This window comes from Streptomyces sp. NPDC028722 (assembly GCF_040637655.1).
In the GTDB taxonomy this organism is placed as follows: domain Bacteria; phylum Actinomycetota; class Actinomycetes; order Streptomycetales; family Streptomycetaceae; genus Streptomyces.
Genome location: NZ_JBEZWU010000012.1, coordinates 1 through 57,671, shown reverse-complemented (window position 1 = coordinate 57,671; position 57,671 = coordinate 1). Strand labels below are relative to the sequence as shown.

Below are 57,671 nucleotides of genomic sequence, written 5' to 3'. Positions count from 1 at the left end.
TCCCGCTTGGCCACGGTGTACATGTCCAGGCCGTGCGCGAGGCCGTCGGCGGCCAGGTAGTCGGCCACCCGGGCCTTGATGAAGTCGTTGTTGTGCCCGTAGTTGAGCGTCCCCGCACCGCAGAAGAAGTCGATGAACGCCCGGCCGTCCTCGGCGAACAGTTCGGCGCCCTTGGCCCGTCCGAAGACGGCCGGGAACTTGCGGCAGTACGTCCGGACCTCCGACTCCAGCTCCTCGAATATCTTGACCTCTGGCTCCGGCAGCGACTCCTGGCCGGTGGTCGGGGTGTCCTCGGCGATGTCCATCGGGTCCTCTCGGCAGGGAACGAGCCCGCGGCAGCCGCTCGTGACAGTGCCCGCAGGTGGAGGGAGGGTCGCCATGCCCGCCGGGCGGACGTGGGCAGGAGCAGCGTGCCGCCGGACCGTGGCGCGGCACCAGGGAACGAATGGCAGCCGCGCGGCCGCGTCGTTGCGCGTTTGTCCCGGTCCGGTCGGGCCCGCGAGCCGGTGCGGGCAGGCCCGGCATCCCGTCCGGCCCGGTGGTCGGCCCGGTCCGGCCCGGCCGGTCGGGGGTCAGATCAGCCCGGTGCGCACCGCGTGCGCCACCGCGTGGGCCCGGTTGCGGACCTGGAGCTGGCCCATCAGCTCGTAGATCACGTTCTTGACGGTGTGCTTGGAGCAGCGCAGTGTCGCGGCGATCGCCTCGTTGCCGTGGCCGTCCGCCATCAGCCGCAGCACCTTCAGCTGACGGCCGGTCAGCGTCGGGGCGCCCGGCCGCCGCCCGGACCCGGCCGGCTCCGGCGATGCGTCGAGCAGGCGGGCCAGCGCCAGGCGGGAGAGCCGGCCCTCGCCGCGGTGGGCCGAGTGGACGGCCGCGGACAGTCGCTCCGGCGTCGCCTCGGCGGACAGCACCATGGCCCGCGCGCCCACCCGTAACGCTTCCAGGGCGCCGTGGCGGGACAGCACGTCGGCCACCACCAGCAGCCGCTCGTGACCGCCCGGCAGGCCGGGCCGGCAGGCCCCGATCGCGCCCTCCACGGTGTTGCCCACGGCCACCAGCACGTCCTGCGGGGACGGATCCGGCGCCTCGGTCGGCCGGAGCCCCGCGATGATCAGTTTGGCCTCCACCATCGCGCGCGCCGCCGCGTCGCTCGACCGGACCCGCACCCGCACCCCCGCCCGGGGCGCGGTGCCGGCCGGGGCGGCCGGGGCCGCGGCGGGGGCCGCCATCGTCGCGATCACAGCAGACCCGCCCGCAGGGCGAAGGCCACCGCGTGGGCCCGGTTGCGCAGTTGGAACCGCCGGGTGACGTCGTGCACCACGGTGGTCACGGTGCGGGGCGAGTAGCACAGTTCACGTGCGATCTCCTCGGTCTCCCGGCCGTCCGCGACCAGCCGCAGGACCGCGCGTTCCCGCTCCGACAGCGCCGAGCCGCCGGGCGCCGCCACCCCGCCCGTGCCCGGGCGGCGGGCGTCGGCGCCCTGGCCGTGCTCCAGCAGCCCGTCCAACAGGTCCGGCGGCAGCGTGCAGTCGCCCGCGGCGGCCGCCACGACCGTCGACGCCAGGCGCTCGGCGGTGGCCTCGGAACGGCGCAGCAGCCCCCGGATGCCCGCCGCGAACGCCTGGACCGCGTCGCCGGCCGCCAGTTCGGTCGCGACCAGCACCACCTCCTGGCACTGGTCCGCCTCGCGCCCGGCCCGCACCGCGTTCATCACCTGCGGGGCCACCCGGTCCACCATCATGACCACGACCTGCGCCCGCTCCCCGGACAGCGCCACCGCGATGTCGCCGTGATACTGGAGGCTGATCCGGGTACCCGCCTCCAGTATCGGGTCCTGCGCGACGATGCTGACTCTCACCGGTTCGCCCATCGGCTCCTCCTGGCAATTCACCCTTGCCCGACAGGAGAGAGCATCAGCCGCGGGGCCCCGAGCGGCATCGGGTGCGGGCACCCAGTTTTCCCGGCCCGACGGCGGTGCGGGCCGGCAGCGACCGCCACCGACCCGCACCGCCGTCCCCGCGGCCTTCACCGCCCGCCCGGCCCCGCCGCCCGCAGCTGCCGTCCGCACCGCGCCACCGCCCGCCGCCACCGGGTTCCGGCGGCCACCGCCGGTCCACCGCCGGCCCCGGACGGAAACATGGGGGCGATCCCCCCATGTCCGTCGCGGCCGTCACCCGAAACCGCGCGGCAGGGCGGCGGGAGGGGCCGTCGCACCCGCTGCCGGCAGCGCGGGCGCCCGCCGCCCGGGACGGGACCGGCTCCACACTGACGCCGAGACTTTCGCACCCGGTCAGGCACCCGTAGGGGACGGCCGCCATGGCACGGTCGACGACGAGGGTCTCGGGGACGGCCGCCGGCCGCGCCGCGGTTGCTCCGACCGGGCGGGCAGGGACATGAGCCGCCCGGGCGGCCCGCCCGCGTGGGCCTGCTCCGGCACGGCCGGCCAGCCCGGGCGCTGTGGCCTGGGCACGGCCAGCTCGGCCGGCTGCACCGACAACTCCACCGGCTGGGTCCCTGGCGGGTGCAGTACGGCGGCCAGCGCGCAGCCGCTCGCCCCGTCCGGCGCGGCCGTTACCGGCACCTCGCCCCCGCCCTCGCCCACCACGCCATTCCCAGACGGGTGGCAGCGAGATGGACCCGCTCGGCGGGCCGCGGCGCAGCCGGCGGCCCGGCCGCGCGCCGGTCTCCCGTGGGGTGCGAGCCGGGCTGCCCGGCGGCTCGGCCGGATCCGCCGGCGCCTTCACCAGCCGGTACAGCGACGAGCGGGCAGGCAGCCGCACCCGGCCCGCCCCCGCAGGTCCGCCACGATCCGTTCGGCCACCTCGATGACCTACCGGGTAGTGGTTCTGGACCGGCCACGGCACCGGCGCAGCGCCTCCAGCACGGCGGCCACGACCTGCTCATCGGTACGCCCGGTGGCGGACGGCGCCCAGTGCCCGGCCGACGCCGTGCGCACCCGCCGGCACTCCGCAGCCTTGAACAGGCCCGTCGCCAAAGATGCCACCAGCACCGGCCTGGTCATCGACACCCGCGCCCGGTGCGGGTGCACCGCAGCGCCCGGCAGCACCGACGACGCCCGCCTGCGGCATCTCGCCCAGCGCTCTCGCCCGACTCGATCGCATGTCCATGCCCGCTCTGCTGGTCGCCGACGCGCTGTCCTTCGTCGTCTACCGCCGCCCGGTGCTCACCGCACCGGTCACCGTCGCCCTGACGGGTGGATCCTCGTCGACGGCAGACGTGAGCCCTCTGCCCAGCCGCCGTCCTCGACGCCTCACTGCCTACCGTGCACGAGCTCGTCGGCCCACTACAGCAGCTCGCACGCCGACGCCCTGGGTTTTAGGTGGCACGGCGTCCAGGGATACAGGCCGAAGAACCACTTCTGCCGTGGATGCAGGGGCAAGGACTCCGTGCGGATGCGCAGCGGCTTCCCCTTCTCGTCCTTCAGTTGGACCCACTGCCCCTTCTGGTAGGCGTCCACGTAGTGCGCCTTGACGCCCCACTCACAGGATTGCCCCCGCCGCGCGATCGCCTCCACGCTGAGACCGCCCGAGGACTGGCCACCCCCGACCTCGATGTAGTGGGTGCCGAAGTACGGCTCGCCCTGTCCCTTGGTGTCATCCGTGAGCACCGGCTCACCGGCCCACGGCGGAACGTGGATGCGGATGCCTTGGTAGGCGGCTTCACCCTGCGGCGGACGGACGACGACTGTCTTGGCGGTGCTCTGCCGACACGAGACGTCGGTGACTTTCCAGTCGTTGATGATCACTGCCGAGTTCCGGGTGCTCAGCACGCTCATCTTGAACGAGTCGGCGAGTTCCGGCTCGTTCTTCACCGTCCGCTTGATGTACTGATCCGGGGCATCCACCAACGCGGCCGGGAACGCGAGCGGATGGCCTCCGAGGGCCTTCAGGTAAGAGAAGGCGGTGGGACCGTCCGTACTGGAAGTCAGCTTCTTCGTTTCGGCGACGGTCAGCTCCCGGTCGAGCACCATCACCCACTCCTGATCGGGATCGCTCTCGTTGGGCTGCACCGACACCGTGAAGGGTGCCTGGGAGGCGTCGTACTGCTTCTGCTTGTCGTTCTGCGCGGGGATGTCCCACCCGCTCAGCCAGTACGCGAACACCGCCGCGGCGAGCGTCCCGCAGACGAAGGTCAGGACGGTTCGCGCCGATAACAGCACCGCCCAACGCGCCTTCTTGCGGCGGGACGCTCCCGGATCGACTCCGAACATCTCCGAGGCGATCGCTTCGAAACTCTCGTCGGCCGGACTCCCCGTAGCAGGGGACGTCTGGGACTGCTGAGGAGGTGAGGTGGGAGTGGACGGCGCGCTGCCGCCCGAGTCCCCGCCCTGCCCGGCCGGCACCCCCGAGGTGCCGCCGGCGTCGTCCGGCTGCGGCTCCTGTGTCCCGTCCGATGACGTGGTCGTTGTCATACCGGTCCCCCAACTCGACACATCCCGTTTCCACTTGGCACTTGGCGCCCGTACAGTTAGCGGCCGTGCATGGGGCCGTACGTCCACGATAGGGACACGGACGCTGACTGCTCCACCACTTACGGCCGCCTTCCACGGCGGTGTACGGGCACGTATCTCGAAGACGGGCTCGCGCATCAACGTGCCCCGTCCTGGCGGCTACGCGCCTGAGGCGTGGCCCTGCGCCAGGCCCGCGCCCGCCGCCCGCGCCCGCGCCTGCTGTCCGGCTCGTCCGCCGCCCGGCGGCCGGTGCACAGCGGCCGGTGCACCAGCGGCCGGTCCGCGTCCGACGTCTCGGTCCCGGCCGCCGCACTGCCGGCAAAGCCGTTCATCGACGCCCTGCTCCGCGTGTTCACCGAATGATCTCCGCTCGTGACGCTCGACCTTTACGAGGGCGGCTGACGGCGGATCAGGCCTGCGGCGTGCCGCCGTCCGCCAGGCGGGTGAGCCACTCGCGCAGCAGACGCTGCTCGGCGTCGCTCAGGACGTCGGGGTCGTCGGGGAGGGCGGCGCGCAGCGCGCGGGCCGCTGGGGCGGGGCCGGACTCCGCGGCGGGGACCATCGGTTCGGCGAGGGTGACGGCGGCGATCATGGACTCGCGAAGGATGGTCAGCAGCGCCGGATCGCGGCGCTCTGCGGGGGTGGAGTGCCAGGTGGTGACCCCGCCCTGGCCGGTGGCCTGGATGATCTGGGCGGCCAGTTCCTCGTCGACCCGCAGCCATCCGGCGGCCGCCAGCCGACGTACCCGGCCGTGCAGGATCTCCAGGCCCGCGCGGTGCGCCGCGTCCGACCCCGAGCCGGTGGCCCTGTTCATCACGGCGAACAGTTCGGGGCGCGAGACGCCGAACTCCACCACCAAGTCCCAGGCGCGCCGCAGTTCCTCCACCGGGTCCTCCGGGGCGGGGTCGAGCTGCGCGCGCTTGGTCTCCAGGAACTGTGCATAACCGTGCTCGGCGACGGCCTCCAGCAGCCCGTCCTTGTCGCCGAAGTGGCGGTAGATGGCTGGCGGCTGCATCCCGGCCGCGGAGGCGACCGCGCGGGTGCTCACCGCGTCGGGTCCACCGCTCTCCAGCAGCTCGATGGCCGCCTCGATGATGCGTCGGCGGGGGCTGTCGGTGCTGTCACGGAGAGGCATGTATCGATGATATCGCCAGTTTGCTTCCACCGTTAGTTTCAGTGTTATCGTTAAAATGATTCCACTGGAACCATCGCTTGGAGTGCCTCATGATCATCGTGACCGGAGCCACCGGACACCTCGGCCGCCGCACCGTCGAGCGCCTCCTGGAGCGCCTCCCCGCCGACTGCGTCGGCGTCAGCGTCCGCGACCCCAGCAAGGCCCAGGACCTCGTCGACCGCGGCGTCCGCGTCCGGCAGGGCAGCTTCGACGACCCCGCCTCACTCGTCCACGCCTTCGAAGACGCCGAGCAGCTGCTGCTCGTCTCCCTCGACCGCACGGGCGAGGAGTGCGTCACCGGCCACCGGGCCGCGATCGACGCCGCCGTGAAGGCCGGAGTCGGCCGCATCCTGTACACCAGCCAGATGGGTGCCGCCCACGACTCCCGCTTCCAGGCATGCCGAGACCACGCCCAGACCGAGGACCTGTTGCGCGCCACCGGCCTGCCCTGGACCGCGCTGCGCAACGGCTTCTACGCCGCCAGCGCCCTGCGGTTCCTGGAGTCCGCCCGCCACACCGGCGACATCGCCCTCCCCGCCGACGGCCCCGTCGCCTGGACCGGCCACGACGACCTCGCCGAGGCCACCGCGGTGATCCTCACCGACGAGGGCCGCTTCGAGGGGCCCACCCCGCCACTCACCGGCCCGGCGGCGCTCGACTTCGACGCCGTCGCCGAGATAGCGGCCCAGGCCACCGGGCGGCCCTTCACCCGCACCGTCGTTCCCGGCGACGCCTTCCGCGAGCAAGCCGTGGCGCATGGCGCCCCCGCCCCGATCGCCGACCTGATGCTGAGCATTTTCGCGGCGGCCCGGAACGGTGAGTTCACCGCCGTCGACCCGACCCTGGCCGAATTGATCGGTCGAGAGCTCGCCACCTTCCGCACCCTGCTGGAGCGCACCTGGACCGAATAGACCCGGTGGGGCACGCACCCGCCGCCATGTGCGCCGTCCTCGGCCCCCGTAGCCGGCACGCCCGCCTGCTCGACCGGGAGCCCAGTCAGATCGACGGCATCTCACCGCGGTCGAGAAGGCGTGGGCCCACAAGGCCGTCCCCGTCATGGACGGCCCTTCGTAGGCCTCCGACGCAGGGCACCGCAACGGCCGCCAGACCGGCCTGTTCGGCGCCTGCCTGCTCGCCGGCCCGCCCCTACCGGCCGAGCACGCCCCACAGTTCTCCCCCTTCCGCGCCCTCCACGGCGCGGACGCCTGTCCTGATGACGGCCGACGGGCCGAAGGGCAGCGCAGCCTGTTCGGCGGCCGGCTCGATGAGGAACTGCGCAACGTCGAGGACCAGGTGGCCGCCGCCGGCCGCGCCCGGGCCACCATCCAGCAGGTGCTGGGGCAGGGGTCCCCCACGGTCGCGAGGGCAGGGCGCGGATGCTCGACATCGTCCACGAGCTCCGTGACGACCCGCGTGGGAGCACCGGCGTTCTCGCGCTCACCACTGCGGCGCTGCGCGAGGCGGCCCCGCGGCGGCCGGCGGACGCGTGGGTCGGGCAGTGACAGTGGGCACGGGGTCCGGACGCCACGCCGCGGGAGGTCATGCCCGACCAGGAGCGACCGGCCGCGTCACACTGACAGCAGGCGTGCCGACGAGACGAGGTGGTCGCGGATGAAGTTCGGAGTGTCGACATTTATCACCGATGAGGGCATTGACCCCAAGGCGTTGGGACCCGCCCTGGAGGAGCGCGGGTTCGACTCCTTGCTGCTGGCCGAGCACTCGCACATTCCGGTCAAGCGGGAGTCCCCGTACCCGGGGGGCGGTGAGCTGCCGCGGATCTACTACCGGACGCTCGACCCGTTCGTGGCGCTCGCCGCGGCCGCCTCGGTCACCCGTGATCTGCTCCTGGGCACCGGCATCGCTCTGGTGGTCCAGCGCGATCCGATCCACACCGCGAAGGAGGTCGCCTCCCTCGATCTGATCTCCGGCGGCCGGGCTGTGTTCGGGGTCGGCGCGGGCTGGAACCGCGAGGAGATGCGCAACCACGGGACGGATCCCGCAGTCCGCGGGCGGCTCATGGACGAACGCATCCGCGCGATGATCGAGCTGTGGACCAAGGAGGAGGCCGAGTTCCATGGCGACTTCGTCGACTTCGATCCCGTCTACGCCTGGCCCAAGCCGGTCCAGAAGCCACATCCGCCCATCTGGGTCGGGGGCGACAGCGAGCGCGCTTTCGAACGCGTCGCCGCGTACGGTGCGGCGTGGATGCCGAGCGATCTGCCGCCCGAGAAGCTGGGTGAACGCATCGCGCGTATGCGGCAGACTGCCGGTGACCGCCCGTCCGTCGTGATGTACGCGGGCCGCCACGACCGGAAGGCGCTCGACACCTACGCCGAACTCGGCGTGGAACGCGTCCTGTTGTATCTGCCGACCCTGCCGGAGAACCAGACGCTGCACACCCTGGACGAACTGGCCGAGGCCACGTCCGGCCACCGGTGACAGCTCGCGGCTGCCGCTGAACAGGAGCTGACCGTGCCGGACATGGCCGAGGACGAGGCGCGCCGCCGGTTCACGACCGCGCGGGTGGCGCGTCTGGCGACGGTGGACGCGGGCCTGCGCCCGCATCTGGTGCCGGTCGTCTTCGCGGCCCACGGCGAGGAGATCGTCACCGCCGTCGACTGGAAGCCGAAGAGGTCGCAGCGGCTGAAACGGTTGGACAACATCGCGGCCCACCCGGCTGTCTGCCTGCTCGTAGACGCGTACGACGAGGACTGGGAGCGGCTGTGGTGGGTGCGCGCGGACGGTGACGCCCGCGTGCTGCCGCCCGGCACCCAGGGCGAGTACCCGTCGGCCGTCGCCCTGTTGAGGGAGAAGTACGCGCCGTACCGGCAGCGACCGCCGACCGGTCCGGCGCTCGTGATCGCCGTCCGCCGGTGGCACGGCTGGCGTGCCGCGTCGGAGGGGTGACCGTACCGGCAGGGGACACGCCGCCCTCGGCATCACCGGCCGGCCGGAAAGCGAACGGGAACGGGAGGCCGCGCTGGGCCGGATCCGCCCTGTCCCCGGTGAACAGGACCGCAGTGGGGTCCGACCGGGCTCGGGCCGGGAGCGCACCCGGACCGCCCTCGCCCTCGCGGTCCCGCTGGTCGTCCCCCGAGCCCGCGTGGATCCGCGCGGTGCTGTCAGGAGTGTCCGGACGGGGGGCGTACGACCAGCTCCGCCAGCCGCAGATAGGCGTCCACGGTGGCCGCTCGGAGGTCCCTCAGTTGCCAGTGCGCTGACTGCAACGCGGGGTCGAACGGCACCTGTATCACCTGATCGGCCTCGATGCGCAGAGTCCGGTGCAGGTCGGCGGGGAGGCCACGGCGGTGCGGACCGTCGGTCCGGGTGGCCACGGCGACCGCCTGGTCCGCCAGGTGGCGCCGGCCGCCGTCCCGGATGAGGTCGAGCATGCGCGCCGCGGCGTCGAGGAACCAGTCGGCGGTGCCGCAGCACACCACCAGCTGGTCGGTGTGGTCCAGGATCAGGTCCGTCGAGGCGTCCAGCGTGACCGGCGCCCAGTCGGTGAGGACGAACGCGTAGTACGGCGCGGTGTGGGCCAGTACCCGCAGGTACTCCTGGGCGTGCGTGGAGTTGGGTCCGTAGTGGCCCGGGCGGTGTGCGACGACTTCCAGGCCCGAGGCCAGGCTCGTGGTGTGCGCTGCGACCTCCTCGTACGAGGGGCCGAGCGGCAGCGCGGCCAGGTCCCGCGGGACGGCCCGGTTGCGGTCGGGCGGCAGGAAGAAGCCGAGCGTGCCCTGGGTGGCCGCTCCGTCGAGCGCGAGCACGGGCTCGGACCGGGCGGCGGCCAGCAACGAGCCCAGGGCAACCGTGGTGGTGGCCCGGCCGCTGTAGTGGTAGGCGCTGACGAGCGTCACCCGTCTGCTGTGCGGTATCGGGGTACGCAGCCGGTCCAGGCGTCTGCGCAGTTCGCCGCGGGCCGGCCCGAACCGGGGCACGGGCAGCAGCCGGTCGGCCGCAGGGGGCGGGCCGGGCCTGGCCGGCGGGGTGAACGGCACGGGTTGCAGTGACCGGCCGGTCACCGGTGGGGCCGGCGACCGGGTGTCCTCGTCGTACCGCAGCCGGGTCAGCGCGATGTACTTGGCGAGGGCGTCGGCGACCTCGCTGGCGGTGGGACGCCGGGCCGGGTCGTCGTCCAGACAGCGCAGCACCAGGCGCCGCAGCTTCTCCCAGCCGTCGCCCTGCCACAGGTGCATGCCCTCCGGCAGATTGGGCAGCTCCACGCCCGACTTGCTGCTGATGAGCTGGAGCATCGCCCCCAGCGCGCGCATGCTGTCCGCCGCGGTCGGCGCAGGTCCGGCCCCCAGGTATCGGCCGTCGACGGCGTAGTCGGAGAGGTCGCCGAGCACGATGGTGCGGCGCAGCACGTACACGCCGTCCAAGCCGAAGTCGGCGGGCACCAGGCCACTGGCGTGGCACAGGGCGAGCGCGTTCGCCAGATGCCAGGACACCAGCAGGCCGCGGACCAGGTCGACGGGGGCGGTGCGCTGCTGAAGGGACCGGGCGAACACCTCCGACAGCCGCGGCGGCTGCCCGTCCGGGGTGTCCTGGTCGCGGACCGGCGTCATGGCCAGCCACGGCGGGGAGTCGTCCAGCCCGGTACCGAGCAGCGTGGGCGCGTACTGCCCTTGGAGACGGTCCAGCACCTCCGCCTCCACGGCGATCAACTGAGCGTTGGCCGCGGGCAGATCGGGCCGGGGCGTACGCAGCACCGCCTCCGTGCCCTGCGCGTCCACTCCCCGGTACAGCACCGTACGGCGGCCCCTGCGCCGGCCGCGCAGGGTGTACGCGCCGAGCCGCGCCGGATCCGCGTCGGTCAGCGGCTGCCAGCCGTCGGTGGCCACGGAGGCACGCTCCGGCTTCGGGCCGGACAGGCCGGGCACCCGCTCGAAGGACACCCCGAACCGGGCGAGCAGCCGACGTTCGACGCTGGTGAACGGCGGCTGTGAGCCCGGCAGCTGAGCGGAGCCGTCCGGGTGGGCAAGCCAGGCCGGGAAGTCCGGTGAGTTGCCCGCGAGTTCCTCCAGGTAGCGGCCGATACGCCGGCCGGTCCGCAGGAGTTCGGCCTGCGGGACCGAGTCGAGCAGCGCCGCCTTGGACTCCTCGGTGAAGTCGAACACCCGGTGCTTGGCGGGCAACGGGCCGGGCACCGGCGCCGGGTGCGGCCCGACCAGTCCGCCCAGGAACACCTCCGCCAGGTGCGAGGTCGTGGCCTGCCACGGCACCGCCGACTGCACCAGCCGCATCACCGGCACCGACAGCGGGGAGACCGCCGCCAGATGAGCCGCCAGCCGGTACGCCTCCGGGGTGGCCGCGTCCCGGAAATGCTGGGCGCTGGTCAGGTCCCGGGCGGCGGTCACACTGCCGTACGGGTCCGGGCGGGCCAGTAGCGGCAGCTCCACGGTGGCGCCGGGCGAGGCCAGCAGCCGAGCCCACGCGCGCAGCGGCTCGGGCGTCGGCTCCAGCACGGGCACCGGCACCCCCTCGAAAGCGGACAGTTCCAACGGCAGCACCGGATCACTGACCTCCCAGGCCGCGTTGGCGCCACCGATCCGCCGGGTGGTGACTTGCCAGCGCTCCGCGGCGATGCCGGATGCCTCCCACATGTCCGGCGGCAGCGTCTGCATCACCGCTACCGGACCGCGCGAAGCCCACTCCGCCAGCAGCCGGTGCATCGCGCCGGACCGCCAGGCGGCGCCCATACCGTCGCTGACGACGAGGGCGAGGGTGCGCCCGGAAGGGTCGTTCACGGTGCTCAGCGGCAGTACACCGCTCTCGGGCCGGAACGGTCTGGCGCGCAGAGTGGGATCGCGGGCACCGCGCGTGTCGAGGCCGAACACACGAATGGTGGCGAAGGCGCCCAACCGCTCCAGCAGCGTGCGCAGTTCGGCGCCGAGCCGGTGCCAGAGCAACATCGACAGACCGTCGTCGACGAGCAGCGCGAGATTGAGCCAGCGTTCCCGCAACGGTCGCTCCACCACGTCCGGCAGTTCGGTCTCGGCGAGCAGGGCCGCGGTGCGCTCCTCGTCGATCTCCGTGCGGTGGCGGCTGTCGAGCCGGCGCCGCAACGGCCGGAGGGCACGCCCCACCGCCAGTTCGTCGGCGAAGGCCTTGCTCTCGGGCACCCGCACCGGCAGTGCTCGTCGCGGCTCGGGCGCGGACGGGGTGAGCCGCATGTCCGGTACCGGTGTCTGCCGGGCCGACGCGTACAGGGAGGGGGCGGTGAGGTCGGGCAGGTCCGGGTCGTCGGGTTGCGGTGCCGCCTCCTGCGGGGCGGGCCGGCCGGGCTCGGGGACGGGGTCCGGTGCCGGCCGGCCGGCGCGAGGCGGCGGCTCGCGCAGCAGCGGAGCGTCCGTGCCCGCGGGCAGCCGGCGGGCGAGCCAGAGCACGTCGAGGACCTGGTCCGCGTCCAGGTCCTGGCCGCAGGCCGCCAGGACCCGCAGCACCTCGGTCAGCCGCTCGCCGCCGCCCGCCACGGTCACATGGCTCCGGTGAGTTGGTGCAGTACGGCGTCCAGCAGGCCGTCCGCTTCCAGGTCGACTCCTCCGGTGCGCAGGAAGACGGCGTTCAGCAACTGGTCGGTGGCCAGTTCACCCAGCGCACGGCGGCGCAGGAAGGCGTCGATCAGGTCGTCCGCCTCCTGTAACGCCTCCTCGCCGAGGTGCGCGGTGACGATGGTGCGCAACCGGTCCTCGTCGGGCACCGGCAGTTCCAGCCGGAGACAGCGGCGCAGGAACGCGGGCGGGAAGTCCCGCTCCCCGTTGCTGGTGATGATCACCACTGGGAACTCGGCGCACTGCACGAGCCCTTGGTGCACCCGGACGGTGCCGCGGTGGTCGGAGGTCTGCACCTCCACGTCGGCCGTGCCCTCCGGCAATCGGACCAGCTCCTTGATCTCGAAGTAGCCCTCCTCGAACACGGTGAGCAGGTCGTTGGGCAGGTCGACGTCGCCCTTGTCCATCTCGTCCACGAGCAGACAGCGCGGGGCGGCGGACGCCACCAGCGCCGTACCGAGCGGTCCGAGCCGGATGAACTGGCCGATGGAGGGTTCGCCCTCGCTGCGGTCCCGGCTGAGCGTGGTTTCCCGCAGCCGGCCGATGGCGTCGTACACGTACAGGGCATCCGGCACGGAGGAGCGGCTGGTGACGGACCAGCGCAGCAGATCGCCCAGGCACAGTTCGTGCGCGACGGCCCGGGCCAGGGATGACTTGCCGGTCCCGGCGGGCCCGGTCACCAGCAGCGGACGGCGCAGATGCAGGGCCGCGTTGACGATGTCGGCGTGCCGCGGGTCGATGATGTACGGCAGCTTCGGACGCGTGACGCGCGCCGGGGTGAACCGCCGCCAGGGCGGGGCTGCGGGGAGGCTGACGGCCCGCGGAACGCCGTCGCCCCGGAACAGACGCCAGTCGGCGCCGGCGGCGGATGTCATGGGCCCTCCTGAGGTTCGGACAGGTGCAGGCGAGGGACGCTGCGGTCGGCATCGGCCCAGGCGAGGACCGGCCGGCCGGGGAACTGGGGTGGGTCGGCCTGGGCGTTGGCCCGGTAGTCGTGGACCGTGTCGGGCAACTCCCGGGTGGCTACCCCGGACATGTGACGGACGCTGTGCGACGGGCCGTCCTCGCGCCGGTCCCACATCACCACAGGTATGCCCAGCGCCAGGCACGTCTGCACGATGCGGTCCCGGTGAGGGCCGGGCGGTACGTCCACGGAGACGCGTACCGTGTCGAGTTGGTTGACGAGCCGGGAGTACAGCGTGTCCCGGTCCGCGGGTTCGGAGACGACGAGCGTCCTGCCCGAGTCCAGGCGGCTCCATCTGCTGCGCCAGCGGGAGACGAAGCGCCCGTTCCGGCGCAGGAGTTCGGGGCAGTGCACGACCAGCGGGAACTCCACCCCGAGTACGCCGGGCACCAGTTCGGCCGGATGGTCCCCGGCCGTCCACTCGTCGACGGGCAGGTTGAGGCCGCCGCGGTCCACGAGCACCTCCACCAGGGGTGGCCGCTCGTCCTCCGCCGGAGGGGTGAGCGAGTCCAGCACGCGCAGCACCTGGCGCGCCGCCTCCGAGGTCGAGTACGGCTTCACGCTCTCTGCGGAGACCTGCCGGGGCCCGGCCCCCTCGTCGCACCAGATCCGCAGCCGGTGCCGGTCCCGCCCGGCGTTGGCCACCTGCACCAGTACCCGCACGCGTGTGGCCCGCACGCGCGTCGACCGCGCCCACTCCTGGGCGTCGAAACGCCGTTCACCGAGCGCCGACCGCTCGATGCCCAGCCGTCGGGCCACCCCGTCCGCCCACAACCGCAGCTGTGCCCGCCGGGTGTCGGGGCACAGGGCACCGACGTACTCCACCACCCGCAGCAGCGCGGGCACCCGGCGTTCGTCGCCGCTCGCGTGACCGTCCCCCGGGAGGGTCTCCAGATGATCGAGCAGCGCGTCCACGGTCTCACCGCCGGGCCGCGCCGCCAGGTGCGGTAACGCGGCGCGGACCACCTCGGGGAACCGCCCCAGCACAGCCGGGGAGAGAGCGCGCAGGTGTCCGCACAACTCCTTGTACTCCGCCGAGGTCAGCAGCCGTGGTGTGCGGGACAGGGCACCGGCGGCCAGGACCCGGTCGGCGCCCCGTGGATCGTCCCGGCGCAGAATGCCGGTGAGCGCGGCCATGGCGCGCGGACGCGTCAGCACGAAGGCGGTGAACTCCTCCGGCGTGGGCGGTACGACGTCACTGCCGGGCTCCACCCCGCACAGCCGGGCCAGCCGACGGGCGCAGTCACCCCGTCCGCTCGGCGAGGGCAGCAGGTCCTCGATCACTCCGAGCAGCACCTCGAAAGCGGGATCGTCCGGCTCGACCGGCGAGGGCCGGATGGCGTCCAGCACCCCGAGGGAGCCCAGTTCGGCCTCGACGGCCTGCCAGGGCATGGCCCAGCTGCGCCGGATGACGCCCTGGAAACCGAGTTCGAGTGGCGCTCCGGCGTCGTCCACCGGCATGAAGTGCCCGACGACCAGCCCGACCACGGCCTGCTCCTCCCGGCACCACAGGGGGCCGCCGCTGTAACCGGGGCCGACGGCCATGCCGGTGGAGGCGCCGTCCAGATAGGCCAGGCGGCCGTGCAACGAGGAGACGGTGAGCCGGGCGAGGGTGGAGGCACGGCCCCCGCCGTGCCAGGCCTCCGCCTTCTGGCCGGTCGTCATGGCGGCCTGGCGGGGCGGGGGCGCTAACCCGCCGGCCGGGGCGTCCACGCGCAGTACCGCGAGGTCGCCGAGCCACTCGGCGGCGCCTGCGGTCACCGGCCCGCCGCCACGGGCGCGGGGCGGGATCCAGTGGGCCACGCGGGAGGAGAGCCGCCGGCCCCGCACCATGTCGTCGTCACGCACCTCCACCGGAACCTCGCCGACGCCCGGCGGCCGTGCGTCGAACATGTCCCTGCCCAGAGCGGCATTGACGACATGCGCACAGGTCAGCACCGTGTCGGGGCCCAGAACGAAGCCCGCCCCGGCGGTCTTGCCGTCCTCGGTCCGCCGGACGGTCACGACATGGCGGGAGGGATCGTCGGAGCTGTCCCACCGGTTACGGAACCACCCCACGCGTCACTCCGCGCCGGGCGTCGCGCCGGCGTCCGCGCCCGGTTTCCAGCTGGCCGTGACGGTGAGATGCGCCTGCCCGGCCGCGCCGACGATCCCGAACTTGAGGTCCTGCCCGACCTGCACGCCGAAGGTGACGCTCAGCTCGGTGGGCGGCTCCGGCACCGCCATGGCCGCGTTGTGGACCTCCTGCAACAGCGGCCCGATGGGGCGCAGGGCGGCGCGCAGCGCGTCGGCGGCGAAGTTCGCGACCGCCCGGCCGGCGGCCCCGACCGGCACGGCGCGGCCCATCCCTTCGGGAAGGTCATCATCCACGGCGGAAGGCACCGCACCCGCGACGGACGTCAGCAGGAAACGGACCGGAGTGCCGTCGGAGAGCGCGAGATCGGGTGAAGTCGACACGTCATCAGTATCGGCCCGAACCTCACACGGAACGCGGCCTTCGCCCAACTCGGTTACCCAAACGAGGCCTTGGGGGTCTCACGGGTCAAGCTCGCCTCAAAGCACGACCCGGGCCGGGCAAGGCGCCGCCCTGTCACCACCGTCCGGGCCACCCGCTCCGGCGGCGGCTCGGCCGCCACCGTCCGGGCTTCCCCGCCCCACCCCAGGCCGATCATCCGGTTGGCGACCTCCATCCAGCGGATGACTGCGCGCAGGTCGGCCCCGAAGGGCCGTCAGCCGATCTGTTCGGCCAGGGCGAGGATGATGCCTGAGGGGCCGCGGAGGTAGCAGAGGCGGTAGATGTCCTCGTACCGCGCCACCTCACCGAGCAGTTCGGCGCCATGGGGGCGCAGGCGGGCGATGGTGTCGTCGATGTCGTCGACAGCGAACATGACCCGGTGCTGGCCCAGCGTGTTCGGCGGGTTGAGCGATCCGGCGCCGATCGCCGCGGGGGCGTGGTACTGCGCGAGCTCCAGCTTGCCGTGGCCGTCCGGGGTGCGCATCATCGCGATGTCGCTGCGGACGCCGTCGAGTCCGACGGCCTGGTCCGCGAAGAGGCCCTCGATCTGCGCCTTGCCTTCGACCTCCATGCCCAGTTCGGTGAAGAAGGCGACTGCGGCGTCCAGGTCTTCGACCACGATGCCGACGTTGTCCATCCGCTGAAGCGTCATGACGGTTCTCCCTCTGCGTTGCGCGGCACTTCGAGGCCACCGGTATACCGAGGACGTAGCCGGCGGCTCGTTCTCGACACCCATGAAGGGGCTCAGTTCACCAGACCCGCTTCTGGCCCCGCTCTGGGGCGACCCAATCGCCGAGAGGGAACCATCGGGCATTTGGATGAGGCACCCCGGGAGTCCGGAGAACCGTCCCACTCCGCCTCGCGGCCCACCTCGCGGGCAGGGCTGGGTCGGGCACGGGCGCGGCGAGCATCGGTTCCGGCAGCTTCCACGTCACAGGGCCATGCCTTCCACCCGGGCGGCCCGCGTCAGGCGGTCGCGAACCCGGGGTGGTTCGGTCGCGGTGATCGACCCTGACCTCATCGGCGACCCCAACGGCTACGTCCCGGGGGAAACCGTCCAGAGTGTCTGGCGGGTCGGCAGAGACGGCAACGCTGACCGGCGAGTTCGTGGAGAATCCGAACTCTGGCCGCCCGAGAACGCCTGTGCCTAGCTCGCTGCTTCCGACCGCGCAGCAGGCGACGGCCGCCTCCGCTGATCCAGCGGGGCCCACCAGGCCGGCAGACGCGACCGCGCCGTCCGCCGTCCGCCGTCCGCCGTCCGGCTCAGGCTTACGAGAGTCGTCGTCAGCCGCGCGGTAGGAATACGTCGTCGCTATTGAGGCGCGATCAAAAACAGTTAGTCGCGGTTCTGTTAATTTCTGCACCTCGCCTCGACCTTGTCAGGGACACGCATACGCAAGGAAAGTTCTCCTGCGGGTTCGGCAGTGGCTCCCCGGCCGTAATCCGCACTTCCCCCACATGGCCGCCGTCGGCGGCCGTCCTGAAATGGAGACAAGGTGCTTCGTCTACGCTCGACCCTGGCCTCAGGCGCCGCGGCAGCGGCATTGCTCATATCCGCCGGTGCCATCTCGGCTCATGGTGCCACCGCTGATGAATCCTCGACCTCCGCCGCCCCGAACGGCCGCTACCAGACGCAGATGGTGCGCGCCCTCGCCGACTCCCTCGGCATCAGCGACACGGCGGCCGTGCGCAGACTCGACTCCCAGTCCCGGCAGCAGACGGCCCTCGAAGGCCTGCGGTCCTCGGGAGTCGACACCCGCGGGGCATTCTTCGACAGCGAGGGCCGGCTGACGGTGAACGTCACCGCCCCCGACACGGCACGAGAAGTCGAGGCCGCAGGGCTCAGGGCACGCCTGGCGCGGCACAGCGCCGGCGAACTGGACCGCGTCAAGACCGCGCTGGACAAGTACGCCGAGATCAACACGCCCGCCGGTGTGCAGGGCTGGGGTGTGGACCCCATGTCCGACACGGTCATCGTCCATGTGCGCGACACCGCGGCGGCCGGCACCGGGACGTTCCTGAAGAAGGCCAGGTCCCTCGGCTCAGCGGTCACCGTGCGGCACGACGCGGGCAGGGCCGTGTCGACGGCCGGTATATACCCGGGCAGCAGGATGGATTACGGCAACCACTACTGTTCGGTCGGCTTCGGCGCCCGCACCACCTCCGGTCAGCAGGTACTGGTGACCGCCGGGCACTGCGTCGAGACCCTGCCCGACCTGTATTTCGCCGGCAGCCACTTCGCCAAGGGCTCCACCACCCGCTTCCGCCACGGCCAGACCAGCATCGACATGGGCCTCGCCACTGTCGACGCCGGTACCACCATCACCACCCAGGTGGGCACCTGGAACAACGGCGCCGATATCGCCATCCAGGGCAGCCGGCGCGCCGCGGTGGGCTCCGACGTCTGCAAGTCCGGGGCCACCTCCCACTGGACCTGTGGCTCCATCAAGTCCTACAACTACTCGGTGACCTACACCGACCCCGGCCAGCCCGCGACGCTGGTGACCAATCTCGGCCTGAGCAATACCTGCGATCTGGGTGGGGACAGTGGCGGCGCCTGGATCTCCGGCAACCAGGGCCAGGGCATGACCTCCGGCGGTCAGACCGACAACCAGTGCAACGGTGTCTACGGGCAGGGCACGTCCTACTTCCAGCCCCTGGACGACACCCTGCGGTACTACGGCCTGAGCCTCAACACCGCCTGATCCGTACCGACGGACCTCGGCGCGGCGGTCCCCATGACGCCGCGCCGAGCGGGCGCGACCCCGGGCGACGGGTTCCGACCGGTGCACCGACGCGGCGGCCTCGCCGCGCACCACGACGGACCCCCGCCGCCGCCCCCCACGGGGGTCGCGCCGCGCACCACCCCCACAGGGGTCGCAGCGAACGACCGCCGGCGTGCCGAACTCCCCTCGCACCGCTGTTCCGGGAGCGTCCATGAACCAGCCGTACCACCCGCCGGTCCCGGACGACACGGGTTACCGGACAGCAGCCGAGACCGCGGACCGGACCGTGGGAGGGCAGCCACCGACCCGCAACACGTTCGATGAGGCGTTCCGGACGGCGCTGAAGGCCAGCGGGCTGTCATTGCAGCGGCTGCACCACCACCTCGGTCAGCGTGGCGTCGCGGTGAGTCCCGTGACGCTGAGCCACTGGCAGCGCGGCAGGAGTCAGCCGGAGCGCCGGCAGTCCCTGCGCGCGGTCGCGGAGATCGAGGACATCCTCGGTCTGCCGCGCGGCGCGTTGCAGACCCTGCTGACCAGCCGCCGGCCCCGTGGCCGCGCCGTGAGCACGCCGGGTGAGTCCTCCGAGGCTCTCTCGCGCATTCTGAGCCCCGGCGCGCCACTCGAAGTGGTGCTGGGCGCTGACGCCTACCGATTCAACGAAGATCTCGTCAGCCTCTCCGTCCAGGAGACCGTGCTTCTCGACGCGTACGGCTGCATAGCGCGCTACGCGGTCAGCCACGTCGTGCGCGCCGCGCAGGACGGGGTCAGCCGTCTCACCGCCCACCACAACCTCGACGACATCGAGACCCCTTCCGTGCAGGTGGCCGTCCAGTGCGGACGTCTGGAGGCACTGCGGTTCCGCCAGGAACTGGGCTCGGCGGTCTTCGACATCGGGTTCGGGCGCCCGCTGCGCCGAGGAGACACCGCGATCGTGGACTACACCCTCGACGTAGGCCCGCGCTGGAAGCCCTCCGACCACCACGAACGCACCCTGGCCGTCCCCGTGAGGCAGTACCTCCTGCACATCTTCTTCCATCCCGATCGTCTTCCGTCGGTCGTGTTCGGGTACTACAAGCAAGCTTCCGGCGCGGAACGGCGGGACATCCGCCCCCTCGTCCTGGACGCCTCGCACAGCGTGCACATCATGCCCGCCAAGTGCACTGGCGGGATCTACGGGATCGCCTGGGAACAGGAGGGCCCCGACCGTTGACGCGTGTGATTTGCGGTGGGTGTGGTCGGGGGGGAGAGGAGGGGCGTAGGCCGGGGGCTGGGGTGTAAGGGCTCGGCTGGTGAGGACATGAAGGCCCACTGCATCGCGGTGATCAAGGCCAACCAGCCGAAGCTGCACCAGCACCTGAAGCAGCTGCCCTGGCGGGATGTTCCGCTGCTGGGGAGCGCCCGCGCCACCGCGCACGGCCGTGACGGAATCCGCCGCGTCAAGACCGCTGCCGTGCCATCGGCGCCCTGCGCCTGAGTGGATGCGACGACATCGCCGCCGGCCTGCGCAAGCACGGACGAGAGGCCACCCGCCCACTGGTCACCCTCGGCCTCACGTGATCAAACCGGGCAGATCTCCTGAACGGCAGTGCCCTGCCTGCTTGACGGTCCGGATCACGGGTGCTGTCTCGACCTGCGTGATGGCCGGCAGCGCGGCCACCCGGGTGGTCAGGTATCGATACAGCTCCCACTGGTTCGCGCACACCACGCTCGCGTACAGGTTGGTCGGCCCGGTCGTGGCGGCGGCGAACGCGATCTCTGGATGCTCGGCCAGCGCCTGACCGACCTCCGTCAGATGCGCGGGGGCCACCGAGAGCCAGAGCAGGGTTCGGCTGCCCATGTCGAACATGCGCCAGTCGACGTCGATGTCCAGGTACAGAACCCCGCGTTCGCGCAGTTCCGTCAGCCGGCGCCGGACCGTCGTCGCCGACCAGCCGGTCACCGCGGCCAACTGCTCGAACCCGGCTCGTCCGTCGGTGGCGAGCGTGGCGAGCAGCTTGCGATCGCCGTCGTCGAGCCGCACCGGTCCCAGCCGGTTCGACACCGGCAGCGGGCGCAGCCGCTCGATCGCCATCTCGTCCAGTGATCCGAGCTTGCCGATCAGGTTGTCCGGACCGCCATAGAAGGCGTGCAGCACCGAATGCGCGGTCACCCCCTCCACGCGGGGGGTACGGGGTAACTTGACCAGCAGCAGCGCCTCGCTGTCGGCCTCGCTCTCGGCGCGGACCACGCAGGTGATCTCGGTGCCGCCGGAGCTGAGGCTCACCCAGGAGGTGTCGGGGCGTCTGGCCAGCGCCTCGGCGACCGGGACCGACGCGGTGGGCGCGCATCGCACTCTCAGGAACCACAGCACCCCGCCCAACGCGGTCGGGTCGACCCCGCAGAGCACCCGCACCGCTCCGGCCGACCGCAACCGGGCGTACCGACGGGCGATGGTGCGATCCGACACGCCGAGAACCTCGGCGATAGTGCTGAACGGGGCCCGGCCGTCAATCTGCAGGGCGTGCACGAGCCGACGATCCAGCTCGTCGTAGTCAGATTCCACCGATACGAAGGTAAGCAATGTCGGATACCACCGCAACCGAGCCGGTCGCTGGCTCGGTTGGCCCGGCCGGTGGAGCGTTGCTCGTGTCCTGACCGGCACGACCAGGGGAGAAACCAATGGATACCGACGTGCTCATCGTTGGCGCAGGCCCGACCGGAATGACGCTGGCCAACGAACTGCTGGTGGCGGGGGTGTCGACCGTGCTGGTCGACAAGCTGCCGCAGCGCAGCGACTTGTCCAAGGCAGGCGGTATGCAGTCCCGCACGCTGGAGGCACTCGACCAGCGCGGGCTGCTGGAACCGTTGCTGGCCACCGGGGACTACCCGGTCATCGACGGCCACTTCGCCGGCATACCGCTCCCGGCCCACCTCGCTCGGCACCGCCTGCCGTGGCGGTCCGTGCCGCAGGTGGCGATCGAGGGGTTCTTCGAGAAGCACCTCGCCGCGCACGGCATACACATCCGGCGGGAACACGAGTTGGTCGGCCTCGCCCAGGACGTGGACAAGGTCACCGCGACCTTCGCCCACGGCGCCACCGTCCGCGCCCGGTATCTCGTCGCCGCCGACGGTGCGCACAGCACGGTCCGGTCGCTGTTGCGGGCCGGGTTTCCCGGCCGACCGGGCACGTTGACCGTGGTCGCCGCCGACGTGCGGTTGAGCGGCGTCGACCCATTGATATCGCACACCTGGAGCGACGACGGGCACTGGGCGGCACTGTTCCCCCTCGGTACCGATCCGCAGGGCAGGCCGCTGCGCAGGCTCGCCCTGGGCGGGCCAGGCCGGTCACTGCCCAGGGAGGTCCCGGTCACCGAGGAGGAGATCCGCGACGGCCTGCGCATGGTGTTCGGATCGCGGGTGCATCTGCTCGAACTGCGCTACGCCCGCCGTATCACCGACGCGGCCCGGCAGGTCGAGCAGTACCGGCACGGGCGGGTGTTCCTGACGGGCGATGCCGCCCACGTCCACCTTCCGCTCGGCGCGCAGGGCATGAACACCGGGATGCAGGACGCGCTCAATCTCGGTTGGAAACTCGGCGCCGCGGTGCACGGCTGGGCACCGGAGAACTTGCTGGAGACGTATCACACGGAACGGCACCCAGTAGGCGCCGCCGTGCTGCGCAACGTCCAGGCGCAGAGCCTGCTGATGGACTGGGCGGGCACCCGCGACCTAGACGTGGCGGCCTTCAGGGAGATCTTCACGGCCATGGTGCAACTGCCGGACGTCCAGAACTTTCTCGCCGACACGTTGTCCGGGATCGCCATCCGCTACCCGATGCCGGGCACCGAGACCCATCCGCTCGTCGGCCGGCCTGCGCCGGACATGGACCTCCTCGGCCCGGTCCGGCTGCACGCACTGCTACGGTCCGGGCGCGGCGTCCTGCTCGACCCGGCAGACACGTTCGCCGAAGTCGCCGCCCTCTGGTCAGACCGAGTGGACCGCGTGGGCCAGGGCGCCGACACCGAGCCGATGCTCATCCGGCCGGACGGCTACGTGTGCTGGGCCAGCAGCCCGGATGGCGGCACGCATGACCTGGAACGGACGCTCGGCCACTGGTTCGGCGAGCCCCGATGAACGAACGGGCAGTCGGCCATCACGGTGATCGTTCAAGGGGCCCGTCGGAGGGCATGGCCGGGGGAAGGAACGAGATCCGCCACGTGCGCGACACCACGTTCGCCGAGGACGCCTCGCACGGCCTCACCTGATCAAACGGGGCAGAACCCCTGAACGACGCCGCCCTGGGGCTGGGGCAACGATGAATTGCAGTACTACACGGACGAGGTGGCCAACTCCGCTTTCGGCGGCGCGGGCCACCTCCTGATCTCGGCGAGATGGGCCCCTGCTGGAGCAGAACTGCCGTGCCACACACAGCAGTTCTGTACCTGGACGTCGGCCCGCCTCACCACTGAGGGAAAGGTCGCCCTCACCCGTGGACGCGTGGAGATCCGCGCGAAGAAACCCACCGGCACGGGACTGCTGCCGGCGATCTGGATGCCGGGCGACAACGGAGTCGAGTGGCCCGGACAGGGAGAGATCGACATCTGCGAGGTGGTCGGCGGAGAACCGCGAACGGTGTACGGCACGGCGCACGGACCGTCCTACTTCAATGGGAACGGGATCGGCGGCTCCAGCACCCTCCCGGCCTACGCGTCGCAGACCTTTCCACACCTACGCCGTCGACAAGCAGCCGTGCCGCATCACCTGGTCCGTCGGCGGAAAGCCGTACTTCACCTTGACCCCGTCGAAACTGCCGAAACCACGCGACTGGGTCTTCGAACAGGACATGCACCTTCTGCCCAGCGTCACCGTCGGCCGCGACTGGCCCGGTCCTCCCGACGCCTCGACGCCGTTCCCCGCGACGATGACGGTCGACTACGTGCGCTTCTACGTCGAGGGCCACGCGTGACAGTCCGCAGCGCCCCCGCGTCCACCGCCGGCCGGTAGTGCACGGCGCCGGGCCGCTCGCGGTGGACGATCTGGCGCACGTCGTCCTGACCGACTACGCCAGGCCGGGCCCGGGAGGAGGGGGGAGGGGCGCCTCATCGAGGTCCGACGCACCACACCGGCAGCACCGGGCGTCACTACTGGGGCACCCGTACGGCGTTCCGGCAGGCCGTGCGGATCAGAAGGCCGTGTGGTCGAACCAGTGGTCGAGGACCGTGGCGTCCCCCGAGACGTCGAAGACCGTCTCCTGGTACGACCGTCGGCCGTAGAGCAGCAGCAGAAGATCCGCCGCCTGCCCCCGCACTGCCGCCGTGTCCGGCCCGGACTCGGCAACCCCGCCGGACGACAGCGTGATACCGGCCGGCTCCAGCCGCACTCGCCATTGCTCACCGGTCGCATCCGTGCACCGGAACGCGATCGTCTCGCCGTCGCCGCGCAGCTTCGTCCCCCCAGGCGCGAACAGCCCCGCGTACGGCAGATTCACCAAGAACTCGTCCACTCCGTCCGCCGCCAACACCGGGTCGACGTCCGGCTCCCGGCCGACGGCACGCTCCGCATCCACCCGGTGCACCAGCGTCTCGAACAGCATCCGGCGCGCCCAGAACCGCGCATGCCCGTCCTCGCCCCATGTCCACATCGGCGTGTCGGGGTCTGTGTCCCGCAGCACGGCCGCCACGTCGGGCACCCCCGCCGTCACCCAGTCGGGGTAGCCCCGCGGGTCGTCGGGCAGCCCCAGCTCCACGTCCCGGCTGCGGGGAAACTCCTGCACGCGCCGGGACAGCAGGGTGCAGAACCAGCGTTGCAGCGAGCCCACGTGCCGGGTGAGCTCGGCCAGTGTCCAGTCGGGGCAGGAGGGCACGGCACCCGCGGGGTCGGCGCCGCGCACCGCCTCGGCGAACCGGTGGGTCTCCCGCTCGATCTCCTCACGGTAGGTGTCGTACGGCAGGGGATGTCCTGCGTTGCTCGTCGTCGCCATCTGCTGCGCCGTTCTGTCACGGGTACGGGATTCCGGTGACGATCAGTGTGGCGGTTGGAGTGCACTTGAAGGCAAGTCGACCCCGGGTGCCTCGTCCATCCGGCTGCTGACGCTCGGAGGGAAACCGCTTGTTCGTACGGGTAAGGTACAGCGCCGGGGGCTAGGACCGGGCGGCCTCGTCCTGCGGCGGCGTTCTTCGGCCCGGTCGGCGAACTCGCACGGGGAGAAGGCCGGCGGTCGCGGGTTCGCGATCCGCCGACGGGCGGCGAGTCGCGCCTGGGCGGCTTCCTCGCCGGTGTGGCAGGCGGTGGAGACATCACCGGCGGGCGTCCCGGACGGCTTCCGCTACGAGATCACGGTGGACGGCCGCACGGTGTACGCGGCGGACCCCCGGCTCACCGAGGGCAGCCGCCGGCCAGTGAGGTGAGCCGGAGCGAGCTGCGGGAAAGACGGCCAGGCAGCCTGGGGCCCGGCGGCCAGCATGCGCCTGACCACTGACCGATCTTCAGAGCGCCGGTTCAGCCACGTGGCCGGGGGAAGTGGCAGGCGATGGGCAGGCATTGCTGGCTGCCCATCGCCTGAGGGGCGCGGAAGTGTCGTACGGCTGCGGCTGCGGCTGCGTCGGCGTTGGGCGCGGCCGTACGTCGAGCAGACCCGTGCCCCTTGGGCCGGACCGTCAGGCGAGCAGGGAGGCGAGCCTGCGCCATTCCTCCCTGGGGAGGGTGCCGTCCGTGCCGTCCGTGACCACTTGCAGGGCCACGTGGTCCGCGCCTGCCTCATGGAAGGCGGTGACGCGCTCGCGGATCCGGGTCTCGTCGCCCCAGGCGAAGACCGCGTCGATGAGACGGTCGCTGCCGCCGCCGGTGACGTCGGCCTCCGTGAAGCCCAGGCGCAGGAAGTTGTCCGTGTAGTTGGGGAGTTCCAGATAGCGGGCCAGGTAGGCGCGGGCCGTCTCCCGGGCGCGGCTCGGGTCGGTCTCCAGGACCACCTTGAACTCCGGCGCAAGCAACGGCCCTTCGCCCAGGATCTCGCGGGCCCGGGCGGTGTGTTCGGGCGTGACCAGGTAAGGGATCGCGCCGGCCGCGCGGTCGCCGGACAGGGCCAGTATCCTGGGGCCCAGCGCGGCCAGCACCCGGCGGCCGGCGGGTACGCCCGCTGTGTCGAGCTCGTCGAGGTAGCCGGTCATCGCCGCGTACGGGCGCTGGTAGTTCTTCACCAGCGGGCCGTGGCTGACGCCGAGCCCCAGCACGAAGCGGCCGGGATGGGCCGTCTCGATCTCGGCGAAACCGGCCGCCGTCGTGGCGCTGTCCTGCTGCCACACGCTCTGGATGCTGGTGCCGACCGTGATGCGCCGGGTCGCCCCGATGAGCGGGGCTGCGTGGTCCACGGTGCTGTTGCCGCCCAGCCAGACGGCGCCGTACCCGAGCTCCTCCAGCTCGGCCGCGGCCTCGTTCAGTTCACCACGCCGGTCCGGATCCTCCGAGCGCAGCTCGCCGCTCCAGACGCCGTACCGGCCGAGGTTCTCCTTCAGTGAGGTGGTCATCGGATGGGATCCCTCCGGTGGTGGGCAGTGCCGTGATCATCACGTCTTCCGCCCCTGCCAACCAGAGGGCGTGCCGGGTGATTCCCGCTCTTGCCTCACCCGGCCGAACGGCCGGGGAACCGTTCCAGCGTCTGCACCCCGAACCGGGAGTCCTGGAGTCGGCACGGGCCCCGGACCGTCGCCCCGAGCGTGCATGCGGTGACGTCATGGGAGTCGTTCGGCAGGACAGGGGCCCGTACTCGCCGTCGGTGTGTTCAACACCGGCGTTGACAGCGATGACGATGCCGAACTGGGCCTGGAAGAGTTGAGAAATTCCGTCAGCCGACGATGCGCGGGCTGCCTGCCGTTGCGGACGCAGGCGGGGTCCGGCCTGCGGCCGCTATCCGGCGCGTGACCTGGTGGGTCGCAAACGGTCTCGGACGGGCGCCTCCCCCCGATCACCGTCAACGCCCGACCGTCGCAGCGGATGCAGGGCCGCAGGGCGCGCGGCACACTGGCCATCTGACCCTGGACGGTGGTGGCAGGAGCATGGCGCGCATGGCTCAGTGGGCGTCGGTGCTCCTGTGATGGCCACCGGGCTGCAAGACCAGTAGCGGCCGTACGCGAACCCGGAGGCTGCCCGCCGGGCGGCGCACACCTTCTCCGCGGTCAGGCCGGCCGCGGGGCGGCAGTCAGCAGCATCCGGTGGGTCCCGGGTGTGGTCAGCGGGGCCAGGACCAGACGGTCGGCGATGGCGCGGACCCGGCCCGGCGCTGCGCACCGCTCATGCCGTCGCCGACCGCCTGGCCGCGGTGCCGGCCGGCCTGCGCGAGCGCGGACTCCTCGACACCGACGGCCGGTACTCCGGCGCCGGGCGGCAGACCAAGCAACGTATCGAAGCCCTCATCGACGGGCCCGCCGCCCCACCCGCGGGCCGCACGTATCCCCCGTACAAGGCCCCGTCCGTTCGCCCGGCGCATGTACTGCCCGCCTGACTCCTCTTTCCGACGCCGATCCGCCCCGGGGGACTCGACCGGTAGAAGTAGGCGGGCCGTACTTCCGCTGCGGGAACTGCCTGGGGCGGCGGGCACGCCGATGGTCGACTGGATGCGGGGCCCCGGCCGCGGGCAGGGCCCCGCCAGGCTCGGTGTCGTCGGGAGCATGCGCCGACGCGCCGGACATCGAACAGACCGAAGGGGACGGCCATGGGACTGGGTCTCGGGGAACAGATAAGCAGACGTCAGATGCTGTCGATCGGCGCGCTGTCGGGCGCGGCGGTGGCGGGCACCACCCTGTGGGCGCCGGCACGGGCCTCGGCGGCAGCGGCTCCGGCCATCTTCTACTCTCCGCACCAGGACGACGAGGCGCTGGGCCTGGCGGGTTCCATCCTGGAGCACAAGGCCGCTGGCCGGCCCGTCTATCTGGTGCTGGTGTCCAGGGGGGAGAACGACCAGTTGGCGGTGAAGATGAACCAGGACCCATGCCCGCTGACCGTCGGGAACTCCCGCCACCCGTGCGCCGCCGGCGGCCACCACGGTCTGTCGTGGCCGACGGACGGGGCGAGCGTCATCGTGCCGGCCCGCACCGCGGAGTTCATGGCCTCCGCGAAGGCCCTCGGCGTCGACAAGGTCATCAACTTCAAGCTGAAGGACTCCCCGTACAACTCCGAGGACAACTATTACCGCTTCGTGGACGCGGTGAAGGCGAAGATCAAAGCACTCGCGAAGCAGTACCCCGGCGCCTCGCACAAGTTCACCGCCGGCTGGCTGGAGGAGACCGACACCCACAAGGCACTCGCGGACGCGGCGTACTTCCTCGTCAACGAGGGCGTGCTGACGGACGTGCGGTTCAACTACGTCTACGCCTACGACAAGCCCAAGAGCCAGCGGGCCAACGGCGCCGCGTACGTGCTGAACATCCCTCCGGCCCACATGGCGATCAAGCGCAAGGCGATCTACTGCTACAACACGTGGGCCCCCGACCGCAATCTCTACGCGCTCGGCTACCACAGCGTGCCGGACAAGATGGAGAGCGCGCATGAGGACCCCCGGGAGTTCGTGTTCACCATCCCCTCGACGTACCAGCCCGGCCCCATCGCCCACTAGCTTGATCTTTAACCTGTAGGACCCTTCGGGGCCGGGTCGCACGCAGCCCTGCGCCGCCGCCTGCTGCGCCTGGCCGTACGACTCTGGTGGCACCCCTATGGGGAGACGGTCCCCTCGGCGCCGGCGGTGCGCTGCGAACTGCGCCGGCTGGCCCGCGCCCGGGAAACCGTCCAGGCCGCGTGACTGCCCGCCCCGGCCGAGTCCCGAGCGACGGCGCTGGAAGCCTGTGACCAGTGCGAACGGTATGCAAAGGGCTACCCCGAGTGGCTTGAGTGGCGGCAGCCGCGACCCCGCTCCAGGCTGGGAGGGTCCACCGAGCGACAGGATCCATCGAGCGACAGGATGGGAGACGCACATGACCTCCGTACTCCGTCACCACGGCCTTCGTACGCTCGGCGCCGGTGCCCTCTCCGTGGTGCTGCTCTCCGGTGGGACGGCCGGAGCCCTGGCAGCGAGCCCGAGTCCCAGCGCCATGGCCTCGATCACCGTGAAGGCCAACAAGACCGAGGTCAAGGCAGGGGACAAAGTCACGTTCACCGGCCGCACCAAGGGTCTGAAGATCGGCTCTCCGCTCGTGCTGCAACACGAGAAGTCCGGCAAGTGGACCTCGCTCAGGGCGACCGGCAAGGTCAAGAAGGGCAGCTCGTACGCTCTGATCGCCAAGCTCAACACCAAGGGCGCCGAGCACTTGCGGATCGCGAGCGTGGGCGCCTCCGGGAAGGTCTACTCGCCTACCCTGACGGTCAAGGTCAAGTGAGCCGCTGACGTCCTGCTCCATGAAGCGACCGGTGTCGGCGAGAGCGCTGTCAAGGTGCCTTGGGGCCGGGCGGGCCGGGCGGAGGCCCGAGACTTCGCTCTGTGGCTCAAGACGGTCAAGAAGCCGCCGCGGCCCGGCGATCTGATGCTCCGCCAGACCCCGCATGACAGACACCCCCCCTTGACAACCGGGGGGCGAGGGCGCTTCTTCGTACCTACGGGCAGTGCTCCCCGAACTTCACAGCGTTCAGCGTGATCGGCTGCCCGTTCAGCTTCACCCCGGCGGCTGGCGTCTGAGAGCACACCTCCCAGTTGGACTCGATCAGGACGAACCGGCTTGCGCCAGTGACGTCGTTCACGGTGATCGACGTGCTGGAGTCCAAGGTCTGACGTGCGGCCTTCACGCTCTTGCCGTGGAAGTCGGGCATCGTCCCATCAGCGGCCGATGCGGCGGACTGGTCCTTGGCGGGGCAGGTCTCGGCGAGTTTGACCGCACCGAAATCGAGCTTCGTGTTCGTGGCCGCGACGGTGCCGGTTCTGACGTTCTGGGTGCAGACCTTCCAGTCGCGATCGAGGATCTGCATGCGGGCCCGGCCGAGGACGTCGTGGGACTTGAGATGGTAGAAGCCGGCCGCTTGGGCAGTGTCCTGGGCGGATTGGAGGCCCATGCCGACGAAGTTCGGTACCGACTTCTTCTCCGCGGCCGACTTGCTGTCCTTCGTCGGAGCAACGCCGGCGCCTGCGGCAGGCGGGACGCTGCCGCTCGGCTTTGCAGTGTCGGTCGGCTGGCAGGCGACGACCCCCGCGCTCGCAGCGCAGAGGAGGAAGACGCTGATGATGTGGGTACGCACGGTTTCCCCCTGGGTGATGCTGGTACAGGCGGAACACGGTATGCCGCATGAGGTAGCGAGACGAACGCTGTGACCATGCTGTGACGCGCGCGAAGGGGGCTGATGCAGGCCGTGTTGCTTGCGAGCTTCGGGTGGATTATCGGGAGTGTTCGGGCTTGGTCCAGGCTCTTGCCCGCTATCGCCCACAGGGGCGGCATCGACCGGACCGGCCAGGTGGTCTTCGGCAGGCATCGGCATCCTCAGCCCCTTGATGTAGCTGAGCAGCCCAGACCGCCCGGCGTTGCCGGCCGTCAGCGACAGCACCGGCCCGAACACATCCATGGTCCCCCTGGTGCATCTCGGTTGAAGGGTCCACCGGTACGCGAGGGGCCAGCGGTTCCGTCTACCGGCCCGCTTCGCCACCTGGCCCGGCCGACCTCGCCGCGCGGTACGTGAATCCGGTCGTACCGCCGCTGGAGCGCCTCTCCACCTGAGCTAGGGGATCGCGCGGGCCCTGGCCGAGGACACCCTTACCCGGGCGGGCGCGCGTCCGTGGGCGGAGCGCGACGCCATCGACGTCGCCCTTCCCGGTCCGTTCGCCCTGCGAACGACCGCCGCGACCGCTCCTCGCCCAGGCTCGGGCCGCCGGCCGCCTCGCGCACCGGATCCGCCCCGCGCCCACCGCCCGCACCCTGGTCAGCGCTTGCGGCTCCCGCCGCTCCCGCCTGGCGGCCCGTACGTCCTATAGCTGGCGGAATGATCTATTCCGCACGAAGGTGATCGACGGTGATCGTTTTCAGCCAAGAACGTAAGGATCACTCTCCGCGCAGGGCGCCGACGGCGCTCGCCCGGCCCGCCCGTGCCCGCCCGCACGTTCCTGTCACGCGAGTGATGGTGCGGTGACGGACATTCATGCGGAGGTACCGAAGGTCCGCCGAAAATTTTCCTGCGCCGGTACGAACAGACGCAAGGATCGACCGAAACTGATGTGGATCTTTTGACTCTGGAACGGTCGTTCGGTGAGTGTCCGTCATATGCCCGTAACAAACCGAGCCGCCACCGGTGGTCCGATGCGCCTGCGCGACTTCCGCCTGCTGCTCGCCGGAGCGGCCACCGGACAACTCGGTGCGCAGGTCACCCTGGTGGCCCTGCCCCTGGTGGCCGTCCTGGAACTCCACGCCTCCGCCTTCCAGGTCGGCCTGCTCACCGCCGCGGAGACCGCCGCCTTCCTGCTCGTCGGCCTCCCCGCCGGCGCACTCACCGACCGGATGCGCAAGCGGCCCCTGATGATCCGCGCGGACCTGGCGCGCGCCCTGGCCATGGCCAGCGTCCCCGCCGCGGCGGCCGCCCACGCGCTGACACTGGTTCAGCTCTACGTCGTCGCGCTGGTGACCGGCGTGGCGACGGTCTTCTTCGACGTCGCCCACCAGAGCTACCTGCCGCAGATCGTGCCCCGCGACCAGCTCGTGGCAGGCAACGGCTCGCTGGAGACGATCCGCTCCACCGCCCAGGTGACCGGCCCCGGTCTCGGCGGCGGGCTGGTCCAGCTCGTCGGCGCGCACCTCGCCGTCATCGCCGACGCCGTCGGCTACGTGCTGTCCGCGCTGTTCCTGCTGCGCATCGACCAGCCGGAGCAACCGCCCGAGCCGGTCGCGGGTTCCTCCCTGCGCAAGGACATCGGCGAGGGCATCCGCTTCGTCACCGGCCATCCGCTCCTGCGCGTCATCGCCGCCACGACCGCCCTCGCCAACCTGTGCGCGGCCGTGCTCATGGCGACGCAGACCGTCCACCTCATCCGCGTCGTCGGCCTCCGGCCCGGCGCGCTCGGGCTGGTGCTGTCCGCGTCGGCCGTCGGCGGACTGCCGGGCGCCCTGTGCGCCGGACGCCTCGCCGCCCGGTTCGGACAGGCCCGGGTCATCGTCCTGTCCGTCCTCGTGACCGGCCCGTTCGCCGTGCTGTGGCCGCTGTCGGGCCACGGCGCCCCGGGCGCGGTGCTCTTCGCCACCGGGTCGACGGTCGTCTCCTTCGGCGCCGTCGTCTACAACGTCGCCCAGGTCAGCTTCCGCCAGGGACTGTGCCCGCCACGGCTGCTCGGCCGGATGAACGCCACCCTGCGCTTCCTCATGTGGGGCACCCTGCCGCTCGGCGCGCTCCTCGGCGGTGCCCTCGCCGAGGCCTACGGACCGCGTACGGCGCTCGCCTGGTGCGCGGCCGGCTTCCTCGTCGTACCGCTGCCCCTGCTGCTCTCCCCGCTGCGCCGGATGCGGGACCTGCCCGGGCCCGAAGACACCCCCGGCGACCTCGCGGCCGGGGCCGCGAGCCGGACCGGTACACCGGACGACGACGAGACACCCGCCCCGGCGCCCGCCGCCTGAATCCCCGCGCCGACCGCCTGAACTCCGGCGCCCGCCGCCTGAATCCCCGCGCCGACCGCCTGAACTCCGGCGCCCGCCGCCTGGATCCCCGCGCCGACCGCCTCAGCCCCCGGCACCCACCGCCCGGACCCGCGCCACGGCCGGCCACCGCCCGGCCGTCGCGCCGGCCCGTCACCACCGACCGCGCGACCGCGGCGACGACAGGAAGGACCACGTGCTCAGCATCACGAGCCAGTACCTGGCCCGCTACCGGCAGCTCACCGCCGGCGACCGGTCGGGCACCGTACTGCCCGTCACCGGGGCACAGCGCCGTTTCGTGCTGGTGCGGGCGATGGACCCGTCGGGACGTCCCGACGTGGTGCCGATGTTCTTCGCCTTCCCCCACGGAGCCGTCGACCTGGAGCGCCTGCGCTCGGCGGCCCGCCTGCTCGCCGCTCGGCACACCGCCCTGCGCTCGCGGCCCGCCGTCGTCCGCGGCACCCCCGTCCTGCGGGTCGGCGAACCCGACGTCCGGGTCACGATGCCCGCTCCCGCACCCGGCGAGCGCCCGGCCGACACCCTCAGGCGCGCACTGGCCGCCTGGGAGCCGCAGGGCCCGCCGCTGCGGCTGTTCCTCGCCCGGGACCACGAGAACCGGGGGGAGGACCTCCTCGCCGTCGCCCTGGACCACGCCGTGTGCGACGGCCGTTCCCTCACCCGGATCGTCGAGGAACTGGGTACCGCGTACACCGAGGCCGCCGACGCCCACGCCCTCGCACCCGAGGAGACGGAGGCCGAACTCGACGCCTACCGCCGGGCCGTCCTCCTCCAGCTCGCCGCCGAGGAACGCGCCGACTCGCCCGAGGCGGCCGCCTACTGGGCGCACCGGTTGCGCGCCGTACGCGCGCAGGCACCCGGGCGCCGCCCGGAACGCGTGCCCGACGGCACCCTGCCGAGCGGTGCGGCGCAGGCCCGGCTGCCCGCCCACGAGGACGGCGTGCCCTTCCCCGGGCTGCTCGACGCCTGCCGCTCCGCGGCCCGCTCGCTCTACGGCCCCGGCCACGTCGTCCCGCTCGGCTACCCGTGGGGCGGCCGCCCCAGCGGAGCGGCGCCGGTGATCGGCTGCTTCCTCAACACCGTCGTCTTCCCGCTCGTCACCGGCGACGACACGGACCCCGAGGAGACGGCCGACGTCTGGTGGGACGACCTGGAGCGGGCCGACGCGCCCTTCGACACGGTCGTGGCCGCCGCCCGGTCCGCCGGCTCGGGTTGGACCGGGACCCTCGACGGACTGCTGACCGTCGACGACGACAGCCGTCGTCCGCCGCTCGTACTGGCCGGCGCCGAGGGACGGGAGACCGACGTCGACGGCCGACCGGTGCGCGGCCCCTTCGCCGTCTCCGTCACCCAGGGTGCGCAGATCCGGCTGCGGATGGTGTGGGACCGCGCGACCCTCGACGACGACACCGCGCTGACGGCGTTCGGCGCGCTGACCCGGGCACTGCGCCCGGAGGAGCGGACGCCGCACTGAACCGCCCGCGGGCGCGTGCCTCCCGGGGAACCGCGACCGCACCCGTCACACCCGCCGGCCGCGATCCCCCCACCCGGGACCCGCGCCGCCGCCCAGCCCCCACCACACGCGTCACCCACCAACGAAGCGTCACCGCGCGACCCGCGGAGCCGCCCGCACGACCGGCACCGGCCACACCATGCCCGGCACCGGACACCAGACCCGACGACCTCAGGGATCACCATGCTTCCGCTCTCCTCCTCGCAGGAGATCGTCTGGCTGCACGAACAGATGCAGCCGGGCAGCCGTGCCTACAACTTCACCGCCTCGCTGGACCTGTGGGGCACCCTCGACACAGAGGCGCTGCGCCGGGGACTTACCGCCACCCTGGCCCGCCATCCCGGGCTGCGCCTCGAACTGGTCACTTCCACCGGGTCCGTGCCCGGACAGCGCGTCGCGCCGCAGTGCGGTCCGAGGCTGCGCACCGTCGATCTCAGCGACGCGGAGGACACCGAGGAGGCCTTCGCGCGACTGCTGCGCACCGAGGCCGAGACGCCGCTCGACACCTTCGACGCCCCGCTGATCCGCTGGACCCTCGTGCGCCTCGCCGAACGCCACCACCGACTGGTCCACGTGGAGCACCACCTGATCCACGACGGGCACTCCTTCGCGATCCTGCTCGACGACGTCTTCCGCGTCTACCGCGCCCACGTCCTCGGCGAGCCCCTCGAACTCCCCGCCGCCCCGTCGTACGCGGACCACGTCCAGTCCCAAGCCCGGGCCGCGTACGCTGCCGAGTCCCTGGAGTTCTGGCGGACCGCGCTGCTCGATCGCCCCCACGACCTGCCGCTGCCCGGCCTCACCCGCCCGGGCGCCCGCCGCAGGCACCGGGGCGGGCAGCTGCGCCAGACGATCGGCGCCGACCTCGCCGAACGGCTGCGCACCCATGCCCGGTCGCGCGGCCTCACCCCTTTCGCCACGCTCCTCGGCCTGTTCGCCGAACTCCTGCGCCGGCACAGCGGGCGCTCCAGGATGGTCGTCGGCACCGCCGTAGGCAACCGCCCGCGCGGCTACGAGAACGCCGTCGGCATGTTCGTCAACACCATCCCGCTGCCCCTCGACCTGGACGCCGCCGCCCCCGCCCAGGACACGATGGACGACATCACCGACACCCTCATCCGCGCCCTGCCGCACCAGGACGTCCCGGTCCAGGAACTGACCCGGGCACTAGGCATGCACACCAGCGGCGCCGACAACCCGCTGTTCTCCGTGATGTTCAGCGCCCACGACGCACCGCTGCCGGAGATCGACGTACCCGGTCTGGACATCACCCTCTTCGAGGGCTTCAACACCGGCACCACCCGCTTCGACCTCGACGTGGTGCTGCTGCCGGACGACCGGCGCGGTGTCACCCCGCGCCACGGCGCGCCGGGCATGACCCTGGTCTGGGACTACGACGCCGACCTCCTCGGCGAGGACGTCGCCCGACTGCTCTGCGACCGCTTCCTGGACCTGTTGCGCTCCTACCTCGACACCCCCGCGGCTCCGCTGGCCGACCTCGCCCCCGCCGCACCCGAGCCGGCCGCCGAGGCCCTGCCCGTGCCGGCCGGCCACGACCCGCTCGACCCGGTGGCCGCCCACCACCCGTCGCTGCCCGCCCTGCTGAGCGGTGCGCGCCGCCTCACCTACGGCGAACTCGACGAGCGGGTCGGCGCGCTGGCCTCGCGGCTGCGCACCGCGGGCGTGACGCCCGGCCGGCCGGTGGCCGTCGTCCTGCCCAGGAGCGCCGACTCGGTCGTCGCCCTGCTGGCCTGCCTGCGGACCGGCGCCGTCTACTGCCCACTGTCCCCGTCCGACCCGCCGGCCCGGCTCGCCCTGCTGCTGGAGCGGCTCGCCCCCGCGCTCGTCCTCACCGGCGAGGGCGGCCCGGCGCTGCCGGACGGACTGCCGGCCGCCCGCGTCGACGCGCCCGTACTGCCCGCGGCCCACGCCGCTGACGTGCTGCCCGGCACCACGTACGTCATCCACACCTCGGGTTCCACCGGCACACCGAAGCCGGTGGCGGTCGGCCGCGCGGCGCTCACGCACCACCTGACCGCGACCGCCGACCGTTTCGGCCTCACCACGGCCGACCGGGTCCTGATGTTCGCCCAGCCCTCCTTCGACGTGGCGCTGGAGGAGGTGCTGCCCACCCTGTACGCCGGTGCCTGTCTGGTCCTTCCCGAGTACGAGGTGCCCACCGGCGCGGAACTCGCCGGCCTCCTCGCGTCCGCCCGGGTCACCGTCGCCAACCTGCCCACCAGCTACTTCCTCGCGACCCGTGAGGAGCTGCGGCCCGCGCTGCGCGACGGCGGCTGGGCGCCCAGGCTCCTGGTGCTGGGCGGCGAGCGGCTTCCCGCCCAGGCACTGCGGGAGGTCCTGGCCGACACCGACGCCACCGTCCTGAACGTGTACGGCGTCACCGAGGCGGCCATCAGCTCCACCGTCCACGAGATCTCCCGCGACGCCCTCGCCGAGGACGCCGAGATACCGCTGGGCACCGAACTCCCCGGTGAGCGCGTCCACGTCCTGGACGCCCACCACCGGCCGCTGCCGTCCGGCGCCGTCGGTGAACTCGCCATCGCCGGACCCGGCCTCGCCGAGGGCTACGCGGGCAACCCGGAGGTGACGGCCGCCCGGTTCGTCACCGTGGCCGCGCTCGGCGCGGAACGCGTCTACCTCACCGGCGACCTGGGCTACCGCGGCCTGGACGGCCTGCTGTACTTCCTGGGCCGGCGCGACAACCAGGTCAAGCTGCGCGGCCACCGCATCGAACTGGAGGAGATCGAGGCGGCGGCGTCCGCGGCGCTCGGCGGCCGGTCCTGCGCCGTCGTCCTGGACCGCGAGAGCCCCGACGCGCCCCGCCTGGTCGGCTTCCTGGAGGGCGGCGCCGACCGCGCGGACTTCGACGACAAGGCGCTCCACACGGAGCTGAGCCGCCGTCTGCCCGGCCCCCTCGTGCCCGCCCGCTGGGCACGGCTCGACACCATGCCGACCCTTGCCGGCGGCAAGCCCGACCGGACCGCCCTGGCCCGCCGCGCGGCGGCCCTCGAACCGGTGAGCACCACCCCGGCCGCACCGGACGCGCAGACCGCGCCGGCGGACCCGGGGTCCGACGACCCGATGACCGCCCTGCTGACGGAGGGCTGGCGCGAGGTCCTCGGGCACAGCCGCTTCGACACCCGCTCCCACTTCTTCCGCAGCGGAGGCCACTCCCTGCTCGCCGCCGAGCTGGCGGCCTGGCTGGAGCCCCGCCTCGGCACCCGCCCGCCGCTCAGGACGCTCTTCCGCCACCCCGTACTCGCCGACCAGGCGGGCGCCCTCGCCGCCACCGCCACCCCCTCCAGGGAGTCGTGATGACCCAGTCCCCGCCCGCCCCCGCCGCCGTACCCGCGCCCGCCGCCCCCGTCGCCGCGCCGAGCGTCGCCCACGGTCCGGCCGCCGAGCCGACCGCCGTGCTCGCCCGCTTCGAGGACTGGGTGCGCCGCACCCCGCAGGCGCCCGCCGTGATCGACGGTGCCCGGACCTGGACCTACCAGGACCTCGACACCGCCGCCACGGCCGTCGCCGCCACTCTGGGAGACCGCGTGCGCCGCGGCGACCTCGTCGGGGTCTGCCTCGACCGCTCCGCCGCCCTCGTGGTGACCGCGGTCGCACTCGCCCGGACAGGCGCTGTCTACCTGCCGCTCGGCCCCCGCCCCGGCGAACGCCGCACCCAGGCCGTCACCGAGGACCTCGACATCGCCTGCCTCGTCGGCGACCCCGGCGTACTGCCCGCCGCCTACCGCGCCGGCGAGCGGACCCCGCTGCCCCTGCCCACCGAGGGCGTGAACGCCCCCACCGCCGCGGTGGCGGCCTCCACCGCCCGCGACGCAGGCACGCGGCGCGCCCCCGAAGGCGCCTTCTACGCCGTCCTCACCTCCGGGTCCACCGGCCGCCCCAAGGCGGTGGCCGTGGCCGAGGACTCGCTGTCCGTCGCCCTCGACTGGTACCGCGACGAGACCGGGCTGGCCCCCGGGGACCGCCAGTCCCTGCTCATCGGGGTCGCCTTCGACCCCCACCTGCTCGAACTGTGGGCCGCGCTGACCTCCGGTGCCGCCCTCGTCCCGGCCCCCGACGACACCCGCTGGGACGCGCGGGTACTGACCGAGTGGTGGCGCGACGCCGCCGTCACCGTGTCCGTGGCGGCCACCCCCATGGTCGAGCCGCTGCTCGACCGGCCGTGGCCGCGCGACCTCAGCCTGCGCCACCTCGTCGTGGGCGGCGACCGGATGCGCCGCCGTCCCGGGCGCGACGTCACCGCCACCGTCCACAACGCCTACGGTCCCGCCGAGGCCACCGTGGTCACCACCACCCACGCCATGCGCGCCACCGACCCGCAGGCGGACGACCCCGCCCCGCCGCCCATCGGCACCCCGCTGCCCGGTGTCGCCGTCGCCGTCACCGACGACGACGGCCGGCCCGTCCCGCGCGGCCAGGACGGCGAACTGCGCATCGGCGGCCACTGCCTGGCCCTCGGCTACCTCGACCCCGAGCTCACCGCGGAGCGGTTCACCGCCCCGCCCCGTCAGCCGGCACCGCCCGCGGCCGACCGCCTGTACCGCACCGGCGACCGGGTCCGGATGACCGCCGACGGCACCCTCGTCTTCCTGGGCCGCCTCGACGACCAGGTCAAGATCAGCGGCGTCAGGATCGAACCGGCCGAGGTGGAGGCCGCCTTCGAGCAGGACCCCCGGGTGCGCAGCGCCGTCGTCACCGTGCTGCGCGACCAGGCGGGCCACGCCCGGCTCGTCGCGCACGTACGGCCCGCCGACGGCGCCGGCCCGGCGGCCGCGGACCTGCGCGCCGCGGTCCGCGCCTGGCTCCCCGAGCAGGCCGTGCCCGCGGTCGTACGGATCGTCGACGACTACCCCCTCGACGCCAACGGCAAGGTCGACCGGGCCGCGCTGTCCGCGCACCGTCCCGACCCGGCGTCCGCCCCCGCCACCGACGACCTCGCCGACGCCACACCCACCGAACACCTCGTGCTGACCACGGTGAGAGACCTCCTCGGCCGGGCCGAGACCACTCTCTGCGACAACTTCACCGATGCCGGCGGCACTTCCGTCGTCGCCGCCCGGCTGCTCGCGACCGTCGAGAGCACGACCGGCGTACGGCCGCGCGCCCACGAACTGCTGCGCAGCAGCGACCTGCGCGCCTTCGCCGCACTCCTCGACCAGCGCCTGACCCCGCGACCGGCAGGAGCCTGACATGGCACCCACCCTCCCGCAGCCCCACGACACGGCGGACGCCGCGCCCGCGACACCACCCCGCACTTCGGCCGCCGTACCCGGCGAGCCCCCGGCACGGGCGACGGCCCTGCCCGCGCTCGTCACCCGGCGCGCCGGACTCACCCCGGACGCCCTGGCCGTCGTCGACGGTGACACGACCCTCACCTACGGCCGCCTGCTCCGGGCCGGCCGAGCCCTCGCCGCACACCTGCGCGACCACGGGGTGACCCCCGGCGACCGGGTGGCACTGCTGACGACCCGGTCGGCCCGCACGGTCGTCGCCCAGCTCGCGCTCTGGCTCGCGGGCGCCGTCTGCGTACCCCTCGACCCCGCCCAGCCCCGGCCGCGCACCGAGGCGATGATCAGCGACGCCGGGGTGACGCTCACCGTGGGCGACCCCAAGCTGCTGGACGCGACCGCGCTCACCGGTCCCGTCCTCGCCCTGCCCGAGGAGCCGCTCACGGACGGCCCCGCGCTGGACCACTGCGACCCCGGCAGCCCGGCGTTCATCATGTTCACGTCCGGCTCCACCGGCCGTCCCAAGGGCGTCGTCGTACCGCACGGCGCCATCGCCGAGCTGGTCACCGCACCGGACTACGTCACCGTCACCGCCCGCGACCGCGTCCTGTTCCACTCGCCCATGACCTTCGACGCCTCCACGTTCGAGGTCTGGGTCGCGCTCGCCAACGGCGCCGCGGTCGTCGTCTGCACCGAGCAGCGGCCCTCGCTGGAGGACCTCGCCCGGCACGTCGAACGCCACGGTGTGACGGTCGCCTTCTTCACCACGGCCCTCTTCCACCAGCTCGCCGCCCGCCGATCCCGCGTCTTCGGCCAGCTCCGCTCGGTCGTCGTGGGCGGCGAGGCGATGGCCGCCGCACCGGCCCACGCCGTCCTGACCGCCTTCCCCTGGCTGGAACTGGTCAACGGCTACGGGCCCACCGAGACGACCACCTTCGCCACCGCCCACCGCGTCACCGCCCGCGACGGTGACGCCCCCCTGCCGATCGGCCGGCCCGTCGCCGGGGCCACCACCCACGTCCTGGACACCGACGGCCGGCCCGTCCCGGCGGGGGAGCGCGGCGAACTGTGGGTCGGCGGCAGCAGGCTCGCCCACGGCTACACGAGCCTGCCCGAACTGACCGCCGAACGGTTCGTCGAGCACCCGGCCGCGGGCCGGCTCTACCGCACCGGTGACCTGGTCTCCGCCCGGCCCGACGGCACCCTCGACTTCCACGGCCGCGACGACGACCAGGTCAAGGTCCGCGGCTTCCGCATCGAACCGGCGGAGATCGAACACGCCCTGCGCCGGTACGACGACGTCGGCGACGCCGCCGTCACCGTCGACCGCGCGGGCACGGCCGAAGCACGACTCGTCGCCCTCGTGGTCGCCGCACCCGGACCCGTGCCCGCCGGCGCCGCGCTGCGCGAACGCCTCACCGCCGTCCTGCCCGCCCACCTGGTGCCCGACACGGTCACCCTGGTGGACCACCTGCCCCTCACCCCGGCCGGCAAGGTGGACCGGCGTGCCCTCGCCGATCTGGCCCGCACGGCCGGCAACGGCCGCCCCGGCGCTCCAGCCGTGGACATGACCCCCGTGGAACAGGCCGTCGCCGACGTCTGGAGCCGCTCCCTGGGCAGCGAGGTCACCCGCGCGGACGCCGAGTTCCTCGCCCTCGGCGGTCACTCGCTGCTGGCCCTCGCCGTCACCGACGACCTGCGCGAGGAACTCGGCGTCGAACTCACCCTCGCCGACTTCTTCGCCGCCCCGACCGTCGCCGCGCAGGCGGCCCTGGTCGAACAGGCCCTGCTCACCGCCCACCACGATCTGCACCCCCGGACCCCGGAGCACCACGATGCCCACTGACGCCGACCCCACGGCGCCGACCCGGCGGCAACTCCAGCAGGAACTGCTGCGCCGGGCCCGGGCCGGCACCGCCCGGCGCACCACCACCGCCCCCGGCGGCGCGGCGACCGCGGACGCCGGTGCTCCCGCGCCGCCCAGCAGCCGGCCGGGCGCCACCGCCCGGCACGGACGCCACCCGCTCTCCCGCGCCCAGCGCCGCATGTGGCTGATGGAACGGCTCGGCGGCGCCGGCGACTCCTACCACGTGCCGTTCGCCACGCGCGTGCGCGGCCCGTTCGACCCGGCCGCGTTCGCCACCGCCCTCACCGCCCTGGTGGCCCGGCACGAGATCCTGCGCACCCGCTACACCGAACAGGACGGCGCACCCGGCCAGGAGGTGCTCCCGCCGCCGGCGTCCGTCCCCGTGCCCGTGGCCGACACCGACCCGGCTGACACGCCCGAGGCACTGCGCCGCGAGGCGGCCCGCCCCTTCGACCTCACGGCCGGCGAGGCCGTCCGGGCCCTGGTGCTGCGCCATGGACCGCGGGACCACACCGTAGTGCTGACCTTCCACCACATCGCCGTCGACGGCGGCTCGCTCGAGACGGTGGCGGCCGAACTCGCCGTACTGTACGCAGCCGCCGGCGACACGAACGGCACGCAGCCGCTCGCCGCGCCGCCGCAGTACGCCGACCACGCGCACCGCGAGCACGACGCGCTGCCCGGCCTGGGGGCCGAACTCGACCACTGGGCCGACCTATTGGCCGACGCCGCCCCACCCGCGCTGCCCCGGCCGACGACGGCCGCGCGGAACACCGCCGCCCGACCGGCCGCCGTCCACACGGTGCCCCTCGCACCCGGCCTGCCCGACGCCCTGCGCACGCTCGGCGCCGGACACCGGGCCACCCTGTTCACGGTGTCACTGACCGCCGCCTTCGCCACGCTGCACCGGCTCACCGGCGACGACGACCTCGTCATCGGCGTGGCGAGCACCCACCGCACCGGGACGGCCATGCGCGCGCTGGTCGGCCTCTGCGTCAACACCCTGCCCGTACGGGTCGATACCTCCGGCGACCCGTCCTTCGCCCAGCTGCTGCACCGGGTCCGCGACGCGCTCCTGGAGGCCCAGCGCCACGGGCACCTCCCCTTCGACCTCGTCCTGGAACGCCTCGGCGCCCGGGCACGCGGCACCGACGGCACCGGCCTGGTCCGCGTCACCTCCGACGTCCTCGGCGCACCCACCGTGCTCCGCCTGCCGGGCACGACCGCCGAGTACGTCGACATCGGCGTCGGGGACGCGAAGTTCACCCTGTCCTACGGACTCGACCTGGGCGACCCCGCACGTCCGGCGGCACTCGTCCAGTACGACCCGCGCGCACTGGACGACGCCGTGGCGCGGGCCACCGTCCAGGACCACGCCCACCTGCTGACCGCGGCCGCGGCCCACCCGGACACCCCGCTGAGCGAACTCACCGGCCCCGGCACCCGCCCGGCACCCACCGGGGACGAGGCCGGCCACCCCGCGGCCCGGGCCCTGCTCGCCCACCCCCAGGTCACCGACGCCGACGTGCACGAGCGCGGCGAGGAACGACCCGTGGCCTACGCCGTCCTGCGCGACAGCGTCGGTCCCCGCGGCGACGAACTGCTGGGCCTGCTGCGCCGGTCGCTGCCGCCCGGCGACGTCCCCGCCGCCGTCACCGTGCTCGACGCGCTGCCCCGCACGGCCACTGGCACCCTCGACCCCGCGCGGCTGCCCGGTGCGCTCGCTCCCACCGCGTCGCCCGGCCCCCGGGCCGAGGCCGTCACGGAGACGTTCGCCGCCCTCCTCGGACCCGTGCCCGCACCGGACGACGACTTCTTCGCCCTCGGCGGCCACTCCCTGGTGGCCGTGCAACTCGCCGAACGGTTGCGCACACGGCTCGCGCTGCCGCTCACCGGGCTCGACGTCCTCCAGGCACGCACCCCCCGGGCGCTCACCGCGCTCCTCGACGCACGCGCGGCACAGCAGAGCACCGCGAAGGCCGCGCGCAAGCCCGCCCGCTCCCGGGGCCCGCGCACCGGCACGGTCCTCGTCACCGGTGCGACGGGCGGCGTCGGCGCGTTCGTCCTGCGTGAACTCGTCGCCCAGGGCCGGCCCGTGCTGGCACTGGCCCGGCCCGAGTCGGCCCATCTGGTCGCCGGCGACGGCGTCGACGTCGTCGAGGGCGACCTGACGGACCTGGCGGGCCTGCGGGACGCCGTCGCCGGCGCGGACGCGATCGTCCACGCCGCCTGCACCTTCACCCGCCACGAGGTGGACCTGGCGGCCATGGAGGCGATGGCCGGGGCCTGGCGGCGGGGCCCCTTCGTCTTCGTCAGCAGCGTCGACGCCTACGGGCACCCCGGGACGCACCGGGTCGCCGAGGAATCACCCGCCCAGGAACCGGTCAGCCCGTACGGGAGGACCAAACTCGACTGTGAGGCCCTGCTGTTGCACGCCGCGGGGACGGGGGGACGCGGGGGAGCGAGCGCCGTGCGGTCACCCATCGTCTGGGGCGCCCACGACCGGCTGCGCGAACAGCTGCGCTGGGGCGCCATCGGCGGGCTCTACCAGGCCGCCCGCACGGGCGCGCCGATCGACCTGCCCCGTCCCGGCACCGGGGGGAACGACTGGTACGGGGTGGCCTGGGTGCACGCCGCCGCCCTGGCCAGAGCGGTGACCGAATGCCTGGACCGGCCCGTGCACGGCGTCGCCAACGCGTGCGGCGGCCACGTCTCCTGGCACGACCTGGCGCAGGAACTCGCACAGCTGCTGGGCACCCGGGCCGTCATCCGCGAGACCGACGAGGTCCCTCGGGACCTCGACCACCGCTGGATTTACGACAGCGCCCGCCTGGCCCGGCCACTGCGGGCTCGCCCGGGCGAGGACCGGCGGACCGTACTGACCCAGATGATCGAGGGCATGCCCCACGACGACCGCTGAGCACCGCCGGCGTCCGTCGGCCGCCAGGACGCCGCCGGGCGGCCGTCAGGGTGACCTTGGCCCTGTGCGGCGCGCTCTCCGACCGGCACTTCGTCCGCCCGGCCTGGTGCAGCCTGGTTCAGGATCACGTCATGCCGTGATGCCGTCCGCGTCGACCACTGGCAGCCCTGTTCAGTAGGGAGCGGTTGCCCGGCAGCCGTCACGGTAGCCCGGCGCCGGGGAAGCTGCGCCGATGAGTTTCCGGCGGCCGTGCGGTCTACCCGTCGACGAAGGGAGCGCACCATGCGCGAGATCATCGTTTGCACGTTCCTGACGCTGGACGGCGTCATGCAGGCGCCGGGCGGCCCGGACGAGGACGCTGAGAGCGGTTTCGAGCACGGCGGCTGGCAGAAACCGGTGTCCGACGACGAGGTCGGCATGGCCATCGCCGGTTGGTACGAGCACTCCGACGCGATGCTGCTCGGACGCAAGACGTACGAGATTTTCGCGTCGTACTGGCCGACCGCCGATCCCGGCAACCCCTTCACCGATCGGATGAACAGCATGCACAAGTACGTGGCGTCTCGGTCCCTGACGTCCGTCGAGTGGCAGAACTCCACGTTGTTGGAGGGTGACGTCGTCGATGCCGTACGGAAGCTGAAGGCGTCCGCGGGCGGCAACATCAACGTCGTCGGCAGCGCCGACTTCGCCCAGACCCTCATGCGGCAGGGGCTCGTCGACGAGTACCGGCTGACCATCCATCCGGTGATCATCGGTACCGGCAAGCGGCTGTTCGCCGACGGAGCGATCCCCACTGGGCTGGAGCCGGTCAGCGTCTCGACCACGAAGGGTGGCACCATCCTCGGCGTCTACCGGCCGAACGGTAAGCCCAGCTACGACAGCTACTAGTCGAGGATGCCGCGGGCCATGTGTCCGAGCGAGGCGGTGGAGCCGGACTCCGAACGACGGCGATACGGTAGCCAGACTCCCCGCATCTTCGGGATGGTCTCAGTGCCGGCCCGCGTCCGGCTCGGCTTGTGGTGGCCGGTCTTGTGGTACTGGGCGCCACCCGGGCCAGCCCCGGCTTCTGTCTGGCCGTTGGCGGTTCCGGTCCGGCTGCCTTGGCTCCCGGCCGGCCATCGCGCTTGCCGAGGCGTTTTCGGCGGCTGCGGCCTGTTGCGCCAGTGGAGACGATTCAGCCACCAGCGCGCAGGACCGCGACCTCCCGGACGAGAACCGCGCCCGATAGGAGGCATCGGAGGCGAAGTCTGGGTGGAACACTTTCACCGCAATGGGCGCGCCGCCGGCGGGATGGTGGGCGAAGTGGACGGTCGCCATCCCACCGGCGCCGAAGCGGTGTAGTGGTCTTGTCTGTATGGGCTGTGTGCGGGGGCGGCGTTGTCACGGGGAACTTCCTGTGGTTCGTCAACTGGTCGCGGAGTCCGCCAGCAGGAAGCCGAGAGCGCAGGTGCGTCTCACGCCGCAAGCGCGGGTGGTCAGCTGCGGGCTGCGGCTTCGTACCGGTCAACCTGCTTGCGCAGAAGCTGGGCGGTCTCATCCGCGTCGACATTGGCCATGCCGCCGGCGCCGACGTTGGCGAGCACTGGGCCGGCAAGCGTGAACTGCTGCAGCAAGGTCACCCCGCCGGTCTCGATCCGCACGCCCAAGGAACGGTCGCCGACCTTGTCCACACTCATCGCGGTGTACGTGAGCTTCGAGCCTTGGTACGTCTCACTGTGGCAGGTCTGCAGCGCCTGCTCGAGAGCGTCGAATGCTTCGCCGGCATCCTTTGCGCTCGCGTACTGCCGCAGTCCGACGGTCGCGACCGACGCGGACAGGCCGCCGCCTTTCTGGAAGCTGCGCGACAGCTTTACATGTGCGGCGTGCGGCTGCTTGTAGTCGCAGAACGTCTTGTCTCCGCTGTCGCTGCCACTGGTGTCGACCGACCAGCCCGCAGGCATCGCTGACAGGGGCAACAGTGCCGCAGTCAGCCTTTTCTTGCTGAGCAGCTGCTCCTGGGGCGTCGGCGTAGGGGCCGACGAAGAGGAGGCAGAAGCCTTGGCCGCGGTGCCCGTCCCCGGGTTGGCGGAGGGGGAACCGGAACCGCCGCAGGCAGTCAGCGTGGCGGTCATGAGCAGGGCGCCGAGAGTGGCGATGGCGGTCTTGCGGTGCAACACAGTTTCCCTTCGAGAGGTTTCAGGCGGATCGGATCGGATCGGAGCCGGCCCCGCCACGCTCCCGGATTGCATCCCGCGAGCGACAGGTCCGCTACCAGTCACACACTCCATCACGGCTGTCGCGCCTGCGGATCATGATGGTTTAGCGTTCATCTAGTGCGCAAGTCATGAAGATAATGCTGTCGCAGGACGAACTCGCGGAGCGCCGCCGCCGCGCCGCAGAGTTGGCCTCGACCTACCGAAGCGAGTTCCTGTAGCTCGGCCAGGTTCTGTCTCGTTGGTCGGCGTCGTGCCCACATGAGCATGGCTGTGATGGGGAGGGCGGCCCACTTCAGGGCCGCCGCCGAACAGGTCGACCACTCCACGGCGTTGGCCGCGCCGGAGGTCCCGCACATGGTGGGGATATCGCCGAGCGCACGTCACGTGAGCCCTGCGGTCCTGAAGGGCGGCGGCCTCCTGCTCGACCGGGTCACGTCCGGCCACCGCCTACGAGCCCCGGTGAGCGAAGCCGGAGGCGGGGCGCTCACGTCACCAGGCGCAGCGACGACGCCGCGATGCCCACCTGTACGCTCTGCCCCCAGGTCAGTTCCAGGGCGTCGGCCTCCATCCCGTCCCCGAAGACGACCATCCGGTCCGACTCCACGGTCAGCCACAGCGCCTGTCCGCGCCCCAGCTCGCCCGCGACCCTGGACGTCCCGGTCGCGGGCGACGGCCACGCCTCGCGCACGAACCAAAGCAGCCGCGGGTCGCGCGGCGCGGGCAACGGCACGGTGCTGCCGCGCTCCAGCCACAGGGAGCGGAGCCAGCCGGTGGCGCCGGTGCCCGTGCCGACGAGCACCCCGGAGGACGCCTGGGCCTGGCCCGGGTCGGCCGCGTCGCGGGTGCCCAGCCGGTAGCGGGCCGTCTGGTGGCCCGGCGGGCCCAGGTACACCTCGTTCAGCGCGAGGAGGCGCTGGGTGTCGTCGGCGACGGCCTCGACCATGGTCAGTTCCTCCACCCGGTCCCCGGCGGCGGTCGCGGCACGCAGCAGCCCGGCCGCGTCGGCGCAGCGGTGCCGGACCAGGACCCCCGGGTTGCGCCCCGGATCGGTGTCGATGCCCACCACCGGCTGTCCGGAGAGGTACTTCGCGGTGTTGGCGACCAGGCCGTCCTGGCCGACCACGACCACCACGTCCTCCGGGGCGAACAGGAAGCGGTCCAGATCCGCCCGCTCCACCCGGGAACTGCGCCAGGTGAGCGGTACCGCCGCCGCCACGTCCCGCAGTGCCTGCCGGGTGGCGGCATGGCGGCGGGCCACCTCGTCGATCGAGCGGCCGCGGCTGGAGAGGAAGAACGCGGCCTGGCCGTGCGTGCCGTGCCGGGCGAGGAGTTCTTCGTACTCGGTCCTGCGGTGCACGAGCACCACCCGCGGTGCCAGGCTCACGCGTCCGCCCGGCCGTCCGGGCGCCCGATCCTCGCGAGGAGGCCGGTGAGCACGTCGGGGGAGAGGGTGACGCTCTCGATCCGCGGCAGGTTCTCCGCCAGCCGGGTCGCCGCCAGGGCGTGCAGCGTGACCGGGTCGACCTCGCCGTGCACCCCCAGCCAGGCGGCCTGGGCCTCGGCGCGCGCCGCGCCCGTCGCGCGCGCGGCCTCGGCCTCCGCGCGGGCCAGGCGGACCGTGCGGGCCGCCTCGGCCTCGGTCCGTACGCCGTCGGCCGCCGCCTCCTCCTCTGCCTCGCGCCGCGCGTTGGTGCCGCGCTGATCGACCAACTGCTCCTCGCGCCGGGCCAGTTCGATCTGGCTGGCCAGTTCGTTCTCGGCGATGGCACGCTCACGTTCGACGGCGACGGCCCGCCGCTCGTAGGTGGCCCGGTCCGCCTCCTGCTGGATCTGCTCGCGGGCCGGGGTGCGCAGGGCGCGCTCCACCTCGGCCTCGGGCCGGATCGCGACGACGCGCACGGCCACCACGTCGATGCCGGTGGCCGGCAGGCGGGGCTCGGCGGCGAGACCGGCGGCGACCCGGTCCCGCACGGAGGCGACGCCGTCCACCAGCGCGAGGGCCAGCGGGGTCCGGGCCAGTACGTCCAGCGTGTGCTGCTGCGCGGTCTCGGTGAGGAGGGTGGCGATCTGCTCCAACGGTGTGCCGCGCCAGTTCCCGCTGTCCGGGTCGACGGAGAAGTCGAGCCGGTCCGCCGCCTCGGCCGGGTCGCTGATCCGGTAGGTCACGGTGGCCTGCACGGTGACGTCCTGGAAGTCGGCCGTACGGGCGTGGAACGCCATGGCCAGTTCCCGGTCGTCGACCGGTACTTCGGAGAGCGCCGCCGACAGTGACCGGTACCAGAAGCTGAGGCCCCGGCCGTCGTGGACGAGCCGGCCGCGGTGGTGGTGGCGGATGTGTGCGGTGGGCGCGGAGCGCAGATGGCGCCAGCCGAAGCGCCGGGTGATGTCGGCCATGGTGGACCCCCTCGATTTCGTCAATGCGACGATAATCAGAGGCGTTGATGTCGTCAAGTAGACGAGAAGTGGAGCGATGCCGAGCCCAGGTGACGGACGGACACCGGTGCCCGACCGAGGTGGCCAGGTGCGGGACGCGGACGGGACATCCCGCCCGCGCCCCGCACGGGTCGCCGTCGACGGCCGGCGTCACCCGGCCGGAGCCATGGACGAACCCGCGGTACGGCCGGTCAGGACAGGATCTCGACGTACCCGTCGGTTCCGTGCACGCGGATCCGCTGCCCGTCCCGGATCAACCGGGTGGCCTGCGCCACACCCACGACGGCCGGCAGACCGTACTCCCGGGCGATCACCGCCCCATGGGTCATCAGACCGCCCACCTCCGTCACCAGGCCCGCGATCGCGACGAACAGCGGCGACCAACTCGGGTCGGTGAACGTCGTGACCAGGATGTCGCCCGCCTCGAGGTCGGCCTGCGCCATGTCGAGGACGACCCTGGCCCGCCCTTCGACGGTCCCGGCGGAAACCGGTAGGCCGACCAGGGCGCCGGCCGGCACGTCGTCGCGCCGGTACCTCCCGGTGACCATCTCGCCCTCCGAGGTGAGCACCCGGGGCGGGGTGAGCGCGTGATACGACCGGAACGCGTCCTTGCGCCGCCGGATCAGCTCGTCGTCCACCCGATGCGAGCGCACGACGTCGTGGAACTCCTGGAACGTGAGGTAGAAGACGTCCTCCTCCTCGGGGACCACGCCCGCCCGCACCAGGCGTTCGGCCTCCCCCAGCAGCGCCTGTTTGTAGAGGAAGTAGCGGCTGACGACGTCATACTTCGGGTACTCCCGGTAGCCGATGAAGGTGCGGACCCGGTCGATCATCCGCTTGGTCTCGTCGGCCTTCCGGTCCCCGTCCGGCAGGGCCCGCAGCCGCGACAGCACGTCCTGCTCCTTCTCCTGCGCCCTTCGTCGCCCTTGCGCGAAGCGCCGCCCGGCCACACCCGGTCCGGAGTTCCTGACGTGGTCGAGGATCAACGGCACCAGCGTGCTGGGGCGCTCGCGCCAGCGCGGGCGCGTGATGTCGATCTCGCCGACACAGCGCATGCCGTACCGGTCGAGGTACTCCGCGAGGGCCTTGCGTGCTTCGGTCCCGCCCGGAAGACTCGTCAGCTTCTCCATGAAGCCCTCGTCCTCGACGCCCTTGAGGAACGCCACCACCTCCGGCAGCGGACGGATCACGTCCGCGACGTCGAGCAGCGCCAGTCCCATCTCCGAGGTGATGTTGCCGGGGGCGGACAGCGTGAGCGTGTCCGCCGCGTTCTTCTCGCCCAGCCACTCCCGCAGGTTGTCGTTGAGCCACCAGGTGGCTTCCATCCCCGCCATGATCACTTGCAGGCTGAGCGGATCACCGAGGACCCGCCGGTGCTCCACGAACGCCTCCAGCAGGAAGTCGAACAGCGCCGGCCCGGTCTTCGTCCGGATGTCGCGCTCCAGGGTGGCGAGGGACGCCTGGCTGCGCTCGATCAGCTGGGTGACGACGGCCGGATCGGTCGCGACGGGGGCGGGTCTGCCGCCGGCCGCCGGCCGCCCGGGAGCCGGGTCCGGGAGCGACGGGATGAAGTCGCCGCGGTCCAGGACGGTCTCCAGTGCGTCCCTGACCAGCGGATCGCCCCTCCCCACGATGTCCAGGAGGCCGGCGCGGCTCGCGGGCGAGGCCAGGCGCCGGCTGACGTCGACGAACAGCCTCCCGCCGGCCTCGTGCATCGGTGCCATGGCCGTCAGCTGCCACACGGAGAGCCCCAGGGGCCTCATCGGGTCCGTCATCATCTGCTGGTGGCCGACGGACACATAGACGTGGTTCTCCCGGTCGTCCGCCTCCGGGACAGGGAACAGCGTGGTGATCGGCCGGCTCTGGACGATGTGGAAGCCGTCGTCGACCAGGCACCATTCGATGTCCTGAGGGCGGCCGAAGTGCGCCTCGATGCGCCGCCCGAGCTGCACGAGCCGTAGGACCTGTGCATCTGTCAGCGACGGCTCGTCCCGCCGCGCGGAGTCGATCGCCACCACCCGAGTGCCGCCGGCCGGCAGGGACTGAACGGCCCGCTGCTTCGTGGCGATCGTCCTGGCGACGACCTCGCCGTGCCGCACCTTGAAGACGTCCGGGTTCACCAGGCCGGAGACCAGGGCCTCGCCGAGCCCGAAACCGGCGTCCACGGTGGCGACCGTCCGGTTGCCCGTGACGGGGTCGGCCGTGAACAGGACGCCGGACGCGTGCGGGACGACCATCCGCTGCACCACCACGGCCATGCGGACCTTGCGGTGGTCGATGCCGTTGCGCTGACGGTAGGTCACGGCCCGCTCGGTGAACAGCGAGGCCCAGCACCGGCTGACGTGCCGGAGGACCTCGTCCGTCCCCACGACGTTCAGGTACGTGTCCTGCTGACCGGCGAAGGAGGCTGTCGGCAGGTCCTCCGCCGTCGCGCTGGACCGGACGGCGTACGCGGCTCCCTCGCCGAGCCGGGCGAGCGCACGGCTGATCGCCGCCACGAGATCGTCCGGGACGGCGATCCCTTCGACGGTCCGACGGATCTGCGCGCTGAGCGTGCGGATCGCCTCCCGGTCGTCCGGACCCGAGCGGGACAGCTCATCGAGCCGGTCCTCGAGGGACGGCGCCTGCGCCGAGATCCGCCGGAAGGCGTCCGTCGTCACGCAGAAGCCGTCCGGCACGCGGACACCGTCGATCCGTGACAGCCCGCCCAGGTGCGCGCCCTTGCCGCCGACGACCGCGATCTGCGTCTCGTCGACCTCGTGCAGCTCCCGCACGTACCGCTCGGTCATGGCCGTACCTCCGAAGCGGCCCGGCCTGCCTGCCCTGCGGTGGCCGATCGCGCCAGCGGCGCCGTCGATCCCGTCACACCCCGTGTCACGCACATCCCCATTCCTGATCGCCCTTTCCCACGACGAGCCGGTCGACCGCGCGGTCCCGTCAGGCGGTGCGCACCCGCGCGCCCTCGTACCGGGCGCCCGCACCGCGCGGCCGTCCCCCTGCGGGACGCGCTCGCGGCGCCCCCCGCGGTCGACGGCGGCGCACGCACGCCGTGCACCGTCCCCGCGGTTCCGGCCTCGGCCGACGATTCTGCGCCGTGACCGGGGCCTTGCGGCAAGCCCCCCATCGCGCTATAAGTTGAGAGTGGCGAGGAGAGTGCACTCCTCGCCTTCGTCGGTCCCGCGGGGTCCCGCGGCAAGAGCCCGCCCCGGTCGGCACGGCCCGAACACCCGGCCCGCCCCGCCGAGGTCGTCGCGCACGCGCGTGCCGGAGCCGGGCGCGCCGGGCGGATGCCTGAGCGAAGCCGGTGGGCGGCTCGTGGCGCCGGGGGAGTCCGCGCCGACGTTCTGAACGCGGGCGGCAAGAGTGTCCAGGCGGACACTGCTCCAGGCGGGAACCGGCCGGGTTCGCCCGGGCCGGAGGCGTCTGCCGCGCACGAGGCACCCAGGGCACCGGTCGGCGCGGGACCCGGTCGGAGGCCCGCCCAGGAGCCCGGGGGCCCCTCCGCCGGGTCTCGCGCCGGTGGAGGCCGAGGTACCCGGCGAGGGTCAGCGCGTCGCGCGGCTCGTCGGCCTGGAAGGTGACACGGCGCAGCAGCCGTACGCCGTCGAGCGCGACCCCCTCGCGGGCCAGGACGTAGAGACAGGCGAGGAGGGCGGAGCGGACGTGGAGACACCGAACCGCAGCCGGCCCGTGCGGTTACCGTCCGCCATGGGTGTCACAGAGCGGACGGTGATCCTCAGGAGGGGTGATGGGCAGATGACCGCGAAGGCGTTGTCGATCCTGCGGGCGGCCGGAGCCGAGGACATCGGGCATCCCGGCGGAACGCTGCTGGCCCACCTGCGGCGCGTCAGCGCCCTCCTCGCCTCGTGGGACGCCCGCCCGGCGCTGCAATCGGCCGGGCTGTGCCATGCCTTCTACGGGACCGACGGTTTTCCCGTCGCCCTGCTGGATCTGGGGCGCCGGGCGGAGTTGGTCGAGGCGATCGGCGTCGAGGCGGAAGCACTGGTCTACTTCTACGCCTGCTGCGACCGCAAGGCGTCCTACCAGGGGCTGACCGAAAGCCAGGGCACATTCGTCGACCGGTTCACCGGCACGCGGACGCGACCGAGCCCCGCGGCGCGCCGGGACTTCGCCGAACTCACCGCCGCCAACGAACTGGACATCGCCGACGTCAGCCCGGAGGTCCGCGCCCGCTACGGGGCCGACCTGCTCGACCTGTTCACCCGATGGCGGCCGCTGCTGTCGGAGTCGGCCTGGGGGCACTGCCGCAGCGTGCTTGGCCCGGCCGACCACTGACTTCGCGCCCGGGAGGGGAGCGGCCTGCTGGTCCTGGTCGGCCTGCTGGTCGTCGGCACGCTGTTCCGCGCGGCCTACCGCTGCCCGGTGCTGACCCAGCCGCATCGCCGGCCTCAGGGGAGCTGCTGGATGTCAGAGCGGGCGCGGGCTCTCCGTGGTCGCTTCTGCCAGCGACTTGCGGGTCAGGTACGGGACCTCGCAGTCGGCCGCGGCGTAGCCGATCGGGAAGAGGACGTAGGGCCGTTCGTTACCGGGCCGCTCGCAGATCCGGGTGAGGAAGCCCATCGGGTTGGGCGTGTGCGTCAGGGTGCTCAGACCCATCGCGTGCAGTGCCGCGATGAAGAAGCCGCAAGCGATGCCCACACTCTCGTTCACGTAGTAGTTCTTGCGCAGTGAACCGTCCGGCAGCGCGGTGCTCTTCTCGGCGAAGCAGACGACGATCCACGGCACGACGTCGAGGAAGCTCTTGTCCGCGGTCGTTTCGAGGGGTGCCAGCGCGGCACGCCACTCGGGTGGGATCCGGCCGCCCTCGTAATTGACCCGCTCCTCCTGCTCGGCGGCGACCCGGATGCGATGTCTGGTCTCGGCGTCGCCGATCACGGCGAACTTCCACGGCTGCAAGTGGGCCCCGGAAGGAGCGGTGTTGGCCGCGGTGATGGCGAGATCGACGCACCTGCGCGGGACCGGCTCGTCACTGAAGAACCGGACGCTGCGCCGACGGTCGAGGAAGGACACGAAGTCCTCTCCCCGCCGCACCGTCTCGGCCTGGTCGTACCGAGCGGGCCGGTAGGGGACGAACGGGTGGCTGTGCTGCCTCACGACTACTCCTCGTGGACCGGGAGTCCTCAGCGTGGGACACCGGCAGTCAGACTGACAACAGGTGCCGCATCGCCTTGCTAATCTGACAACGAATGAGGCGTAAGGGTGTCCTCCGGGGCGCAGATCGGCAGGTGCGGTGGCACGGCAGGGACTCGACCCGCTCGACGGCCGGATGCTGCGCCTGCTCCGGGAGCGTCCGCGTGAGGGCCTGCTGGAGATCGCCCGCCGACTCGGCGTCGCGCGCGGCACGCTACAGGCACGCCTGGACCGGCTGACCCGCTCCGGGGTGGTGACCGGCTACGGGCCGGACGTGGACGTCGCCGCTCTCGGGCATGTGGTCGAGGCGTTCACCACGTTCGAGGTGAACCAGCCGGCCCGTGAGGCCATCGCCGCGCGCCTCCGCGCCGTGCCGCAGATCCTCGAGGCCCACATCGTGACGGGCCCCGGGGACATCTGGTGTCGCATCGCGGGCACGAGCAACCAGCACGTGCAACAGGTGATCGACCAAGTCCTCGAGGTACCGGGCGTCCGCCGCAGCTCGACGGTCATCGCGCTGAGCGCGGTCATCCCTTACCGGGTCCAGCCCTTGGTCGACGAGGTGGCCGGTCTGCCACGCCAGCGGGATGCCCACCGCGGATGACCGGCGACCGGGACCCGCTCCGGTGTCCAGTCAAAAGGCGAGCACATCCCCCACGTCGAGTTGGGGACCCCCGCGTCGGCACCGGCGGGGGAGGGCGGTCAGCGCCTGCGCCGTGTTGAGAGTTCCGCGACTCTGTTCACGAGACCCGACAGCATGCGGACACGAGATCGGGCAGCACCCGAAGCACTGCGGGCATCGAACAGTTCATGGCTTCGGGCAGCGCGGGCCCCTGCGAGTCGGCACGGGCCCGCGGTGTAAACGGCAGCGGAGCGTTGGGACCTGCCCGCCAGCTGAGCGCCATCCTGGCCGACACGGCTTACCGTCTGCTGCCCGCCGGACGGACCGGCCTCACTTCAGGTGCCGGGCGAAGAACCCGGCCGCTTCCTCCCCTGCGAACTGCGGGACGCCCGTGTGCCCGCCCATATGGGCGTGCAGGGACTTCTCCCTGCTGCCGAAGGCGTCGAACAGGTCCAGGGCTGCCTGCCGGTCGTTCCCTTCGTCGTCCCACTGCAACAGGACATGCAGCGGAATGGTGATCCGGCGGGCCTCCTCGAACATGGCGCGAGGCACGAAACTCCCGGCGAAGAAGCCGGCGGCCACGATGCGTGGCTCGACCACCGCCAACCGGATGCCGATGGAGATCACTCCCCCCGAGTACCCGACCGGGCCGCCGATCTCGGGCAGCGACAGGAGGGCGTCCAGGGCACCCTGCCATTCCGGGACCGACTTCTCGACGAGCGGGAGGACGAGGGCGTCGATGATGTCGTCGCCGACCGGCTCGCCTGCTTTCATAGCCCGGCGCAGGTCGGCACGGGCCTGCTCGGCGGCGGCCCAACGGGGCCGGTCACCGCTCCCGGGGAGCTCGATGGTGGCCGCGGCGAAGCCCTGCGCCGCGGAGTGCCGGGCCCGGGCCACCAGCCGGGGGTACATCTTGCGCAGTCCGAGCGGGGGGTGGCCGAGCAGGATCAGCGGGACCGGTGCGGATGGGGATGCGGACGCGGGCATCCACAGGATGCCGGGGAACTCACCGAGGGTGAATGCGCGCTCGAGGACGTCGTCGTCGAGACGCTGTTCGGAAGTGAATCGCATGGTCGTGCCTTTCGGGAGTGCACTGGAACGGCGCTCCCGGACGACGACCTATCGCCCGACCGTGACCCCGCAGGAGAGCACCCATGTCGATACGTTCACGGGTACCACCTCCTCGTTGTCTGGCACGGCTGCCGGAAACGTAGCAGTGGTCGCGGTGGTCCGCCAAACGGGTTTTCGCGTCGACTTCCTGGCCGGATGCCAAGGGGTTGGCACACCACGCTTCACCACCCGTCTAAGGGCCACCAAAATGGCACCTCCCGCGTTCCGGGCTCGCCGTACTGCTTCCGCCAAGTCGCTCGCGGAGGGCTTTCTGTGTCCCCGGCGGCGGGCCGGGGCCCGGCACGCCGCGGAGGGCAGGTGTGCCGGGCACCGGCTCGCGGAAGCCGCGGTGCAACCCTGCTCCCTCTGATTTCTGCGGGGTCGTCGCACCGCAACCGGCCCTTGCAACGGCTGGGACAGCGGCACGTCACGTTCCGATGATCCAGGACAGGGTGGTGGTACAGGTGTTGCCCTGTGCGTATGCGGCGCTGAGGTCGAGGGCCTTGGCGCTGTCGGGGATCGCTGCCTTGACCTTGTGGGTGTCGGTGTCGGCGAGGGTGCCCTCTGCGACGGTCTTGCCGTCGGCGGTCAGAGTCCATCGCACGTGCGGAGGACAGCCTTTCGCGGGTTGAGCGGTGAGATTGCCCGGCAGGGTGCTGGCTTGATCCGTCAGCGTGAAGCGAGTTCGGACGGCGCGCGCGCTGCGTAACGTCCAGGTGTAGGTGGTGGTGCTCTCGCCGAACATGCCGACGCCTGACTGATCGACGGTGGGCCTGCTGCCGGAGGCATAGGTGACTGGTCCGGGCGGGGCCGGGACGAACGCCAGGAAAAGAGCGAGCAGCGCAGTCACCGCGACGAACCCGGCACACCCTCCAAGGAGCACCTTGCGTTCCCCCGTCCATCTGCTGGGCCGCCCTTGCGGGGTGCGCAGCTGTGACGTGCACGCGGGTGTCTGCCGTTCAGCTGTGTCACAGGCCGGCAGGACGGACGAGGGGGCAGGGGCGTCTGGGGTGGTCTCGCCCTGGGCGGCCACCGGACCATCGTTCTCACGTGGCTCTTCCGTACTGCCGGGACGCCCGGCGTCGCCCATGGGCTGTGCAGGTGCGGCTGCGACCGCAGGGTGAGCGCCCCGCGTCAGAGTTGACGACCATTGCTCCGAGCTGGGGCTATGGATTGCTTCAGCTCGTGGGTCAATCCAGGCTGGTTCCTCAGGGCCCAGTTCTTCGTGCTGGGCGAGGACCTGGCTGACGATGTCATCGAGGTCAGCGTTCAGCGCTCGCTCGGCAACGAACGCGGTCAGCTGCGCGTCCTGTCGCGTCGCGTCCTGCTGCGCCGCACGCAGTTGAGCGTGAGCCTGACGCAGTTCCTCCTGCAAGCGGCCGATGGTGTGCTGAGCCTGTTCCTGCTCCGCGCCGGCTTCGGCAACGAGCGCGTCGGCACGGTCTCGCTGTGCTCGAAGCGCCTGTGCGGCTTCCTCCCGCGCTGCTTCCGCTTCCGCACGTGCCACCGAAGCCTGGCTGCGGGCGGCGTCGGCATCGGCGCGCGCCGAGCGGGCCGCAGCGTGGCCGGCCTGGGCCTGATCACGCCAGTGGGTCTCCCGCGCCCGCATGGCCGCCTCGACCACGGCGGCCTGTTCAGCGGCCGCTTGCAGGGTCTCGCAGGCCTGGGCGAGTCGCTCCAGCAAGAGTGCTTCCCGCTCCTGCCAGGCCTCCCGCTGCGCCACCGACTCCTGTCGGAGTTCCTCCTTCTCCCGCAGGTGCCATTCGGCCTGTTCCTGCCAGTGTTCGACCTGCGCTCGGGCCGTGGCCACGTCCTGACGCATCCTGGCCACCTCGGCGGAGGCATCCTCCAGCTCGTGCCTCACACGCTGCTCTCGCACACGCAGACGGTCCATCTCCCGCCCGGCGGTTCCCAGCGCCCGCCGCTGGACAGCCTGCACCCGCCGTGCCCGCTTCACCCGCTCGTCCAGCCGCGCCCCCCGAAGTTTGTGCTGCTCCAGACTCCTCTCGAGCCGGGCGATCCCATGCTGCTGCAAACCCACCAGCAGGCGCGTACCGGCGTACGCGTCGACCACCTCGTACACCTGGTACACGAAGGGCGAACGCTCTCGCAGTGCCGGCTTGTACGCCGCCCACAGCTCCTCCACGTCCTGGCGACTCGGCGTACCGCGCTCCTCCTCCAGAACGCTTAACAGATCAAAAAGGACATCACGCGTGGGCACCATCTCGCCCTTGGCCATCCGCCGCACCGACGGCTCCCCACGGCCCGACCGGAGCGGATCCGACCGCTTGCCTCGCGCAGCGCCAGGCTTGTCGAGCTGGCCCTCAGCCTCGCCGGCCAGGGTGCCCGGTTCCTCGTCCCGAGCGTCAGGAGCCACCGCACGCAGAAGACGCTGCGCGATGTCCTTCTGCGTCAGCGGCGGATCCCCGTTCATGAGCGGGCCGAAAACGACACGGCGCACCGTGACTGCCCAACTGGACACCGGCGGGGACAGGTTCTCGGCGATCGGCCCTAGGTTCTGTCCGGCAGATCATGTGACTTTGCGACCGGACACTCGTTGGTTGGGGCATGGGTCGGGGGGATCTGACGAATCACGAGTGGTCGCT

The 57,671-nt window shown here is 72.4% G+C and carries 44 protein-coding genes and 3 pseudogenes (1 of these 47 running past the window's edge); 25 read left to right on the top strand and 22 right to left on the bottom strand.

The features are described 5' to 3' along the window. The 3 genes from ectB to AB0F03_RS19905 form a co-directional block, all read right to left on the bottom strand. Positions 1-305: the start of a diaminobutyrate--2-oxoglutarate transaminase gene (ectB, locus tag AB0F03_RS19915; protein WP_361993432.1), read on the bottom strand. 997 nt of this gene lie to the left of the window's left edge; the window shows 305 of its 1,302 coding nt (coding positions 1-305); the start codon lies at positions 303-305; its stop codon lies off the left edge, out of view. 267 nt (positions 306-572) lie between these two features. Continuing rightward, entirely contained in the window at positions 573-1,229 is a 657-nt protein-coding gene (locus tag AB0F03_RS19910; protein WP_361993430.1) for a LuxR C-terminal-related transcriptional regulator, read from the bottom strand. 8 nt (positions 1,230-1,237) lie between these two features. Further along, complete coding sequence (locus AB0F03_RS19905) at positions 1,238-1,870, bottom strand: LuxR C-terminal-related transcriptional regulator (protein WP_361993428.1); 633 nt, start codon at positions 1,868-1,870, stop codon at positions 1,238-1,240. A gap of 1,129 nt (positions 1,871-2,999) precedes the next feature. On the opposite strand from AB0F03_RS19905, the pseudogene AB0F03_RS19900 reads away from it, so the two are divergent. Continuing rightward, a pseudogene (locus AB0F03_RS19900) lies at positions 3,000-3,092 on the top strand (XRE family transcriptional regulator); the annotation flags it as partial. A 212-nt stretch (positions 3,093-3,304) separates the two neighbouring features. On the opposite strand, the gene AB0F03_RS19895 reads toward AB0F03_RS19900, so the two are convergent. Next, a complete protein-coding gene (locus AB0F03_RS19895; RefSeq protein WP_361993425.1) occupies positions 3,305-4,432 on the bottom strand; it encodes a hypothetical protein in 1,128 nt (375 codons plus the stop codon). A 213-nt stretch (positions 4,433-4,645) separates the two neighbouring features. On the opposite strand from AB0F03_RS19895, the gene AB0F03_RS19890 reads away from it, so the two are divergent. Beyond that, positions 4,646-4,834: a hypothetical protein gene (locus AB0F03_RS19890; RefSeq protein WP_361993423.1), complete on the top strand. Its 189-nt coding sequence runs from the start codon at positions 4,646-4,648 to the stop codon at positions 4,832-4,834. 46 nt (positions 4,835-4,880) lie between these two features. Here AB0F03_RS19890 and AB0F03_RS19885 read toward each other — a convergent pair whose 3' ends face one another. Beyond that, complete coding sequence (locus tag AB0F03_RS19885) at positions 4,881-5,606, bottom strand: TetR/AcrR family transcriptional regulator (protein ID WP_361993420.1); 726 nt, start codon at positions 5,604-5,606, stop codon at positions 4,881-4,883. A gap of 89 nt (positions 5,607-5,695) precedes the next feature. On the opposite strand from AB0F03_RS19885, the gene AB0F03_RS19880 reads away from it, so the two are divergent. The 4 genes from AB0F03_RS19880 (at position 5,696) to AB0F03_RS19865 (ending at position 8,552) form a co-directional block, all read left to right on the top strand. Beyond that, positions 5,696-6,556 carry an SDR family oxidoreductase gene (locus AB0F03_RS19880; RefSeq protein ID WP_361993417.1) on the top strand — a complete coding sequence of 287 codons (861 nt, stop codon included), beginning with the start codon at positions 5,696-5,698 and terminating at the stop codon, positions 6,554-6,556. Positions 6,557-7,021: 465 nt separating this feature from the next. Beyond that, complete coding sequence (locus AB0F03_RS19875; RefSeq protein WP_361993414.1) at positions 7,022-7,147, top strand: hypothetical protein; 126 nt, start codon at positions 7,022-7,024, stop codon at positions 7,145-7,147. 109 nt (positions 7,148-7,256) lie between these two features. Beyond that, entirely contained in the window at positions 7,257-8,084 is an 828-nt protein-coding gene (locus AB0F03_RS19870) for an LLM class F420-dependent oxidoreductase (RefSeq protein ID WP_361993411.1), read from the top strand. A 33-nt stretch (positions 8,085-8,117) separates the two neighbouring features. Next, entirely contained in the window at positions 8,118-8,552 is a 435-nt protein-coding gene (locus AB0F03_RS19865) for a TIGR03668 family PPOX class F420-dependent oxidoreductase (RefSeq protein WP_361993409.1), read from the top strand. 215 nt (positions 8,553-8,767) lie between these two features. Here the strand turns inward: AB0F03_RS19865 and AB0F03_RS19860 are convergent, their stop codons facing one another. The 5 genes from AB0F03_RS19860 to AB0F03_RS19840 form a co-directional block, all read right to left on the bottom strand. Next, a complete protein-coding gene (locus AB0F03_RS19860) occupies positions 8,768-12,127 on the bottom strand; it encodes an SAV_2336 N-terminal domain-related protein (RefSeq protein ID WP_361993406.1) in 3,360 nt (1,119 codons plus the stop codon). Continuing rightward, positions 12,124-13,074 carry a MoxR family ATPase gene (locus tag AB0F03_RS19855; RefSeq protein ID WP_361993403.1) on the bottom strand — a complete coding sequence of 317 codons (951 nt, stop codon included), beginning with the start codon at positions 13,072-13,074 and terminating at the stop codon, positions 12,124-12,126. The genes AB0F03_RS19860 and AB0F03_RS19855 overlap by 4 nt, the downstream gene beginning before the upstream one ends. Further along, positions 13,071-15,221 (bottom strand): trypsin-like peptidase domain-containing protein, encoded by a 2,151-nt coding sequence (locus AB0F03_RS19850; RefSeq protein ID WP_361993400.1) that lies wholly within the window; start codon positions 15,219-15,221, stop codon positions 13,071-13,073. Before AB0F03_RS19850 ends, AB0F03_RS19855 begins: the two co-directional genes overlap by 4 nt. A 3-nt stretch (positions 15,222-15,224) precedes the next feature. Then, positions 15,225-15,620, bottom strand: a complete 396-nt coding sequence (locus tag AB0F03_RS19845) for a CU044_2847 family protein (RefSeq protein WP_361993398.1) — start codon at positions 15,618-15,620, stop codon at positions 15,225-15,227. A 272-nt stretch (positions 15,621-15,892) separates the two neighbouring features. Beyond that, positions 15,893-16,330: a VOC family protein gene (locus tag AB0F03_RS19840; protein WP_361993395.1), complete on the bottom strand. Its 438-nt coding sequence runs from the start codon at positions 16,328-16,330 to the stop codon at positions 15,893-15,895. A gap of 844 nt (positions 16,331-17,174) precedes the next feature. Between AB0F03_RS19840 and AB0F03_RS19835 the strand changes: the two genes are divergently transcribed. The 3 genes from AB0F03_RS19835 to AB0F03_RS19825 all read left to right on the top strand — a co-directional run bounded on the left by AB0F03_RS19835 (position 17,175) and on the right by AB0F03_RS19825 (position 19,878). Beyond that, on the top strand, positions 17,175-18,383 hold the full coding sequence (locus AB0F03_RS19835; RefSeq protein ID WP_361993392.1) for a S1 family peptidase: 1,209 nt from the start codon (positions 17,175-17,177) through the stop codon (positions 18,381-18,383). 232 nt (positions 18,384-18,615) lie between these two features. Beyond that, a complete protein-coding gene (locus AB0F03_RS19830) occupies positions 18,616-19,614 on the top strand; it encodes a helix-turn-helix transcriptional regulator (RefSeq protein WP_361993389.1) in 999 nt (332 codons plus the stop codon). Positions 19,615-19,701: 87 nt separating this feature from the next. Next, a complete protein-coding gene (locus AB0F03_RS19825) occupies positions 19,702-19,878 on the top strand; it encodes a hypothetical protein (protein ID WP_361993386.1) in 177 nt (58 codons plus the stop codon). A 75-nt stretch (positions 19,879-19,953) separates the two neighbouring features. On the opposite strand, the gene AB0F03_RS19820 is transcribed toward AB0F03_RS19825, so the two are convergent. Beyond that, on the bottom strand, positions 19,954-20,946 hold the full coding sequence (locus AB0F03_RS19820) for an Lrp/AsnC family transcriptional regulator (protein ID WP_361993784.1): 993 nt from the start codon (positions 20,944-20,946) through the stop codon (positions 19,954-19,956). Positions 20,947-21,062: 116 nt separating this feature from the next. On the opposite strand from AB0F03_RS19820, the gene AB0F03_RS19815 reads away from it, so the two are divergent. The 4 genes and pseudogenes from AB0F03_RS19815 to AB0F03_RS19800 all read left to right on the top strand — a co-directional run bounded on the left by AB0F03_RS19815 (position 21,063) and on the right by AB0F03_RS19800 (position 23,349). Then, complete coding sequence (locus tag AB0F03_RS19815; protein ID WP_361993383.1) at positions 21,063-22,517, top strand: FAD-dependent monooxygenase; 1,455 nt, start codon at positions 21,063-21,065, stop codon at positions 22,515-22,517. Then, the gene (locus AB0F03_RS19810) at positions 22,514-22,648 is read left to right on the top strand and encodes a hypothetical protein (RefSeq protein WP_361993380.1); all 135 of its coding nucleotides are present in this window, start codon (positions 22,514-22,516) and stop codon (positions 22,646-22,648) included. The genes AB0F03_RS19815 and AB0F03_RS19810 overlap by 4 nt, the downstream gene beginning before the upstream one ends. A gap of 76 nt (positions 22,649-22,724) precedes the next feature. After that, a pseudogene (locus AB0F03_RS19805) lies at positions 22,725-22,991 on the top strand (family 16 glycosylhydrolase); the annotation flags it as partial. A 58-nt stretch (positions 22,992-23,049) separates the two neighbouring features. Then, positions 23,050-23,349, top strand: coding sequence for a family 16 glycosylhydrolase (locus tag AB0F03_RS19800; protein ID WP_361993378.1), 300 nt, complete (start codon positions 23,050-23,052; stop codon positions 23,347-23,349). Positions 23,350-23,565: 216 nt separating this feature from the next. On the opposite strand, the gene AB0F03_RS19795 is transcribed toward AB0F03_RS19800, so the two are convergent. The 3 genes from AB0F03_RS19795 to AB0F03_RS19785 all read right to left on the bottom strand — a co-directional run bounded on the left by AB0F03_RS19795 (position 23,566) and on the right by AB0F03_RS19785 (position 26,775). Then, a complete protein-coding gene (locus AB0F03_RS19795) occupies positions 23,566-24,363 on the bottom strand; it encodes a maleylpyruvate isomerase family mycothiol-dependent enzyme (protein WP_361993375.1) in 798 nt (265 codons plus the stop codon). 676 nt (positions 24,364-25,039) lie between these two features. Next, positions 25,040-25,906, bottom strand: a complete 867-nt coding sequence (locus AB0F03_RS19790; RefSeq protein ID WP_361993372.1) for an LLM class F420-dependent oxidoreductase — start codon at positions 25,904-25,906, stop codon at positions 25,040-25,042. Between the two features lie 701 nt (positions 25,907-26,607). Next, entirely contained in the window at positions 26,608-26,775 is a 168-nt protein-coding gene (locus AB0F03_RS19785; RefSeq protein WP_361993370.1) for a hypothetical protein, read from the bottom strand. Between the two features lie 315 nt (positions 26,776-27,090). On the opposite strand from AB0F03_RS19785, the gene AB0F03_RS19780 reads away from it, so the two are divergent. Both AB0F03_RS19780 and AB0F03_RS19775 read left to right on the top strand, forming a co-directional pair. Continuing rightward, positions 27,091-27,990 carry a PIG-L family deacetylase gene (locus AB0F03_RS19780; RefSeq protein ID WP_361993367.1) on the top strand — a complete coding sequence of 300 codons (900 nt, stop codon included), beginning with the start codon at positions 27,091-27,093 and terminating at the stop codon, positions 27,988-27,990. A 355-nt stretch (positions 27,991-28,345) separates the two neighbouring features. Further along, the gene (locus AB0F03_RS19775; protein ID WP_361993364.1) at positions 28,346-28,747 is read left to right on the top strand and encodes a hypothetical protein; all 402 of its coding nucleotides are present in this window, start codon (positions 28,346-28,348) and stop codon (positions 28,745-28,747) included. Between the two features lie 214 nt (positions 28,748-28,961). Here AB0F03_RS19775 and AB0F03_RS19770 read toward each other — a convergent pair whose 3' ends face one another. Continuing rightward, positions 28,962-29,639 carry a PASTA domain-containing protein gene (locus AB0F03_RS19770; RefSeq protein ID WP_361993782.1) on the bottom strand — a complete coding sequence of 226 codons (678 nt, stop codon included), beginning with the start codon at positions 29,637-29,639 and terminating at the stop codon, positions 28,962-28,964. Positions 29,640-29,988: 349 nt separating this feature from the next. Between AB0F03_RS19770 and AB0F03_RS19765 the strand changes: the two are divergent. The 8 genes and pseudogenes from AB0F03_RS19765 to AB0F03_RS19730 form a co-directional block, all read left to right on the top strand. Beyond that, positions 29,989-30,280 (top strand): annotated as a pseudogene (locus tag AB0F03_RS19765) (TetR/AcrR family transcriptional regulator); the annotation flags it as partial. A gap of 330 nt (positions 30,281-30,610) precedes the next feature. Continuing rightward, positions 30,611-31,951: an MFS transporter gene (locus AB0F03_RS19760; protein WP_361993362.1), complete on the top strand. Its 1,341-nt coding sequence runs from the start codon at positions 30,611-30,613 to the stop codon at positions 31,949-31,951. Between the two features lie 214 nt (positions 31,952-32,165). Then, on the top strand, positions 32,166-33,461 hold the full coding sequence (locus tag AB0F03_RS19755) for a condensation domain-containing protein (protein ID WP_361993360.1): 1,296 nt from the start codon (positions 32,166-32,168) through the stop codon (positions 33,459-33,461). A gap of 222 nt (positions 33,462-33,683) precedes the next feature. Continuing rightward, entirely contained in the window at positions 33,684-36,836 is a 3,153-nt protein-coding gene (locus tag AB0F03_RS19750) for an amino acid adenylation domain-containing protein (protein ID WP_361993357.1), read from the top strand. After that, positions 36,836-38,728, top strand: coding sequence for a non-ribosomal peptide synthetase (locus AB0F03_RS19745; protein ID WP_361993354.1), 1,893 nt, complete (start codon positions 36,836-36,838; stop codon positions 38,726-38,728). The genes AB0F03_RS19750 and AB0F03_RS19745 overlap by 1 nt, the downstream gene beginning before the upstream one ends. Position 38,729: 1 nt before the next feature. Beyond that, positions 38,730-40,613 carry a non-ribosomal peptide synthetase gene (locus AB0F03_RS19740; RefSeq protein WP_361993351.1) on the top strand — a complete coding sequence of 628 codons (1,884 nt, stop codon included), beginning with the start codon at positions 38,730-38,732 and terminating at the stop codon, positions 40,611-40,613. Then, positions 40,603-43,554 carry a condensation domain-containing protein gene (locus AB0F03_RS19735; protein WP_361993348.1) on the top strand — a complete coding sequence of 984 codons (2,952 nt, stop codon included), beginning with the start codon at positions 40,603-40,605 and terminating at the stop codon, positions 43,552-43,554. Before AB0F03_RS19740 ends, AB0F03_RS19735 begins: the two co-directional genes overlap by 11 nt. Positions 43,555-43,836: 282 nt before the next feature. Beyond that, a complete protein-coding gene (locus AB0F03_RS19730; RefSeq protein WP_361993346.1) occupies positions 43,837-44,442 on the top strand; it encodes a dihydrofolate reductase family protein in 606 nt (201 codons plus the stop codon). A 587-nt stretch (positions 44,443-45,029) separates the two neighbouring features. Here AB0F03_RS19730 and AB0F03_RS19725 read toward each other — a convergent pair. The 4 genes from AB0F03_RS19725 to rph all read right to left on the bottom strand — a co-directional run bounded on the left by AB0F03_RS19725 (position 45,030) and on the right by rph (position 50,971). Continuing rightward, positions 45,030-45,707, bottom strand: a complete 678-nt coding sequence (locus AB0F03_RS19725) for a hypothetical protein (RefSeq protein WP_361993343.1) — start codon at positions 45,705-45,707, stop codon at positions 45,030-45,032. Between the two features lie 526 nt (positions 45,708-46,233). Next, positions 46,234-47,133 (bottom strand): hypothetical protein, encoded by a 900-nt coding sequence (locus tag AB0F03_RS19720; protein ID WP_361993340.1) that lies wholly within the window; start codon positions 47,131-47,133, stop codon positions 46,234-46,236. Further along, a complete protein-coding gene (locus AB0F03_RS19715; protein ID WP_361993337.1) occupies positions 47,130-48,143 on the bottom strand; it encodes an SPFH domain-containing protein in 1,014 nt (337 codons plus the stop codon). The genes AB0F03_RS19720 and AB0F03_RS19715 overlap by 4 nt, the downstream gene beginning before the upstream one ends. Positions 48,144-48,373: 230 nt before the next feature. Continuing rightward, on the bottom strand, positions 48,374-50,971 hold the full coding sequence (gene rph / locus AB0F03_RS19710; protein ID WP_361993334.1) for a rifamycin-inactivating phosphotransferase: 2,598 nt from the start codon (positions 50,969-50,971) through the stop codon (positions 48,374-48,376). Between the two features lie 967 nt (positions 50,972-51,938). Between rph and AB0F03_RS19705 the strand changes: the two genes are divergently transcribed. After that, the gene (locus AB0F03_RS19705) at positions 51,939-52,478 is read left to right on the top strand and encodes a DUF6817 domain-containing protein (RefSeq protein ID WP_361993779.1); all 540 of its coding nucleotides are present in this window, start codon (positions 51,939-51,941) and stop codon (positions 52,476-52,478) included. Positions 52,479-52,610: 132 nt separating this feature from the next. Here AB0F03_RS19705 and AB0F03_RS19700 read toward each other — a convergent pair whose 3' ends face one another. Beyond that, complete coding sequence (locus AB0F03_RS19700; protein ID WP_361993331.1) at positions 52,611-53,297, bottom strand: nitroreductase family protein; 687 nt, start codon at positions 53,295-53,297, stop codon at positions 52,611-52,613. A 136-nt stretch (positions 53,298-53,433) separates the two neighbouring features. Between AB0F03_RS19700 and AB0F03_RS19695 the strand changes: the two genes are divergently transcribed. Further along, positions 53,434-53,937, top strand: a complete 504-nt coding sequence (locus AB0F03_RS19695; protein WP_361993329.1) for an Lrp/AsnC family transcriptional regulator — start codon at positions 53,434-53,436, stop codon at positions 53,935-53,937. A 348-nt stretch (positions 53,938-54,285) separates the two neighbouring features. On the opposite strand, the gene AB0F03_RS19690 is transcribed toward AB0F03_RS19695, so the two are convergent. Further along, positions 54,286-55,026: an alpha/beta hydrolase gene (locus AB0F03_RS19690; RefSeq protein ID WP_361993326.1), complete on the bottom strand. Its 741-nt coding sequence runs from the start codon at positions 55,024-55,026 to the stop codon at positions 54,286-54,288. A 466-nt stretch (positions 55,027-55,492) separates the two neighbouring features. Then, positions 55,493-57,499 carry a hypothetical protein gene (locus AB0F03_RS19685; protein ID WP_361993323.1) on the bottom strand — a complete coding sequence of 669 codons (2,007 nt, stop codon included), beginning with the start codon at positions 57,497-57,499 and terminating at the stop codon, positions 55,493-55,495. Positions 57,500-57,671 lie beyond the last annotated feature (172 nt).

What these genes read in the sequence shown, in the direction of transcription:
- AB0F03_RS19690 (WP_361993326.1), bottom strand. Translation starts at nt 55,026, where the DNA reads ATGCGATTCACTTCCGAACAGCGTCTCGACGACGACGTCCTCGAGCGC.
- AB0F03_RS19910 (WP_361993430.1), bottom strand. Translation starts at nt 1,229, where the DNA reads ATGGCGGCCCCCGCCGCGGCCCCGGCCGCCCCGGCCGGCACCGCGCCC.
- AB0F03_RS19825 (WP_361993386.1), top strand. Translation starts at nt 19,702, where the DNA reads ATGAAGGCCCACTGCATCGCGGTGATCAAGGCCAACCAGCCGAAGCTG.
- AB0F03_RS19790 (WP_361993372.1), bottom strand. Translation starts at nt 25,906, where the DNA reads ATGACCACCTCACTGAAGGAGAACCTCGGCCGGTACGGCGTCTGGAGC.
- AB0F03_RS19895 (WP_361993425.1), bottom strand. Translation starts at nt 4,432, where the DNA reads ATGACAACGACCACGTCATCGGACGGGACACAGGAGCCGCAGCCGGAC.
- AB0F03_RS19715 (WP_361993337.1), bottom strand. Translation starts at nt 48,143, where the DNA reads ATGGCCGACATCACCCGGCGCTTCGGCTGGCGCCATCTGCGCTCCGCG.
- AB0F03_RS19795 (WP_361993375.1), bottom strand. Translation starts at nt 24,363, where the DNA reads ATGGCGACGACGAGCAACGCAGGACATCCCCTGCCGTACGACACCTAC.
- AB0F03_RS19815 (WP_361993383.1), top strand. Translation starts at nt 21,063, where the DNA reads ATGGATACCGACGTGCTCATCGTTGGCGCAGGCCCGACCGGAATGACG.
- AB0F03_RS19760 (WP_361993362.1), top strand. Translation starts at nt 30,611, where the DNA reads ATGCCCGTAACAAACCGAGCCGCCACCGGTGGTCCGATGCGCCTGCGC.
- AB0F03_RS19750 (WP_361993357.1), top strand. Translation starts at nt 33,684, where the DNA reads ATGCTTCCGCTCTCCTCCTCGCAGGAGATCGTCTGGCTGCACGAACAG.
- AB0F03_RS19810 (WP_361993380.1), top strand. Translation starts at nt 22,514, where the DNA reads ATGAACGAACGGGCAGTCGGCCATCACGGTGATCGTTCAAGGGGCCCG.
- AB0F03_RS19875 (WP_361993414.1), top strand. Translation starts at nt 7,022, where the DNA reads ATGCTCGACATCGTCCACGAGCTCCGTGACGACCCGCGTGGGAGCACC.
- AB0F03_RS19685 (WP_361993323.1), bottom strand. Translation starts at nt 57,499, where the DNA reads ATGAACGGGGATCCGCCGCTGACGCAGAAGGACATCGCGCAGCGTCTT.
- AB0F03_RS19870 (WP_361993411.1), top strand. Translation starts at nt 7,257, where the DNA reads ATGAAGTTCGGAGTGTCGACATTTATCACCGATGAGGGCATTGACCCC.
- AB0F03_RS19730 (WP_361993346.1), top strand. Translation starts at nt 43,837, where the DNA reads ATGCGCGAGATCATCGTTTGCACGTTCCTGACGCTGGACGGCGTCATG.
- AB0F03_RS19840 (WP_361993395.1), bottom strand. Translation starts at nt 16,330, where the DNA reads ATGACGCTTCAGCGGATGGACAACGTCGGCATCGTGGTCGAAGACCTG.
- AB0F03_RS19740 (WP_361993351.1), top strand. Translation starts at nt 38,730, where the DNA reads ATGGCACCCACCCTCCCGCAGCCCCACGACACGGCGGACGCCGCGCCC.
- AB0F03_RS19885 (WP_361993420.1), bottom strand. Translation starts at nt 5,606, where the DNA reads ATGCCTCTCCGTGACAGCACCGACAGCCCCCGCCGACGCATCATCGAG.
- AB0F03_RS19745 (WP_361993354.1), top strand. Translation starts at nt 36,836, where the DNA reads ATGACCCAGTCCCCGCCCGCCCCCGCCGCCGTACCCGCGCCCGCCGCC.
- AB0F03_RS19775 (WP_361993364.1), top strand. Translation starts at nt 28,346, where the DNA reads ATGACCTCCGTACTCCGTCACCACGGCCTTCGTACGCTCGGCGCCGGT.
- rph (WP_361993334.1), bottom strand. Translation starts at nt 50,971, where the DNA reads ATGACCGAGCGGTACGTGCGGGAGCTGCACGAGGTCGACGAGACGCAG.
- AB0F03_RS19780 (WP_361993367.1), top strand. Translation starts at nt 27,091, where the DNA reads ATGGGACTGGGTCTCGGGGAACAGATAAGCAGACGTCAGATGCTGTCG.
- AB0F03_RS19880 (WP_361993417.1), top strand. Translation starts at nt 5,696, where the DNA reads ATGATCATCGTGACCGGAGCCACCGGACACCTCGGCCGCCGCACCGTC.
- AB0F03_RS19800 (WP_361993378.1), top strand. Translation starts at nt 23,050, where the DNA reads ATGGGAACGGGATCGGCGGCTCCAGCACCCTCCCGGCCTACGCGTCGC.
- AB0F03_RS19705 (WP_361993779.1), top strand. Translation starts at nt 51,939, where the DNA reads ATGACCGCGAAGGCGTTGTCGATCCTGCGGGCGGCCGGAGCCGAGGAC.
- AB0F03_RS19735 (WP_361993348.1), top strand. Translation starts at nt 40,603, where the DNA reads ATGCCCACTGACGCCGACCCCACGGCGCCGACCCGGCGGCAACTCCAG.
- AB0F03_RS19905 (WP_361993428.1), bottom strand. Translation starts at nt 1,870, where the DNA reads ATGGGCGAACCGGTGAGAGTCAGCATCGTCGCGCAGGACCCGATACTG.
- AB0F03_RS19830 (WP_361993389.1), top strand. Translation starts at nt 18,616, where the DNA reads ATGAACCAGCCGTACCACCCGCCGGTCCCGGACGACACGGGTTACCGG.
- AB0F03_RS19855 (WP_361993403.1), bottom strand. Translation starts at nt 13,074, where the DNA reads ATGACATCCGCCGCCGGCGCCGACTGGCGTCTGTTCCGGGGCGACGGC.